The sequence below is a fragment of the Falsiroseomonas sp. RANM36 genome, from assembly GCF_056682175.1.
In genome coordinates this window covers 361,700-402,269 of record NZ_JBWXTD010000003.1, presented here as the reverse complement: position 1 = coordinate 402,269, position 40,570 = coordinate 361,700, and the positions used below count along the sequence as shown (strand labels likewise).

37 protein-coding genes are annotated in these 40,570 nt (G+C 71.8%); 23 read left to right on the top strand and 14 right to left on the bottom strand.

Features of this window, described 5'->3' with window-relative positions:
- From AC1MIR_RS06715 to AC1MIR_RS06690, 6 genes are all read left to right on the top strand, one after another.
- Window positions 1–923 (top strand): substrate-binding domain-containing protein (locus AC1MIR_RS06715; RefSeq protein ID WP_480027411.1); only part of this gene is annotated, 923 nt, incomplete at its 5' end.
- Window positions 920–2,200, top strand: coding sequence for an extracellular solute-binding protein (locus AC1MIR_RS06710; RefSeq protein ID WP_480027410.1), 1,281 nt, complete (start codon window positions 920–922; stop codon window positions 2,198–2,200). The genes AC1MIR_RS06715 and AC1MIR_RS06710, both read left to right, overlap by 4 nt.
- 41 nt (window positions 2,201–2,241) lie before the next feature.
- Window positions 2,242–3,090: a carbohydrate ABC transporter permease gene (locus AC1MIR_RS06705; protein ID WP_480027409.1), complete on the top strand. Its 849-nt coding sequence runs from the start codon at window positions 2,242–2,244 to the stop codon at window positions 3,088–3,090.
- Window positions 3,087–3,905 carry a carbohydrate ABC transporter permease gene (locus AC1MIR_RS06700; protein WP_480027408.1) on the top strand — a complete coding sequence of 273 codons (819 nt, stop codon included), beginning with the start codon at window positions 3,087–3,089 and terminating at the stop codon, window positions 3,903–3,905. Before AC1MIR_RS06705 ends, AC1MIR_RS06700 begins: the two co-directional genes overlap by 4 nt.
- 7 nt (window positions 3,906–3,912) lie before the next feature.
- Window positions 3,913–4,959: an ABC transporter ATP-binding protein gene (locus AC1MIR_RS06695; protein WP_480027407.1), complete on the top strand. Its 1,047-nt coding sequence runs from the start codon at window positions 3,913–3,915 to the stop codon at window positions 4,957–4,959.
- On the top strand, window positions 4,959–6,260 hold the full coding sequence (locus tag AC1MIR_RS06690; protein ID WP_480027406.1) for an MGH1-like glycoside hydrolase domain-containing protein: 1,302 nt from the start codon (window positions 4,959–4,961) through the stop codon (window positions 6,258–6,260). The genes AC1MIR_RS06695 and AC1MIR_RS06690 overlap by 1 nt, the downstream gene beginning before the upstream one ends.
- A 16-nt stretch (window positions 6,261–6,276) precedes the next feature.
- Here AC1MIR_RS06690 and AC1MIR_RS06685 read toward each other — a convergent pair whose 3' ends face one another.
- The 4 genes from AC1MIR_RS06685 to AC1MIR_RS06670 form a co-directional block, all read right to left on the bottom strand.
- Window positions 6,277–7,245, bottom strand: a complete 969-nt coding sequence (locus AC1MIR_RS06685; protein WP_480027405.1) for a Bug family tripartite tricarboxylate transporter substrate binding protein — start codon at window positions 7,243–7,245, stop codon at window positions 6,277–6,279.
- 34 nt (window positions 7,246–7,279) lie between these two features.
- The gene (locus tag AC1MIR_RS06680; protein WP_480027404.1) at window positions 7,280–8,257 is read right to left on the bottom strand and encodes a Bug family tripartite tricarboxylate transporter substrate binding protein; all 978 of its coding nucleotides are present in this window, start codon (window positions 8,255–8,257) and stop codon (window positions 7,280–7,282) included.
- 88 nt (window positions 8,258–8,345) lie between these two features.
- On the bottom strand, window positions 8,346–9,791 hold the full coding sequence (locus AC1MIR_RS06675) for a sulfatase family protein (RefSeq protein ID WP_480027403.1): 1,446 nt from the start codon (window positions 9,789–9,791) through the stop codon (window positions 8,346–8,348).
- Window positions 9,792–9,820: 29 nt separating this feature from the next.
- Window positions 9,821–11,368 (bottom strand): M81 family metallopeptidase, encoded by a 1,548-nt coding sequence (locus tag AC1MIR_RS06670; RefSeq protein WP_480027402.1) that lies wholly within the window; start codon window positions 11,366–11,368, stop codon window positions 9,821–9,823.
- A gap of 95 nt (window positions 11,369–11,463) precedes the next feature.
- On the opposite strand from AC1MIR_RS06670, the gene AC1MIR_RS06665 reads away from it, so the two are divergent.
- Both AC1MIR_RS06665 and AC1MIR_RS06660 read left to right on the top strand, forming a co-directional pair.
- Entirely contained in the window at window positions 11,464–13,008 is a 1,545-nt protein-coding gene (locus AC1MIR_RS06665) for an ABC transporter substrate-binding protein (protein WP_480027401.1), read from the top strand.
- Between the two features lie 140 nt (window positions 13,009–13,148).
- Window positions 13,149–15,938: a phosphoenolpyruvate carboxylase gene (locus AC1MIR_RS06660; RefSeq protein ID WP_480027400.1), complete on the top strand. Its 2,790-nt coding sequence runs from the start codon at window positions 13,149–13,151 to the stop codon at window positions 15,936–15,938.
- 21 nt (window positions 15,939–15,959) lie between these two features.
- On the opposite strand, the gene AC1MIR_RS06655 is transcribed toward AC1MIR_RS06660, so the two are convergent.
- From AC1MIR_RS06655 to AC1MIR_RS06645, 3 genes are read right to left on the bottom strand one after another with little or no spacing between them, the layout of a single operon-like run.
- Window positions 15,960–16,310, bottom strand: coding sequence for a DMT family transporter (locus AC1MIR_RS06655; RefSeq protein WP_480027399.1), 351 nt, complete (start codon window positions 16,308–16,310; stop codon window positions 15,960–15,962).
- A gap of 10 nt (window positions 16,311–16,320) precedes the next feature.
- Window positions 16,321–17,349, bottom strand: a complete 1,029-nt coding sequence (locus AC1MIR_RS06650; RefSeq protein WP_480027398.1) for a glycosyltransferase family 2 protein — start codon at window positions 17,347–17,349, stop codon at window positions 16,321–16,323.
- Window positions 17,350–17,363: 14 nt separating this feature from the next.
- Complete coding sequence (locus tag AC1MIR_RS06645; protein ID WP_480027397.1) at window positions 17,364–18,098, bottom strand: class I SAM-dependent methyltransferase; 735 nt, start codon at window positions 18,096–18,098, stop codon at window positions 17,364–17,366.
- A gap of 136 nt (window positions 18,099–18,234) precedes the next feature.
- Here AC1MIR_RS06645 and AC1MIR_RS06640 point away from each other — a divergent pair, with 136 nt between their 5' ends.
- The 5 genes from AC1MIR_RS06640 to AC1MIR_RS06620 are packed head-to-tail and all read left to right on the top strand — an operon-like array spanning window position 18,235 to window position 23,380.
- Window positions 18,235–19,830, top strand: a complete 1,596-nt coding sequence (locus tag AC1MIR_RS06640; protein ID WP_480027396.1) for a hypothetical protein — start codon at window positions 18,235–18,237, stop codon at window positions 19,828–19,830.
- Complete coding sequence (locus tag AC1MIR_RS06635) at window positions 19,830–20,663, top strand: HTD2 family dehydratase (RefSeq protein ID WP_480027395.1); 834 nt, start codon at window positions 19,830–19,832, stop codon at window positions 20,661–20,663. Before AC1MIR_RS06640 ends, AC1MIR_RS06635 begins: the two co-directional genes overlap by 1 nt.
- Window positions 20,656–21,594 (top strand): DMT family transporter, encoded by a 939-nt coding sequence (locus tag AC1MIR_RS06630; RefSeq protein ID WP_480027394.1) that lies wholly within the window; start codon window positions 20,656–20,658, stop codon window positions 21,592–21,594. The genes AC1MIR_RS06635 and AC1MIR_RS06630 overlap by 8 nt, the downstream gene beginning before the upstream one ends.
- Window positions 21,594–22,502, top strand: coding sequence for a DMT family transporter (locus AC1MIR_RS06625; protein ID WP_480027393.1), 909 nt, complete (start codon window positions 21,594–21,596; stop codon window positions 22,500–22,502). Before AC1MIR_RS06630 ends, AC1MIR_RS06625 begins: the two co-directional genes overlap by 1 nt.
- Window positions 22,499–23,380, top strand: coding sequence for an MBL fold metallo-hydrolase (locus AC1MIR_RS06620; RefSeq protein ID WP_480027392.1), 882 nt, complete (start codon window positions 22,499–22,501; stop codon window positions 23,378–23,380). Before AC1MIR_RS06625 ends, AC1MIR_RS06620 begins: the two co-directional genes overlap by 4 nt.
- 5 nt (window positions 23,381–23,385) lie before the next feature.
- Here the strand turns inward: AC1MIR_RS06620 and AC1MIR_RS06615 are convergent, their stop codons facing one another.
- Genes AC1MIR_RS06615 through AC1MIR_RS06595 form a run of 5 tightly spaced genes read right to left on the bottom strand, consistent with a single transcriptional unit; the run spans window position 23,386 to window position 28,992 of the window.
- Window positions 23,386–24,087 carry an NUDIX hydrolase gene (locus tag AC1MIR_RS06615; protein ID WP_480027391.1) on the bottom strand — a complete coding sequence of 234 codons (702 nt, stop codon included), beginning with the start codon at window positions 24,085–24,087 and terminating at the stop codon, window positions 23,386–23,388.
- Complete coding sequence (locus tag AC1MIR_RS06610; RefSeq protein WP_480027390.1) at window positions 24,080–24,889, bottom strand: nitroreductase family protein; 810 nt, start codon at window positions 24,887–24,889, stop codon at window positions 24,080–24,082. Before AC1MIR_RS06610 ends, AC1MIR_RS06615 begins: the two co-directional genes overlap by 8 nt.
- A 4-nt stretch (window positions 24,890–24,893) precedes the next feature.
- Window positions 24,894–26,933, bottom strand: coding sequence for an acetate--CoA ligase family protein (locus tag AC1MIR_RS06605; RefSeq protein WP_480027389.1), 2,040 nt, complete (start codon window positions 26,931–26,933; stop codon window positions 24,894–24,896).
- A complete protein-coding gene (locus tag AC1MIR_RS06600; protein WP_480027388.1) occupies window positions 26,930–28,081 on the bottom strand; it encodes an acyl-CoA dehydrogenase family protein in 1,152 nt (383 codons plus the stop codon). The genes AC1MIR_RS06605 and AC1MIR_RS06600 overlap by 4 nt, the downstream gene beginning before the upstream one ends.
- Entirely contained in the window at window positions 28,081–28,992 is a 912-nt protein-coding gene (locus AC1MIR_RS06595; RefSeq protein WP_480027387.1) for an SDR family NAD(P)-dependent oxidoreductase, read from the bottom strand. The genes AC1MIR_RS06600 and AC1MIR_RS06595 overlap by 1 nt, the downstream gene beginning before the upstream one ends.
- Before the next feature lie 120 nt (window positions 28,993–29,112).
- Here AC1MIR_RS06595 and AC1MIR_RS06590 point away from each other — a divergent pair, with 120 nt between their 5' ends.
- The 3 genes from AC1MIR_RS06590 to AC1MIR_RS06580 are packed head-to-tail and all read left to right on the top strand — an operon-like array spanning window position 29,113 to window position 31,611.
- The gene (locus AC1MIR_RS06590) at window positions 29,113–29,880 is read left to right on the top strand and encodes an ABC transporter ATP-binding protein (RefSeq protein ID WP_480027386.1); all 768 of its coding nucleotides are present in this window, start codon (window positions 29,113–29,115) and stop codon (window positions 29,878–29,880) included.
- Entirely contained in the window at window positions 29,870–30,634 is a 765-nt protein-coding gene (locus AC1MIR_RS06585; RefSeq protein WP_480027385.1) for an ABC transporter permease, read from the top strand. The genes AC1MIR_RS06590 and AC1MIR_RS06585 overlap by 11 nt, the downstream gene beginning before the upstream one ends.
- Before the next feature lie 20 nt (window positions 30,635–30,654).
- Window positions 30,655–31,611 carry an ABC transporter substrate-binding protein gene (locus AC1MIR_RS06580; protein WP_480027384.1) on the top strand — a complete coding sequence of 319 codons (957 nt, stop codon included), beginning with the start codon at window positions 30,655–30,657 and terminating at the stop codon, window positions 31,609–31,611.
- Between the two features lie 12 nt (window positions 31,612–31,623).
- Here AC1MIR_RS06580 and AC1MIR_RS06575 read toward each other — a convergent pair whose 3' ends face one another.
- Both AC1MIR_RS06575 and AC1MIR_RS06570 read right to left on the bottom strand, forming a co-directional pair.
- Window positions 31,624–32,373, bottom strand: a complete 750-nt coding sequence (locus AC1MIR_RS06575) for a citryl-CoA lyase (protein ID WP_480027383.1) — start codon at window positions 32,371–32,373, stop codon at window positions 31,624–31,626.
- Window positions 32,374–32,380: 7 nt separating this feature from the next.
- A complete protein-coding gene (locus AC1MIR_RS06570) occupies window positions 32,381–33,730 on the bottom strand; it encodes a phenylacetate--CoA ligase family protein (protein WP_480027382.1) in 1,350 nt (449 codons plus the stop codon).
- Between the two features lie 84 nt (window positions 33,731–33,814).
- Between AC1MIR_RS06570 and AC1MIR_RS06565 the strand changes: the two genes are divergently transcribed.
- The 7 genes from AC1MIR_RS06565 to AC1MIR_RS06535 form a co-directional block, all read left to right on the top strand.
- A complete protein-coding gene (locus AC1MIR_RS06565; RefSeq protein WP_480027381.1) occupies window positions 33,815–34,969 on the top strand; it encodes an amino acid ABC transporter ATP-binding protein in 1,155 nt (384 codons plus the stop codon).
- Window positions 34,970–34,984: 15 nt separating this feature from the next.
- Window positions 34,985–35,896, top strand: a complete 912-nt coding sequence (locus AC1MIR_RS06560; protein WP_480027380.1) for a DUF6282 family protein — start codon at window positions 34,985–34,987, stop codon at window positions 35,894–35,896.
- A 150-nt stretch (window positions 35,897–36,046) separates the two neighbouring features.
- Window positions 36,047–37,588, top strand: a complete 1,542-nt coding sequence (locus AC1MIR_RS06555; RefSeq protein ID WP_480027379.1) for a sensor histidine kinase — start codon at window positions 36,047–36,049, stop codon at window positions 37,586–37,588.
- A 12-nt stretch (window positions 37,589–37,600) separates the two neighbouring features.
- Window positions 37,601–37,990 (top strand): response regulator, encoded by a 390-nt coding sequence (locus AC1MIR_RS06550; protein WP_480027378.1) that lies wholly within the window; start codon window positions 37,601–37,603, stop codon window positions 37,988–37,990.
- 150 nt (window positions 37,991–38,140) lie between these two features.
- The gene (locus AC1MIR_RS06545) at window positions 38,141–38,881 is read left to right on the top strand and encodes an SDR family NAD(P)-dependent oxidoreductase (protein WP_480027377.1); all 741 of its coding nucleotides are present in this window, start codon (window positions 38,141–38,143) and stop codon (window positions 38,879–38,881) included.
- Between the two features lie 72 nt (window positions 38,882–38,953).
- Window positions 38,954–40,159 carry an acyl-CoA dehydrogenase family protein gene (locus AC1MIR_RS06540; protein WP_480027376.1) on the top strand — a complete coding sequence of 402 codons (1,206 nt, stop codon included), beginning with the start codon at window positions 38,954–38,956 and terminating at the stop codon, window positions 40,157–40,159.
- Window positions 40,152–40,570, top strand: a 419-nt coding sequence (locus AC1MIR_RS06535) for a phosphotransferase (RefSeq protein ID WP_480027375.1), incomplete at its 3' end; no start/stop codon positions are given. The genes AC1MIR_RS06540 and AC1MIR_RS06535, both read left to right, overlap by 8 nt.

Genomic DNA, 40,570 nt, shown 5'->3' with positions numbered 1-40,570 from the left:
CCGGCGCCCGGGCGGCCGCGGGGGGCGTCGCACCCGGGCCCTTCCGGGGGGGGGGGGGGCCCGGGGGCGGCCGCGCCGACACCGTCGCCGCCCTGATCCCCGGTGGCCCGGGCGTGGAGCTCACCGCGCTGCTGCACGCGCTCGGCGCCTGTTCCGCCACGCTGGCCGAGGGCGGGCTCGACCTGATGCTCGTGCCGGCGCGCGACGAGGCCGAGGAGCGGCGGCGCCTGGCACGCCTCGTCGCCCGGCGCGAGGCCGATGCCTTCGTCATCCTGCGCACGCGGCGCGAGGATGCGCGGGTGGACTGGCTGCTCGACCAGGGCGTGCCCTTCGTGACGCATGGGCGCACCGCCCGCGCGGCCGAGCATGCGCATATCGACGGCGACGCCTTCGCCGGCTTCCGCGACGCGCTGCGCCATCTCGCCGCGCGGGGGCATCGCCGCATCGCGCATGTCGCGGCGCCGGAGGCCTTCATGTTCGGCCATCTCCGCCGCCTCGGCGCGATGGCCGGCGCGGCGGAGGCCGGCATCGCGCTCAGCCTCGCGGAGGCCACGCCCGACGCCGCGGGGGGCCATGCCGCCGCGCGCCGCCTGCTGCAGCAGGGCCCGCCGCCCACGGCGCTGCTCTGCGCGACCGATGCCATCGCGATCGGCGCGGCGCATGCGCTGCGCGAGGCGGGGCTGCGGCCCGGGCACGACGTCGCGCTGTGGGGGCACGACAACATCACCGCCGGCACCTTCCTCGATCCGCCGCTGGCCAGCATGGAAATCGCCGATCCCGACATCGGCGCGCATCTCGCGCGGCTGCTGCTGGCCGTGCTCGGCGGCGCCGATCCGGCCACGCTCGGCACGGTCCTGCCGCTGCGCCACATCCCGCGCGCCAGCCTCGATGCCACCCTGACGACCCAGGAGGAAACACCATGAAGCGACGCAGCCTTCTCGCCGCCGGCGCCGGCCTTCTCGCCGCGCCCGGCTTCGCCCGCGCCCAGTCGGGCGATGTCGTGTTCCTGTCCACCCAGCTCCGCCCGGTGGAGGAGGCGACGCGGCTGCGCAACGCCATCCTGCGCCCCGCCCCGGTGCAGAGCACCTTCGTCACCGAGGAGCCGCAGAACCTCACGGTGCGGATGCGCGCCGAGGCGCAGGCCGGCCGCCGCACGGTCTCCCTGGTCGGCGCGCTGCACGGGGAGCTGCAGCCGCTGGCGGCCGACAGCCTCGACGCGCTGGACGATGTCGCGGCGCAGCTGGCCGATCGCGGCATCCCGCAGAACCTGCTGGCGCTCGGCAAGCTCGGCACGGAGCAGCAGCGCTATATCCCCTGGATGCAGGCCACCTACATCATGGCCGCGCATCGCCGCGCGCTGGAGTTCCTGCCGGCCGGCGCCGACATCAACGCGCTGAGCTACGACCAGCTGCGCGACTGGGCGGCCGCCATCCAGAGCCGCACCAACCAGCGCCGCCTCGGCTTCCCGGCCGGCCCGCGCGGGCTGATGGCGCGCTTCTTCCAGGGCTATCTCTACCCCTCCTACACGGGCGGCGTGGTCCGCACCTTCCGCAGCGCGGAAGCCGAGCAGGGCTGGGCGGCGCTCAAGGCGACCTGGGCGCATGTCGCGCCCGCCTCCACCACCTACAACTTCATGCAGGAGCCGCTGATGGCGGGCGAGGTGTGGATCGCCTTCGACCACGTCGCGCGGCTGATGGAGGCGCTGCGTGCCGCGCCCGGCGACTACGTGACCTTCCCCGCGCCCGCCGGCCCGATGGGCCGCGGCTACATGCCGGTGATCGCCGGCCTCGGCATCGCGCGCGGCGCGCCGAACCGCGCCGGCGCGGCGCAGCTGATCGAGTATCTGTCCCGCCCGGCGACGCAGCTGCGCCTCGCGGCCGAGACCGGCTTCTTCCCGGTGGTGCGCGCCGAGCTGCCGGCCGACCTGCCGCCGGCGGTGCGGCTTGCGGCCTCGGCGATCGGCGCGACCCAGGCGGCGCGCGACGCGAAGGTCTCGCTGCTGCCGGTCGGGCTCGGCGACAAGGGCGGCGAGTTCAACAAGGTCTACATGGACAGCTTCCAGCGCATCGTGCTGCGCAACGAGACCATCCGCACCGTGCTGGATGCCGAGGCCGCCAATCTGCGCACGGTGATGAACGCCACCGCCGCGCCCTGCTGGTCGCCCGACGCGGCCTCCGACGGCGCCTGCCCGGTGGCCTGAGAAGAGGAGACGCCCCGGCCCGCGCGGCCGGGGCATCCGCGATGGCGCCGAAGCCCTGGGTCCCCTATCTGCTGATCGCGCCGGCGGTGCTGTTCCTCGGCGCGCTCTTCCTGCTGCCGCTGGTGCAGACGCTGGTGCTCTCGCTGCAGGGCGAGGGGGGATTCTCGCTTGCGAACTACGCGCGCATGCTGGGCGACCTCAACTTCGCCGATGCGCTGCGCAACACCTTCCTGCTGACGCTTGTCGTCGTGCCGGTGCAGATCGCGCTGGCGCTGCTGATGGCGACGATGATCGCGCGCATCGGCGCGGGGCGCGACCTGGTGCTGTGGGTGTGGGTGATCCCGCTCGCGATCTCCGACCTCGCGGCGGGTCTCGCCTGGCTCGCGATCCTGCAATCCACCGGCTACCTCAACTCGGCGCTGTTCGCGCTCGGCCTGCTGGAGGGGCCGACGCCCTGGCTCACGCAGGAGACGCCGGTCGTGCTCTTCATCGGCATCGCGCTGGCGGAGATCTGGCGCGCCACGGCGATCGTGCTGGTGATCCTGGTGGCGGGGATGCAGCTGATCCCGAAGGAGTTCGGCGAGGCGGCGGAGGTGTTCGGCGCCTCCCCCTGGCAACGCTTCCGCCGCGTGACCCTGCCGCTGCTGAAACCCTCGATCCAGTCGGCGCTGATCCTGCGCACCGTGCTGGCCTTCGAGGTTTTCGCGGTGGTCTATGCGCTCGGGGGCCGCAATTTCCCCGTCCTGGTGGGCGAGGCCTATGTCTGGCAGGGCGAGAACCAGAACACCGGAGTCGCGGCGGCCTATGCGGCGCTGATCATGCTGATCTCCATGCTCGCGACCTTCGTCTATCTGCGCGTCCTGCGCACGCCGCGGGAGCAGATGGCGTGAACCCCGCGATGACGCCGGTGCGGCGGCTGCTGTTCTGGACGCTGGTCGCGGTGCTGCTGCTCTGGGTGCTGCTGCCGATCTGGCTGGTGGCGATGGGCGCCTTCGGCGGACGCGCGGCGGTGTTCCAATGGCCGAAGAGCCTGTTGCCGGCCTCGCTCTCCTTCGACCACATGGCCGCCTTCCTGGCGGTGGAGGGCGTGGCCAACGCCTTCCTCAACTCGGTGATCGCGGCCGCGGTCACTGTCCTGCTCTCCGTCGCGCTCGGTGCGCCGGCGGGCTATGCGCTGGCGCGCTACGCCTTCCGCGGCGCGGATGCCTTCAAGCTTCTCGTGCTGCTGACGCGCGCCTTCCCGCTGGCGATCCTCGCCCTGCCGCTGGCCGTCGGCTTCATCCGCATCGGCCTCTATGACAGCCCCTTCGGCGTCGCGCTGATGCACACCGTGCTGGCGCTGCCCTTCGCGGTGCTGGTGACGCAGTCGCTCTTCATGGGCATCCCGCGCGAGCTCGAGGAAGCCGCCTGGGTGTTCGGATGCTCGCCCGTGCAGGCCTTCTTCCGCGTGGTGATGCCGCTGGCGCTGCCCGGCCTCGCCGCCACGGCGATCTTCGCCTTCGTGATCTCCTGGAACGAGGTCTTCGCCGCCTCCGTGCTCACGGTGCGGGAGCGCACGCTGACCGCCTATCTGCTCGCCGTGCTGTCGGAATCGCCGCTGCACACGCGCTTCGCCGGCGGGCTGCTGCTGATCCTGCCTTCCGTGCTGTTCGTCTTCGCCGTGCGGAAATGGCTTTTCACCGTCTGGGGCATTTCGGGGAGGTGACGCGGTCATGGCCGACATCCTGATCGACCGCGTCGCCAAGAGCTTCGGCGCGGCGCGCGCGCTGGCCGAGGTGTCGCTCACCGTCGCCGATGGCGAGTTCGTGGCGCTGCTCGGCCCGTCCGGCTGCGGCAAGACGACGCTGCTGCGCATCGTCGCCGGGCTGGAGACGGCGAGCGGCGGGCGCGTGGTGATCGGCGGTCGCGACGTGGGCGCGCTGCCGCCGCGCGCGCGCGGCATCGCCATGGTGTTCCAGAACTACGCCGTCTTCCCGCACATGACCGTTGCCGACAACATCGGCTTCGGCCTGCGCATGCAGAAGCGCCCGGCCGAGGAGATCGCGCGCCAGGTCGGCCGCGCGGCGGAGATGCTGCGCATCTCCCACCTGCTGGATCGCTGGCCGGCCAGGCTCTCCGGCGGGCAGCGGCAGCGTGTGGCGGTGGCGCGGGCGCTGGCGGTGCAGCCGGCCGTGCTGCTGATGGACGAGCCGCTCTCCAACCTCGATGCGCTGCTGCGTCTCGAGATGCGCGCCGACCTGAAGGCGGTGCTGCGCGAAGCCGGCACCACCACGCTCTACGTCACCCATGACCAGACCGAGGCGATGGGCCTCGCGGACCGCATCGCCGTGATGCATGGCGGCGTGATCGAGCAGATCGGTGCGCCGGGCGCGATCTATGCGCGCCCCGCCACGCGCTTCGTCGGCGGCTTCCTCGGCAGCCCGCCGATGAATTTTCTCCGGTGCAGCGCATCGGGCGGGCGCGCCGCGATCGGCGACTTCGCGCTCGTCGCGCCGCAGGACGGCGCGGTGATGCTCGGGCTGCGCGCCGAGGATGCGGTGCCGGTCGGCGCGGCCGAGGGCATTCCCTTCGATGTGCGCGTGGTCGAGCCGATGGGCGCGCATCTTCTGCTGACCGGCGCGGTCGGCGACCAGCCGCTCCGCGCCATCGCGCCGCCGGATGCGGCGATCGCGCCGGGCGCGCGCATCGGGCTGCGCCCCGATCCGGCGCGCCTGTCCTGGTTCGATCCCGACACCGGCCGTCGCCTGGAGGCCGCCTGATGCATCCCGCCGAACTCGACGCCGCCGCGCGCGCCGTGCTCTCCGCCAATGACCGCGGCGGCTACACCGTGCCGACCGAGGGCCTCTATCCCTTCCAGTGGAACTGGGATTCCGCCTTCGTCGCGATGGGCTTCGCCACCTTCGACGCCGACCGCGCGCTGCGCGAGCTGGAGCGCCTGGTCGAGGGCCAGTGGGATGACGGGATGATCCCGCACATCGTCTTCCACGCACCGGCCGACAGCTACTTCCCGGGCCCCGAGGTCTGGGGCACGCGGCACCGCATCCCGACCTCCGGCATCTCGCAGCCGCCGGTGCTCGGCATGGCGCTGCGCTTCGTCGCGGCGCGCGCGCCCGCGGCGATGCGGCCGAGGATCGCGGCACTTGCCCATGCCGCCGCGCGCAGCCACGCCTGGTGGCGCAGCGCGCGCGATCCGGAGGGCATCGGCCTGGTCGCGGTGCTGCATCCGTGGGAGACGGGCAGCGACAATTCTCCCGCCTGGGACGCCGCGCTGGCACGCGTGCCGCAGCAGACGACGACGCCGATCCGTCGCCGCGACACCGGCCATGTGGACGCCGCGATGCGCCCGCGCGACGAGGATTATCGCCGCTACATCCATCTGGTGGACACCTATCGCGCCGCGGGATGGCAGCCGGCGGCGATGTGGCGTGCCGCGCCCTTCCGCATCGCGGAGGTGCAGGTCAGCGCCATCCTCTGCCGCGCCGCGCAGGATCTTGCTTCCGTGTTCGACGAACTCGGCGAGCCTCAGGCGGCGGCCAAGGAGCGCGGTCTCGCGGCGCATCTTGCCGCCGGGCTGGACGCCGCCTGGCGCCCCTCGCTGGCACGATTCGTCTCGCGCGACCTGGTGGCGGGCGAGGACATCGCGGCGCCGACCCAGGCGGGCTTCCTGCCGCTGCTGGCACTCGACCTCGACGCGCCGCGGCGCCAGGCGCTGCTGGCGGAGATGCGACGCTGGAGCGCCGGCTGCGTGCTGGGCCTGCCGACGACGCCGCCCGACGATCCCGCCTTCGACGCCAAGCGCTACTGGCGCGGGCCGGTCTGGGCGGTGGTCGACTGGCTGCTCGCCGAAGGCCTGCGCCGCAACGGCGAGGCGGAGGCCGCGCGCGCGCTGATCGCGCCGCTGCTCGCCGCCATCGCGCGCGCGGGCTTCGACGAGTATTTCGATCCGCTGACCGGCGAAGGGCTCGGCGGCCGCCGCTTCTCCTGGACGGCCGCGGCCTGGCTCGTGCTGTCGTGCGACGGCGGCGCGGCGGACCGGGCGGAGACGCCGGCCGCGGCCTGACGCGCGACGCGCGGCGTCACTCGATCCGCGCGCCGGAGATCCGCACCACCTCCCGCCCGCGCTCCAGGTCGCCCGGCAGGAAGTCGCGGAACTGCGCGGCATTCAGGCCGATGATCGTGGTGCCGTCGGCGGTGACGCGCTGGCGGAAGGCCGGATCGGCCAGCGCCGCCCGCGCCGCGTCGTTCAGCCGCTGCACGATCGGCTGCGGCAGGCCGGCGGGGCCGAGCAGGCCCATCCAGCTGAAATAGTCGAAGCCCGGGATCGTCTCGGACAGCGCGGGCACCTCCGGCAATTGCGGCGCGCGATCCTTCGAGGTGACGGCCAGCGCGCGCAGCTGCCCGGCGCGGATCAGCGGCAGCGCCACCTGCAATTGCGGCATGCCGAACACCACCGTGCCGCCGCGCACGGCGTTCACGATGTCGGGCGCGCCGCGGAAGGGGATGTGCTCGGCCTCCGTCCCGGTGCGCGAGAGGAACAGCGCGACGGTGAGATGCGCGGCGCTGCCGAAGCCGCCGGAGGCAAAGGGCGTCTTCGGGTCTTCCTTCAATCGGGCGATCAGCCCGGCGATGTCGCGGATCGGACTGTCGGCGCGCACGATCACCGCGTTGGACATGCCGAAGGCCAGCGTGATCGGCGTGAAGTCGCGCAGCGTGTCATAGTCCAGCCGGGCGTAGAGCGCCGGGTTCACCGCGAGCGATCCCGTCCCCCACATCAGCGTGTAGCCATCCGGCGGCGCCTGCCTGGCGACATAGGTGAAGCCGATGTTGCCCGCGGCGCCGGGCCGGTTCTCGATGACGATCGTCTGGCCGATCCCGCGCGCGACCGCCTCCGCGAGCTGCCGCGCATTGATGTCGGGCGCGCTGCCGGGGATGAAGGGCACGATCAGGCGCACCGGCCGCGCCGGCCAGCCATCCTGCGCGCCGGCGATGCGCGGTGCGGCGAGCGCGCCGAGCGCTGCGGCCAGGGTGCGACGCCCGATCTTCATCCCGTCCTCTCCTCCCGTTGCGCGGCCCGCGCGCTCAGTTCGCCGTGGCGCCGGAGCGGCGGATCACCTCCGCCCAGCGATCCACTTCGGCGCGCAGGAAGCGCCGCATGTCGTCCGGGGTGCCGCCCACCGGCCGTGCGCCGAGCTCCGCGAAGCGGGCCTGCACATCGGGCTGGCGCATGATCGCGTTCACCTCGGCGTTCAGCTTCGCGAGGATCGGCGCGGGCGTGCCGGTCGGCGCGAACATCGCGTTCCAGGCCGCGGCGGAGAAGCCCGGGAAGCCGGATTCGATCAGCGTCGGCACATCCGGCAGCACGGCCAGCCGCTCCGGCTCCGCCACCGCAAGGGCGCGCAGCTCACCGTTGCGGATCACCGGCAGCAGCGGCGGGATGCTCTCCAGCATCATCGGCACGCGGCCGGAGAGCACATCCGGCATCGCCGTCGCCTGGCCGCGATAGGGGATATGCGTCAGCGTCGCGCCGGACTCGAAGCGCAGCAATTCGGTGGCGAGATGCGGGATGGTGCCGTTGCCGCCGGTCGCGGCGTTCAGTCCCTCCGGCCGGCTGCGTGCCAGCGCGAGCAGGTCCTGCACGTTGTGCGCGGGGACGGAGGGATGCACCACCAGCACCAGCGGCGTGCGGCCGATGACCGCGATGGGCTCCAGATCCTTGAACAGGTCGTAGGGCATCGAGGGCAGCAGCGAGGGATTCGTCGCCATCGCGGCCGCGCCGAACAGCAGCGTGTAGCCGTCCGGCCGCGACTTCACGACGTATTCCGCGGCGATGTTGGTGCCGCCGCCCGGCTTGTTCTCCACGATGAACTGCTGCTCGAGCCGGTTCGACAGATGCTGCGCGATCAGCCGCGCGAGGATGTCCGTGGAGCCGCCGGCGGCGAAGGGCACGACCATGCGCACCGGCCGCGTGGGGTAGGCCTCCTGCGCGCGCAGCGCGGGCGCGAGGGGCAGCGACAGGCCAAGGATGCCGAGCGTGCGGCGCGACAGGCGTGTGCGCATCCGTCCTTCCTCCCGTTGCGGCCGGCGCTTCCGGGCCGTGCCGCGGCCAGCCTGCCTGCAGCGGCCCCCCGGCTTCAAGGCTTTCCCGCTACCGCGCCGTCGGCGGCGGCGTGTAGGCCATCCTCTCCCGCGCACGGATCGCCGCCTCTCCGCCGTACTGCGCGATCATCGCCGCCTGGTCGGCCTTGGCGCGGCGATCCGCATCGTCCAGGTCAACCAGTTCGCGCAGCCGCGCCTCCATCGTCGCGCGCACCTCCGCATGCGCGGGATCCTCCCCCAGGTCCGAAAGTTCCTCCGGGTCGTTCTCCATGTCGAAGAGCTGCGGCGGGGCGCCGATGTAGCGCACGTATTTCCAGCGCGGTGTGCGGATCATCGCCATGCCGTCGGGGCCGTAGGTGTGGAACTCCGACAGGGCCGCGCGGTCCTGCGTCGGCTTGCCCGCGAGATCGAGCAGGGAGACGCCGGGCAGTCCCATCTCCCGCACCGCGTCGTCCGCGCCCACGGCATCGAGGATCGTGGCCGAGAGGTCGCACAGCGTCACCGGTGTGCCGCAGGTGGCTTGGGGCACGTCCGGCCCCGTCATGATCATCGGGATGCCCGCGCTCTCCTCGTACATCGTCGCCTTGCCCCAGAGGCCGCGCGTGCCGAGGTTGTCGCCGTGGTCGGAGGTGTAGACCACGCGCGTGTTCTCCGAGAGGCCCGCTTCCTTCAGCGCCGCGAGGATCTTTCCCACGTTCTCGTCCATGAAGGAGACCAGGCCGAAATAGCCGGCGAGGCAGCGTTGCAGATCGTCCGGCGAGGTGAAGTGGCGATAGTGGTCGGAGCGCTTGGCGAAGGTCTGTACATAGGGGTGCCTCGGGCGTTCCTCCGCCGTCGCCAGCTTCGGCCGCGGCAATGCGCGATCGTAGTAGCGGTAGTAGTGCTCGGGCGGCGCGGTCAGCGGGAAATGCGGCGCAACCATGGAGACGAACAGCACCCACGGCTTTTCATGCGTCTGCTTTCCCTTGGTGCGCAGCCACACCTGCGCCTGTGCCGCCACCTGGCGGTCGTACAGCGTGTAGCTGCTCTCGCCAGGGCCGGCCTCCTTCAGCAGCTTGCGCGCGCCTGCCTCGCGGATGTCGTCCGGATCGCGGACCAGCATCGTCACGTCGCCGGTGCCGTTGGTGATGTGCATCGGCAGGATCGTCTCGGTGAAGCCGTCGTCGTCGCCCTCATGGCCGCGGAAATGCAGCTTGCCGATGGAGGCCACGTGATGCCCGCGCTCACGCAGCGCGTGGTGCCAGGACTTCATCTGGCCGCGATAGGCGATGGCGTTGTCCCAGCAGGCGTTGCGATGCACCGGCTGGCCCGTGGCGAAGGCCGCGCGCGCGGGCACGCAGATGGGGGAGGGGGTGTAGGCCGCGGTGAAGCGCGTGCCGGACGCGGCCATGCCGTCCAGCGCGGGCGTCGTCACCACGGGATGGCCCGCATGGCCGGCCACGTATTTGTTGTGCTCGTCGGACATGATGACGAGCATGTTCATGGGCTTCGCCATGCGCCGCGCTTCCTCCCTGCCTTGGCGTCTCAGCCGCCCCGCACCGGCACCTCGGCGGGTGTGGGCGGGGTCCATTGCATCTCCGGGTCCAGCGGGTAGATCGGCCGCGGCACCTCCCGCCAGGGCACGCGGCTCAGCACCACCGTCGTCAGCCCCGGCACGTCCACCTCGACGATGCGATCCGGTGACCAGATGTCGTCGAAGCCGGCGCGGAAATGCCCGCGCGACTTCACCACCAGGCTGCGCAGCTGGCGCAGGTCCACGCCCAGGCTCTCGATCATGCGCGGCTCCGCCAGTTGCCGACGCAGCGTGACGATGGCGACGCGCACGCCGCCGATGCGCAGCAGCGCGGTGGGGCCGAGCGAGACGCTGCGGCCGCGATAGATGCCGCGGCGGCCGACCACCTCGCCATCGGTCAGCGCCTCCACCACCGCCTCGGCCTCGAAGGGCTTCGAGAAGACATTGGTCTCGTCGCGGTTGAAGCGGGCCAGGAAGCGCGCGCCGAGGCCCAGCGCATGCGCCTCCGCCGCCAGGGTGGGATCGTTGTGGATGCCGAAGACCGCGCCCTCGACGCCCGCCTTCACGAAGCTTTCGAGGATGAAGGCCGTGTTGCCGCGTCCGCCGCCGCCCGGATTGTCCGCGACGTCCGCGAACAGCAGCGAAGGCTTCGACGCATCGCGACCGGCCTCGAGCGCCATGCGCGTGGCGTCCTCGAGGCTCGTCAGGTTCGTCACCCATGTCGCGCGGGTGGACCAGATCCAGGCGGCGATGTCGGAAGCCACCTGCTGCGCGCGCGCCGGATCGGTGCGTGTGGTGACCATCACCGAAAGCCCGTTCTTCGGCGTGTCGCCGAGCGAGAAGCCGGAGACCACCGAGACGTTCAGCACCTCATGGTCCAGGAAGCGCTGGCCATAGGCGATGGCGTCGGCGTACGGGCCGCCCGCCGTGTTCTGGCTCGTCGCCGGCGGGATGAAGGGAAGCTTCGCGAAGGCCATGCGCGGCCGCATGCCGCCGAGCATCGCGCGCATCACGCCGGCGCATTCCGCGCCGCGCTCCGCCTGGTCCACATGCGGGTTGGTGATGAAGCCGCAGAGCATGTCCGCCTGCCTCACCATCTCCCACGAGACATTGGTGTGCAGGTCGAGCGTGGCGAGCACCGGCACATCGGGCCCCACGACCTCCCGGACCATGCGCAGCAGCGTGCCGTCCGGGTCGCGGTCCACCGTCGCGGTGGCGGCGCCGTGCAACGCCAGGAACACGCCGTCCAGCGGCATCGCCGCCTTCAGCCCCGCGACCAGCCGCGCGCAGATGTCGTCGAACACCGCCTGGTCGATGGGGCCGGAAGCGCCGGCCGTCGCCGCGATGGTGAACACCGGCTCCCATGGCCGCCCCGCCTCCATCGCCCGCATGAAGCCGGACAATCCCGCCGAGGCGCGCGGCGCCGGGGTGGCAAGGTCGGCCTGCAGCGCCGCGCCCTCCAGCCAGCAGGAAGCCTCGAACTCCTCCCGCGTCGCCACGGGCGAATGGCCGTTGCTCTCGAGCATGAAGCTGCCGAGCGCGATCCTGGGTCGTGTCATCCTGGGAAGCTCCTCCGGGTCGAAGGCTGGCATGACGCCCTTGGCGCGTCCACGCGCCGCGTGCAGGATGCCCCGCAGCGGAACGGGAGGCAGGCATGCGCAGGATGATTGTCGCGGCGGCGATGATGGCGGCGAGCACGGGGCTGGCGGCGGCGCAGACGCTGACGCTCGGCACCAATCTCCAGCTCAACACGATGGACCCGCATTTCTTCAACGGCTTCCCCGCGGGCAGCGCGCATCCGCAGATCTTCGAGGGCCTGACCGAGATCAGCCCGACGCTGGAGGTGAAGCCGGCACTCGCCACCGCCTGGCGGATGATCGATCCCAACACCTGGGAGTTCGACCTGCGCGAGGGCGTGCGCTTCCACGACGGCACGCCCTTCACCGCGCGCGACATCATCGCGACCTTCGCCCGCGTGCCCAACGTGCCGAACAGCCCGGCGCTGTTCACGCCCTTCATCCGCCCGGTGAAGGAGGTGCAGGTCATCAACGACCACCGCATCCGCATCATCACGAACACGCCGACCGCGACGCTGCCCGGCGACGTGGCGCGCGTGCTGCTGCTGGCGGAGCGCGACGCGGGGCAGTCCACCAGCGACTTCAACGCCGGCCGCGTCAACGGCACCGGGCCCTATCGCTTCGCGTCCTGGACCAACATCGAAAGCCTCTCCATCACGCGCAACGACGCCTATTGGGGCGGGCGCGCGCCCTGGCAGGCGGTGACCATCCGCACCATCTCGCGCGATCCCTCCCGCGTCGCGGCGCTGCTGGCGGGCGACGTGGACGCGATCGACCAGGTGCCGCCCGCGGACAAGGCGCGGATCGAGGCCGATCCGCGCTTCCGCCTGTTCAGCGGCGAGGCCGCGGTGGTGCACTACATCGCGCTCGATTCCGCGCGTGCGGAAAGTCCCTTCGTCGCGGGCCGCGACGGCCAGCCGGTGCAGAACCCGCTGCGCGACCGGCGCGTGCGTCAGGCACTGTCCATGGCGATCGACCGCAACGCCATCACCGAGCGCCTGATGGAAGGCACGGCGACGCCGGCCAGCCAGTTCCTGCCGAGCAGCATCGACGGCACCAGCCCGAACCTGCGGCCCACGCCCTTCGACCTCGCCGGCGCCCGCGCGTTGCTGGCCGAGGCCGGCTTCCCGCAGGGCTTCCGCCTGACGCTGCACGCCACCACCGACCGCTACCCGAAGGACTCGCAGATCGCCCAGGCCGTGGCGCAGATGTGGACGCGCGCCGGCATCCAGGCGCAGGTGGCGGGCGTCGCCGGCCAGGTGTTCTTCTCCGAGGCGTCGCGCCAGCAATACTCCGCCTTCATCGCGCAATACGGCACCAACGAGGCCGGCGAGGGCCCCCGCGCGGTGGTCCATAGCTACGAAGCGGGCCGCGGCTACGGCAACGCCAACCGCGTGCGCTATTCGAACCCGCAGGTGGATGCGCTGATCCAGGCCGCGATGGCCGAGATCGAACCCGACAAGCGGCGGCAGAAGCTGCATGCGGCGATCGATGCCGCCTTCGAGGACGTGGCGCTGATCCCGGTCTTCCACCCCGCCTGGCAATTCGCCGCACGGCAGGGGTTGGTGGTCCAGTCCCGCCCGGAGCGCCGGTTCAACGCGATGATGGTGCGGCCGCAGTAGCGGGGCAGTTGTCCCGCCCGCGCCCGCGCCCCCGCACGGCGCCTGGCCGCCTGGCGGGGCGGGGGCCGGGCTAAAAGTGCTGCGCTGCCGCAATTCCATGCTGGCAAGCGGGACCTTCGCAGGTGCAGCATGGATTCGCCATGCACGACATGCCCCTCGACCCCGCCGCCGCGACCCTGGCCGAGTTGCAGGAGCGGCTGCGCGCGGCGCGGGAAGCGGCGATCTCCGACCCCTTCGGCGATCCCGTCCTGTCCATCGCGCTGGCGATCAGCCGTCGCTTCGACGATGGCCGCCTCGATCCGTCGCTGGTCGCCGCGATGGTCGCGCGCCTTGCCCGCGATGCCGCGGCCGACCGTGCGACGCGGCTTGGCGCCTATGTCGGGCTCGGCGATGCCGGGGCGGCGATGACCGCGCTGGCGGCAAGGCTGGCGCGGCCCGATCCCGAAGACAGCCCCGTGCCCTTCGCGGCCTATCGCGAGGCGGTGGAGCGACCGCGCTTCGCCGCGGTCTTCACCGCGCATCCCACCTTCTCCATGCCGCCAGGAACCGCCGCCGCCCTCGCGCGCGCGGCCTCCGGCGAGGCGCTGCCGGAAGGGCTGGCGCATCGCCCCGTGGCGCCGACGCTGGAGCAGGAATTCGCACAGGCCGCGGAGGCGATCGCGCGCGGCCGCGACGCGCTGGACGACCTGGCCGGCGCGATCCTGGTCGCCGCCAAGGGCATCTGGGGCGATCGCTGGCAGGCGCTGACGCCGCGGCCGGTGCTGCTGGCGTCCTGGGTTGGCTACGACACGGATGGCCGCACCGATATCGGCTGGTGGGACACGCTGCGCCTGCGGCTGACGATGAAGCAGCTGCAGCTTGAGCGGCTGGCCGCGCAGCTCGGCCCGCTCGGCGATTGCGCGGCGGTGTTGCGCCAGCGCGTGGAGGCGGCGCTGGAGGCGGTGGCCGCGCAGCTTGCCGCCGCGCCGCGCGCCGCCGATCCCGCGCAGGTGCAGGCCTTCGCGCGGGAACTGGTGGACCGCCGCGCGGCCGCGCTGACTGACACCGACGCGCTGGTCGAGCAGTTCGCCTCGGCGCTCGCCACCGCGCCGGACGAGCCCACGCGCATGACGCTGGCGGTGGCGCGCGCCGGCCTCGCCTCGCATGGCCTCGCGCTGGCGCACACGCATTTCCGCCTGAACGCCTCGCAGCTGCACAACGCGATGCGCCAGCGGCTCGGCCTGGCCGATGCGCCGGAGGACATGGCGCATCGCCGCGGCCTGCTGGCGCAGATGAACCAGGCGCTGGCCGAGGTCGCGGCGCAGCCGGTGGATTTCGGCGCGCTGCTGGCCGAACAGGCGAGCGCGGCGCGGCTGATGATGACGGTGGCGCAAATCGTGAAGCATGTGGACGCCAGCCAGCCCATCCGCTTCCTGATCGCGGAGACCGAGACGGGCTACACGCTGCTGGCGGCGCTGTGGCTCGCGCGCCGCTTCGGCATCGAGCGCCATGTCGAGATCTCGCCGCTGTTCGAGACGGCGGAGGCGCTGGAGCGCGGCGAGCGCGTGCTGGAGGAGGCGCTGCGCAGCCCGCAGTATCGCGACTACATCCGCCTGCACGGGCGGCTCTGCCTGCAGTTCGGCTATTCCGATTCCGGCCGCTATGTCGGGCAGCTGGCCGCGTCCTACCTGGCGGAGCGGCTGAAGCTGCGCCTGGTGGAGCAGTTGAAGCGCCACGGCCTTGCCGGCATCGAGCTGGTGCTGTTCGACACGCATGGCGAGAGCATCGGGCGTGGCGCGCATCCCGAAAGCCTCACCGACCGCTTCGCCTATCTCTCGCCGCCAGCCGCGCGGTCCGCGCTGCGCGGCGCCGGCGTGAAGCTGCGCGAGGAGACGAGCTTCCAGGGCGGCGACGGCTACCTGCTGTTCGGCACGCCAGCCCTCGCGGCGGCCAGCGTCGCGCGCATCGCCGAGCATGCCTTCGCGCGCGAGGCCGGCGATGACGACCCGATCTACGCCGAGGCTGATTTCGGCGCCGACTTCTTCGCCACGATCCGGCGCGAGGTCGCCGCGCTGGTGGAGGACCCCGGCTATGCCGCGCTGCTCGGCGCCTTCGGGCCGGGGCTGCTGGACCGCACGGGCTCACGCCCCGCCGCGCGGCAATCGGACGGGATCGGCGGGCCGGCGCGCATCAGCCATCCCTCGCAGCTGCGCGCCATTCCGAACAACGCGATCCTGCACCAGCTCGGCTGGCTGGCGAACACGCTGCACGGCCTCGGTGCGGCCGCCGCCGCCAACCCGGATGCCTTCGCCGACCTGCGCGCGAAAAGCCCGCGCTTCGCCCGCGCGCTGGCGATGGCCGCGCATGCCGCGGCGGCCAGCGACCTCGGCGTGCTGCGCGCGGCGGTGGACACGCTCGACCCCGGTCCCTGGCTCGACCGCGCCGGCGCGACATCCCGTCCCGGGCGGCGGGAGGAGCTGATGGCGGTGGCCGCGGCGCTGGAACGGCTCGATCTCTCGGCGGTGGTGCGGCGGATGCTGCGCCGGCTGCAGGCGGACCACCTGGCGCTGTGCGCCGCCTGGCCCGACCTGCCGCGCATGCCGGACCGCCTGGTGCTGCTGCATGCGCTGCGCCTCGCGCTGATCCACCGCATCTGGCTGCTGGCGGTGCGCGTGCCGGAATTCAGCCCGCGCCACGGCGCGACGCGGGAGGCGCTGCTGCGCGGCATCCTGCAACTGGACGTGGAGCGCGCGCTGGCGCTGCTGGCGGAGGTGTTCCCGGCAGCGCCGGATGCCTCGGCGGGGCTGGATTTCCGCGAGCCGGCGCCGCCGCGGGAGGGTGCGAGCTACGCGCAGGAGCATGCGGCGATCTTCGCGCCGATTGGCCGGCTGTTCGCGCTGGTGCGCGAGTGTTCCGCCGCGATCGCGCATGAGGTGGGGGCGTTCGGGTGAAGGGCGGCGGCGCCGCCGCCGTCACGCGGTCGTCGCCAGCAGTACCACGCCGCCGCAGATCAGGCCGATCGCCGCCAGCTTCTGCATGCCCAGGCTCTCGCCGAACACCGCCCAGCCGATCAGCGCGATCACCACGTAGCTCGCGGCCGTGCAGGGCAGCGCCACGCTCATCGGGATCTTGCGCAGCGCGATGATGTAGAGCAGCGCCGCGCCGCCATAGGCGCCGAGGCCGATGATCGTCTGCCAGCGGAAGAGCTGGTCGATGAAGCCCGCGGAGGCCGCGACCGAGCCGCTGGCGCCGGCCTTCAGCAGCACCTGGCCGACCAGCGATGTGGTGATCGCCGCCGCCAGGGTGAGCCAGGCTGCCGTCATGCCCATCGGCTCAGGACACCGCCCGCATGCGCGCGGGCTCGGTGGGCGTAACCGCCGGCTGCGCCTCGCCCCGGGGCGCGATCGCCTCCCGCGCCGCGGGTCCGCGCGCTTCCCGCACGATGCCCTGCGGCTTGCCGTTGGCGGAGAGGAAGGCGCGGCCGACATACTCGCCGAGCACGCCGAGGATCAGGAACTGCACGCCCGCGATCAGCAGCGTGACGGTCATCATCGAGGCCCAGCCGGAGGGCGTCTCGCCCATCAGCGCCTCGATGAACACCAGCACGGCGCCGAGCAGGCCGAAGAAGCCCATCGCCACGCCGGCCAGGATCGCCAGGCGCAGCGGCAGCACCGAGAAGTTGGTGGCGAGGTTCAGCCACAGCAGCACCAGCCGCTTCAGCGTGTAGTTGCTGCGGCCTTCGGCGCGCGGGAGGTGCTTCACCTCGATGCTGTCGAGGCGCTGCGTCACCTGCATCAGCAGCCCGTCCACATAGGGGTAGGGGCCGTGGTAGTTCGTCACTTCCCGCACCGCCAGCGCCGACATGCAGCGGAAGGAGGAGAGATAGAGCCCCTTCGGCTTGTCCAGCAGGTGGTCGGCGACCATGTTCGCGAAGCGGCTGCCGAGGTTGCGCCAGCCGTCATGCTCCTTCTTGGCGTAGCGGGTGTAGACCACGTCCCAGCCGCCCAGCCGCGCATGGTCGTAGAGCTTGACGACCTCCTCCGGCGGGTTCTGCAGGTCGTCGTCCATGGTGATCACGTAGCTGCCGCGCGCATGCCGCAGCCCGGTCATGACCGCGTTGTGCTCGCCGAAATTCCGCGCATGCTCGATGTAGGTCAGCGGCACCGTCGCGGTCTTCTGGAGCGCGCGGCAGACCTCGCCGGAATTGTCCGGGCTGCCATCGTTCACCAGGATGATCTCGAGCCCGCCGGCCGGGTGCAGTTCCGACAGGGCGGCGACCAGGGCGCCGATCGTCGTCGCGCCGCGATAGACCGGGACGACGATGGAGAGGCCCGGGGCGTTCGGGGCGGCGGTTTCGTTCACGTCATGGGCCTCCGTCACGGGCGGGTCGCCGTCATCAGCACGGAGCCGCCGGCCGGCATCGGCACGCCGCTTCCGCCGAGCCAGCGCTCCAGCTCCGACACCGCATGCAGGCTGTTGTCCAGCCAGGGCGGGAATTCCGTCACGTCGCTCGGCGCATCCGGGCGGCGTTGCAGCACCTTGCGCTGCAGGATCATCAGCGGCAGCAGAAGGCTGTTCCAGTAGCGGCCCTCGACCGCGGTGAAGCCGGCCTCCCGCAGCAGCGCCGCGGCGCCGTCGCGGGTGAAGCGGCGGGCGTTGTGGACGCGCAGGTCATGCGCGCTGCGCAGCCACTCGAAGGCCGGCAGGTTCAGCACCAGCGTGGCGCCGGGGCGCAGCACGCGGTGCAGCTCGGCCAGGGCGCGCGCCGGCTCCACGCCGGCATGGCAGATCACGTCGATGCTGACCGCGGCGCCGAAGCTCGCCTCGGGGAAGGGCAGGCGGTTGGCATCGCCGGCGGTCACGGGGCGGCCGGACTTGGCCGCGGCGCGCCCGGCGGCCTGCGGCATGTAGTCCAGCCCCACGGCGGGCAGGTCCGGACGGTCCTGGGCGAGGCGGCGCAGCAGGCCGCCCGTCCCGCAGCCGGCATCCAGCAGCGGTCCGCCGGCGCCGGGCCGCCGGCGCAGCGCATCGAGGACGTGCGCATGGGCGGCGCGGTACCACCACATGCCGTCCTCGGCGGCGTCCATCAGGTCGTATTCGGCAGGATCCACGCCCCCCTTCTGGCGTCGGGCCGGGGCGAGGGCAAGGCGGCCGCGCGGCGGCGGCGGGGCAGCCCTGCCCCGGATGCGCCGCAATACGATTGCAAGATGCGCCGCCGCGCCCAAGGATGCGCCGCCGGTCACACGCATGAGCCCCCCGCCATCCCGCCCCGCCCGCCCGGCCGAAGCCGCCGAGGCCGCCGCCCCCCCGCTGGGCCTGTCCGGGCTGCTGGCGCGCGCGCCGCGGGCGCTTGCGTTGCTCCCGGCCGCGGCCTTCCTGCTGATGGTGCTGGCGCCGCCGTTGAACCACGACGTGGCTGCCATCCTGAACTTCGCCGAGCGCTGGGTGGGCGGGGAGCGGCTCTATCGCGACCTGATCGACGTCAACCCGCCGCTGGTCTTCGTGCTCACCGCAATCCCGGCCGCCATCGCGAAATGGACCCCGCTCGACGGGGTGCAGGCGCTGCTGCTCTGCGTGCTGGCCTGCTGCCTGGCCGCCTGGCGCATGACCGCGCGGCTGCGCCGCGACCGCGCCGAGGGCGTGGTGGAGCGCGCGGTGCTGGACGCGCTGGTGCCGCTGGCGATCCTGCTGCCGGCCTATGATGTGGGGCAGCGCGAGCACCTGATGGCGCTCTTCGCCATCCCCTATGCCTTCCTGGCCGCCAGGCGGATCGAGGGGCCGCCGGTCTCGCGCCCGCTGGCCTGGACGGTGACCCTGGCAGCGGCGGTCGGCTTCGCGCTGAAGCCGCATTTCCTCGCCGTGCCACTGCTGGTGGAGGCGCTGGTGCTGCTGCGCCGCGGCCCGGCTGCCGCGCTGCGCGACCCCCTGCCCTGGGGGATGGCGGCGGTGTGGCTGCTCTATCTCGCCTCCCTGCCGCTGCTGTTCCCCGCCTATCTCGATTTCGTCGTGCCGCTGGTGATGGGCTTCTACCTGGCCAATGGCGGCATCGGGCTGTTCGACGTGCTGCTGACCGCGCCCTTCGCCCCGGCCGCGCTGCTGCTGGCCGCCCTGGCGCCCTTCGCCATGCGGCGCAGCGCCGGGGCGACGGCGCAGGCGCTGCTGGCCGTCGGCGTCGGCGGCACGCTCTCCGCCTGGGTTCAGCACAAGGGCTGGAGCTACCACATCGTGCCCATGGCGATGACGGGCGCGCTGCTGGTGGGTCTGCTCGCCGCGCGCTGGATGGATCGCGCCCTGCCGCCCGTCCGCGCCGCCGCCGCCGCGCCCGGCTTCGCGCTCGCGGTCGCCGTGGCGGTGGCCCTGCTGCATATCCGCGGCGAGAGCCCCTGGCGGCAGATCTGGTATTTCGAGCTCCGCGACGGCCAGATCGCCACGACGCTGCGCCGCGAGGTGGCCGGCGAGCGGCTGCTGGTGCTCTCGCCCGACATCTACCCGGTCTATCCGGCGCTGAACTATGCCCGCGCCCGATCCACGCTGCGCACCATGAACCTCTGGCTGCTGGTCGGCGCCTATCCGGACTGCCCCGAGGGCGCGCCGCGCTATCGCGAGACCTGGGAGATGAGCCGGCCGGAATTCCTGGTCTATCGCACCGTGGCCGAGGATTTCGCGCGCGCGCCGCCAGCCGGCGTGCTGGTGGCGAAGAATTCCGGCATCCCGCGCTGCGGCGCCGAGGATTTCGACCCCATCGCCTATTTCAGCCGGCACCCTGCCTTCGCCGAGACCTGGCGGCGCTATACCCGCGTGGTCCACATGGACACCTACCTGCTTTATCTGCGCGAGGATTGATGTCTCACGAGGACTATGTCGGCCGCAGCGAGATGCGCGAGGACCGGCTCGATGCGCGGCTGATCGAGGGCATGGCGGCGACGCTCGGCCTGCCGGTGCCGGACGTGCTGCCGCCGCTCTGGCACTGGATGCTGTTCCAGGACTGGGTCATGCCGGACCGCATCGGGCCGGACGGCCACCCGAAGCGCGGCGGCTTCCTGCCGCCGGTGCATGACCTGCCGCGGCGCATGTGGGCGGGCGGACGCCTGCTGTTCCACGACGCGCCGCTGCGCGCGGGCGATGCGGTGCGACGGACCAGCACCATCCTCTCGGTGCAGGAGAAGTCGGGCGGCTCCGGGCGCCTCGTGTTCGTCACGGTGCGCCATCGGGTGGAAGGCCCGGCGGGCCTCGCCATCGAGGAGGAGCAGGACATCGTCTATCGCGGCGCCGAGGGCGCGGCCGTGAAGGCGGCGCCGGCCGCGCCCGACTGGCCGGGCGCGGCGCGGCGCGACCTCGTGCCCGACCCGGTGATGCTGTTCCGCTACTCCGCCCTGACGGGCAACGGCCACCGCATCCACTACGACCACCCCTATGTCACGCAGGTGGAGGGCTATCCCGGCCTGGTCGTGCATGGCCCGCTGCAGGCGACGCTGATGGCGGCACTGGCGCTGGAGACGACGCCGGGCGCGAGGCTGCGCCGCTTCGCCTTCCGTGGCCGCCGCCCCTGCTTCGACGGCCGGACGCTGGCCGTGCTGGCGCGCGCCGCGGGCGGCCAGGTGGAGGTGGAGACCCGCGACGACACCGGCGCCACCTGCATGCAGGGCGAGGCCGTGCTGGACCCGGCGGGTGCCTGAGGGCCCGCAACGCGGGCTTCCCCTGACGCAGGACGCGCTGCGCGGCATCGCCACGATCTCCGCCGGCTATGCGGTGATCTCGGCCGCCGATGCGGCGGTGAAGTGGGCGCTGCCCGAAGTCGGCGTGGCGATGGCCATGATCTGGCGCGGCGTCTTCGGCATGGTGGCGATCGCGCTGCTGTCGCGCGGGCGGCGGCTGCGGCCACGGCGCGTGCCGCTGCTGGCGCTGCGCTCCACGCTGCATTGCCTGGTGACGGTGGCCTTCTACCTCGCCTGGTTCAACCACTTCCCGCTGGCCGACAGCTACGCCGTGAACGCCGCGGCGCCGCTGATCATGACGGTGCTGGCCATTCCGCTGCTGGGCGAGAGCGTGGGATGGCGGCGCTGGAGCAGCACGCTGCTTGGCTTCGCCGGCGTGCTGATCATGCTGCAGCCGGGCGGCGAGCTTTGGCGCTGGGAGACGGCGATGATCCTCGCCGGCACCTGCACGCTGGCGGTGACGCGGATCTGGACGCGGGTGCTGGCGGCGACGGACACGCCGCAGGCGATCGCCTTCTGGCTGCTGTTCGCGCATGTGCCGATGGGTCTGCTGATGCTGCCGGCCTTCCCGCCCGTCGGCGCGATCCTGCCGGCCTGGGAGGTGGCCTTCGCGCTCGGCTTCCTGGGCCTGGCGAATGGCTGCGCGCATTTCCTGTTCGCCCGCGCCTTCGCGATCGCGCCGGTCTCCGTGCTCGCGCCCTATGAATACACCACGCTGCTCTGGGGCGGGCTGCTGGGCTTCGCGATCTGGGCCGAGGTGCCCTCCTGGACGACGCTCGGCGGCGCGAGCCTGGTGATCGCCGCGGGCATGTACAACCTGCATCGGGAGCGGATCCGGCGCGCGCAGAACCGCTCCATGCTGCCGCCGCCGCAGCCGGAGCCGCGTGTCTGATGCCGCTGCGGCACGACATGCGGCGCGGCGTGCTGTTCATGCTGGCCGCCTGCGCGATCTTCACGCTGATGAGCGCGCTCATCAAGGCGCTGGGCGACCGCATCCCGGTGGCGGAGATCATGTTCTTCCGCAGCGCGCTGGCGGTGCCGGTGGTGCTGATGGTGGTGGCGCGCGCGCGGCCCGGCCGGCCGGTCTTGCAGGCCCTCAAGACCAGCCGCTTCCCCGGGCACCTGGTGCGCGCCGCCACGGGCACCGCCGCGCAGGCCTGTTCCTTCTACGCCCTGGCGCTGCTGCCGCTGGCCGAGCACACGGCCCTGACCAACACCACGCCGCTGTTCGTCACGCTGCTGTCCATCCCCTTCCTGGGCGAGAAGGTCGGCATCCATCGTGCCGGCGCGGTGCTCGCCGGCTTTCTCGGGATCGTCGTGATCGCCATGGGGCAGGGGGCCTTCGCCGGCGGGCTGGAAGGCGCGGCGCAGCTCGGCGTCGTGGTGGCGGTCGCGCAGGGCGTCTTCTCGGCCGGCACCACGCTGATGGTCCGCACCCTGTCGGGCACCGAGGCGAGCACCACGATCACGCTCTGGCAGTCGCTGCTGATGACCGCCTTCGCCGCTGTGGCCCTTCCCTTCGTCTGGGTGACGCCGAGCTGGTGGGAGCTCGGCCTGCTGATCATGGTCGGGCTGCTGGGCGGGGCGGCGCAGATCCTGATGACCGAGGCCTGGGCCAGCGCGGAGGTCTCGGCGCTCTCGCCCTACAGCTATACGGCGCTGCTCTGGGCGATCCTGTTCGGTTGGATCGCCTTCGGCGACGTGCCGGGGCTGGCGACGATCGCGGGCGCCTTGCTGATCGTGATCGCCAGCCTCTACATCCTGCACCGCGAACTGGTGCGGCGGAGACGCGGCAAATGAGTCTGTCCTTCCTGCGCGAGGATGCGCTGCCGCATGGCGCGGTCGAGGAGGTCGTGCCGGGCGTGCGGCGCATCCTGTGCGCCAATCCCGGCCCCTTCACCTTCCGCGGCACGAACACCTATGTGATCGGGCGCGGCCGTGTCGCGGTGCTGGACCCCGGCCCGGCCGACGCGGCGCATCTGGCGGCCATCCTGCGCGCGATCGAGGGCGAGCATGTGGGGCATATCCTGGTCAGCCATACCCATCGCGACCACTCGCCGGGCGTCGCTGCGCTGGCCGCCGCGACGGGCGCCAGAAGCTTCGGCTTCGGCCCGCACCTGACGCCGGCGGAGGCGGGCGGCGAGGGCGGCGACCATGCCTTCCGCCCCGATGTCGTGCTGCCCGATGGCGGCGTGGTGGAGACGGACGAGTTCCGCCTGACCGCGCTGCACACGCCCGGCCATTGCGCCAACCATCTCTGCTTCGCGCTCGAAGGTTTTGGGGACGGCGTGCTGTTCAGCGCCGACCATGTGATGAGCTGGTCCACCACGGTGGTGAGCCCGCCCGATGGCGACATGGCGGCCTACATGGCCTCGCTCGCGAAGCTCGCCACGCGCGACGACCGTCTCTACCTGCCCGGCCACGGCCCGAGGCTGCCCGAGCCCGCGCCCTTCGTCGCCGCGCTGGCGGCGCATCGGCGCGAGCGCGAGCAGAAGGTGCTGGACGCGCTGCGCGTCGCGCGGCGCGCGACCGCGGTGGAGCTGGTGCCGCCGGTCTATGGCCCGGAGCTCGATCCGCGCCTGGTGAATGGCGCCGCGCGCAGCCTGCTGGCCCACCTGATCAAGCTGGCGGCGGAAGGCCAGGCCGCGCGCGATGGGGATGCCTTCGAAGCGCGGTAGCGCCGCTACGCGTCGATCGTGCGGTTGTCCATCCCGCGGAAGCAGATCATCGGCCGCGTCGCGCGCGCATCCGGCGGCATCGCCACCCACTCGGCGAATTCCGCCAGGATCTTGTAGGTGATGGCGGCGAGCTCCGAACTCCGCGCCTTCGACAGCGGATACCACTCGAGCCTCTCGAGCTCGCCGGAGCCGCCGATCTCGCCCGCCAGCCGCTCCGCCGGCGCCAGCAGGAAGCGCGCATTGAAGCGCATCGCGCGGGAGGAGGGCGTGACCGCGCGGCAGAGATAATCGAGCGCGGAGAGGTCGGCGAGCAGGCGCGTGCCCTTCCGTTCGCCGAGGATCAGCCCCGTCTCCTCGAACAGCTCCCGCACCGCCGCGACGCCGAGCGCCCGCGCGAGGGAGGGCGGCGCGCGATGGCGCAGCATCGCCTCCGTCTCCGCCCGCAATTCGGAGGCGACCTTCACGCCATGGTCGGCGCGGTCCACGCGGCCGCCGGGAAAGACCAGCACGCTCGGCATGAATTTGTGCTTGGCGTGGCGCATGCCCATCAGGATCTCAGGCTCGCCGCCGCCCTGCCGCCACACCACCAGGCTGGCGGCATGGCGTGGCTTCACGGCGCGCGTGCCGGGCGCGCGCGCGGCGGCGCGCTTCAGGTCGCCGCCGCCGGGATTGTCGGCGCCGCCATCGGGCCGTGGTCCGTCAGCCAAGGTTGATCCCCTTCGTCGCGAGCCAGGCCCGGAAATTCGCGCGCTCCGGCACGGAAAGCTGGCGCGCCGCATTCTCGCTCCAGGCGCAGCCTTCGGGCTTCGCGCCATGCACCTCCGGGTAGCGCGGCTTGCCCGGCGGGCGCAGCGCGTCATAGGCCGGCAGCGCGGCGGCGAGGCCGCTGTCGTCGTAGCGTTCGCGATGGACCACGACGGAAGGCGGCAGGCGCGGCGAGGTGGCGTTGCGCGAAGCGGGAAAGCCGAGCGTCAGCCCGGCGACGGGAAACACGCCATCCGGCAGTCCGAACAGGTCCGCGACCAGCGGCAGGTGGTTGCGCACATAGGAGATCGGGCAGGTGCCGAGCCCTGCCGCCTCCGCGGCCATGATGCCGAAACCCATGGCCAGCGCGGCGTCCACGCTGGCATTGAGGAAGGTGTCGACGCTGTCATTCGCATGCGCGCGGCCATGCAGCGCGCAGACCTGCCGGCCGCGCCGGATGTCGCCGCAGAAGATGAGCAGGACCGGCGCGTCCTTGATCCATGGCATGCTGCCGATGGCATCCGCGATCGCCGCGATCTTCTCGGGCGTCCGCGTGACGAGGATCGAGTACTGCTGCAGGTCCGACTTCGCGGGCGCCGATTGCGCGCCGGCCAGCACCGTGTCGAGCAGCGCGTCCGGCACCGGATCGGGTTTGTAGCGTCGGGTCACGCGGCGATCGAGCAGCAGCGCGAGACCATCGGTGATCTCGGCGGGCTGGAAGGGCAGCGCGCCGTAGCGCGCGCGGATCAGGGCTTCGGCATCCATGACGTCAGGCTCGCACGATCCAGGCATCCGCGACAGTCACGCCCTGACCCTCGGCATGGACGATGAGCGGATTGATCTCCGCCTCCTTCACGGCGTCCAGCGCGGCAAGGCGGGAGACGGCGACCACCGCCTTCGCCAGCGCGTCCAGGTCGCCGCGCGGCAGGTTGCGCCAGCCGGAAAGCGGCATCAGCGCGCGCACCTCCGCGATCATCTCCCGCGCTTCGTCCTCACCCACCGGAGCCAGACGAAGAGAGATATCGCGATGCAACTCGGACAGGACGCCGCCGGCGCCGAGCAGCACCACCGCACCCGCCTCCGGGTCCCGCCGGAAGCCGAGGATCGCCTCGGCCAGCCCCTTCGCCATGGGCTGCACGAGGATGCCGCTGATGCGGGCCTCCGGCGCAGCCGCGGCGACGCGCATGCGGATGCCAGCGGCCGCGTCGCGCAGCGCCGCCTCATCCGGGATGTTCAGCACGATGCCGCCGACCTCGGTCTTGTGCGCGATGTCTGGCGACAGGATTTTTGCCGCGACCGGGTAGCGCAGCCCTTCCGGCGGCGCGTCCTGCATCACCACGGCGTCCGAGGTGAGGCCGAGCGCAGCGAAGACCGCGCGCGCATCCGTTTCGTCGGGCGCATCCGGGATCGTCACGGCAGGCGCGGCCTGCGCGGCGACATCGCGTGGCGCACGCCAGGCGCAATAGGCGGCGATGGCATCCGCCGCGCCCTCCGGCGTGCGGAAGGCGGCGATGCCGGCCTCCGCGAGCAGGCGCAGCGAGGCCTCGGCCTGCGGCGCGAGGAAGGCCGCGACGGGCTTGCCCGGCAGCCTCGCCGCCTCGACCAGGCCCGCCACGGAATCCTGCGGGCGGAACTGCGCCGAGCTGCCGATCACGGCCAGCGCAAGGTCGGTGTCCTCCGCCGCGCGCAGCCCGTCCAGCGCGGCCATCACGCGATCCGGCTTGGTGCCGGCCAGCGTCATGTCGAGCAGCCGCGCATGCGTCGGCAGCTTCGCGGCCTCAAGCTTCGCGGCCGCTGCGGCATCGGGCTTCTTCGCCTCGATCCCGCGCACGCCGAGCGCATCCACGGCCAGCGCGCCGCCGCCGCCCGTGGTGGTCATCACGCCGACGGCGCGATGCGCGCGCGCGGGCGGGCGGCGGCCCGCGACGAGCGGCGGCAGTTCCAATAGCGCTTCCAGCATCGTGACGCGCAGGATGCCATGCGCGCGGAAGAAGGCGTCGGCGGCCGCATCCGTCCCGGCCAGCGCGCCGGTGTGGCTCGCGGCCAGCTCCGCGCCGAAGGGCGAGCGGCCGAGCTTCAGCGCGACGATGGGCTTGCCGAGTGAATGCGCCTTTCGTGCCGCCTCCGCGAGCTTTTCGGGCGCCCGGATCGCTTCCATGAACAGGCACACCACGTCCACCTGCGGATCGTCGAGCAACAGAGAAGAAATCTCGCCGGTGGTGAGGTCCGCCTCGTTGCCGGTGCCGATCAGGTGCGAGAAGCCGAGGCCGCGCGCCGCGCCGCGCGACAGCAGCGCGCCCATCATCGAGCCCGATTGCGAGACCAGCGCGACGCGACCAGTGGCGATGCTCTCCGCCTCGAAGGCCGCATTCGTCGTCAGCGCGATTCTTTCGGACGTATTGATCACGCCCATGCTGTTCGGGCCGAGCAGTCGGATGCCGGCCTGCTTCGCCGTCGCGACCAAGCGCGCCTGCAAGGCCGCGCCTTCGGCGCCGGCTTCCGCGAAACCATCCGCCAGCACGCAGGCCACCGGGATGCCGCGCGCCGCGCAGGCGGCGATTTGCGCCTCCACCTGTTCCGTCCCGAGCAGGACGTACGCGAAGTCGATGTCGCCCGGGATGTCTGCCAGCGAGGCATAGCCGCGCTCGCCCAGCACTTCGGCCGCACGCGGATTGACCGGGAACAGTTCCCCGGAAAACCCGTGACGCCGCAGGTAGCGTTGCGGCCGCGCCGTCAGCCGCCCTGCATCCGCCGAGGCACCGACCAGCGCAATGCGCCGCGGCGACAGCAGCGCCTGAGCGAGGCTCACTTCGGATTGCGCTGGGGGAAAGACCGCCCGAACACGCCCTCCGCGATGCGGTTCTTCATCATCTCGAGCGAGCCGCCGGCGATCATCCAGCCGCGCGTCTTGCGCACGCAGTATTCGATCAGCAGGTCCTGGCTGTAGCCCGTGCCGCCCATCACCTGCATGGACTCGTTCGCCGCCATCCAGCCCGCCTGATTGCATGCGTACTTTGCCAGTGCGATCTCCTGCGCGTCCGGCAGCCCGTCGCCCGCGTTCACGGCCGCGCGGTAGAGCAGCAGCTGCGCGCTATCCAGCGCCACGCGCATCTCCGCGAATTTCCACTGCAGGCCCTGGAATTCCGACAGCGCCTTGCCGAACTGCTTCCGCTGCTCGGCATGCGCCTTGGCCTGCCGGAAGCAATATTCGCCGAGCGCGAGCGCGCGCGTGGTGTTGCCGCAGCGCTCCACGTTGAAGCCCGCGATCTGCTTGCGGAACCCGCCCTCGCCTAGCAGCACGTTCTCCGGCGGGATGAAGACGTTGTCGAAATACAGCGCGCACCAGGTCTCGCCATTCATGTAGCGGCTGGGCTGGCCGAGCCGAAAGCCCTCCATCCCCCGCTCGACGATCACGCTGCCGATGCCGTTCACGCCCGGCCCGAAGCGGCAATAGACCACGAAGACCCCGGCATCCTCGGTGTTCGAGGTGAACACCTTGCCGCCATTCAGGCGCCAGCCATTGCCGTCCTTCGTGCAGGTGGTCTTGAGGTCGGTCAGCGCCGAACCGGCATCCGGCTCCGTCATGCCGACCGCCGCGATGGTCTCGCCGCGCAGCAGCGGCGCGAAATACTTCTCCTTCTGTGCCGGTGTCGCGTATTCGGCGAAGGTGCGGAACGCACCGAAATTCCCGGCCTGCAGCACGTCCGCGCTGCGCGGGCAGACGTACGCAATCTGCTCCATCGCCAGCACCGCGTCGAACAGCGATCCGCCCTGGCCGCCATCCGCTTCCGGCAGCATGATGCCGAAGAGGCCGTTCTCGGCCATCAGCTTCGCCACGTCCCAGGGGAAGCGCTCGTCATGCGCGCGTTCCAGCGCGCCCTTCGCCAGGTGCGTCTCCGCGAAGCGACGGACGGAATCCTGGAAGGCGACCTGCTCTTCGGTGAGCCGAAACCGCATCAGACGGGGTCCCACGAAAAGACGTCGCCGCTGCGATCGAGCGGCAGGAAGGCGCTGCGCAGCGCGGGCATCGCCGTCTCCGCGATCGCCTCCGGCGTCCAGCCCTCGCCGCGATGCGTGCTGCGCACCGGCCGCGGCTGGCTGAACACGAAGATCTCGTTCATCCGCGCGGCGAAGATCTGCCCCGTCACGTCCTTCGCCGCGTCGGAGGCCAGATAGACCGCGAGCGGCGCGTTCTTGTCAGGCGTCATCTGCTGCAGCCGCGCGACGCGCGCCTTCTCGGCCTCCGTCTCCGCCGGGATCGAGCTCGTCATGCGGCTCCAGGCGAAGGGCGCGATGCAGTTCGACCGCACGCCGAAGCGCTGCATGTCCAGCGCGATGCTTTTCGAGAGCGCCGCGATGCCGAGCTTCGCGGCGGAGTAGTTCGCCTGGCCGAAATTCCCGATCAACCCCGAGGTCGAAGTCATGTGCACGAAGGCGCCGGAGCCCTGCTTCCGAAAATGCTCGGCGGCGGCGCGGGAGACGTAGAAGGTGCCGTTGAGGTGCACGTCGATCACCGCGCGCCAGTCCTCCACGCTCATCTTGTGGAAGATGTTGTCGCGGAGGATGCCGGCGTTGTTGACCACGATGTCGATGCGCCCGAAGGCGTCGAGTGCCGCCTGCACGATCCTCTGCGCGCTGTCCCAGGCGGCGACGCTTTCGGTGTTCAGCACCGCCTGGCCGCCGCGCTGCGCGATGATCTGCACGGTCTGCTCGCCGGGCGTCGCGCTGGTCGGGCCCTGGCCCGTCAGGCTCGCGCCGATGTCGTTCACCACCACCTTCGCCCCGGCGATCGCCATCGCGAGCGCGATCTCGCGCCCGATGCCGCCCCCCGCGCCGGTGACGACGGCCACCTTGCCCGCGAGCATCATGCAGACTGCCCCTTCCTTCAGCAGCGGCTTTCTAGTCCCCGGCCGAAGATGCGTGAAGCCGGGTTGCCCCCGCGCAACCTCGCACGTAAATGTCCGGACAAGGGCCCGGGGGAGATCGGAATGGGATTTGTCGCCCTGGAGGGCGTTGGCAAGGTGTTCCAGGGCCGCACGGGCAGCTGGGAAGCCGTGCGCGACTTCACGATCTCGCTCGACGAGGGCGAGTTCTTCTGCCTGCTCGGCACATCCGGCTGCGGCAAGACCACCGTGCTCAACATGCTCGCCGGATTCGAGGCGCCGAGCAGCGGCCGCATCCTGCTTGATGGCCGGCCGGTGACCGGCCCCGGCGCCGATCGCGGCGTGGTCTTCCAGGGCCATGACAGTCTGTACGACTGGCTCACCGCGCTCGACAACATCGGCTTCGGCCTGCGCCTGCGCGGCCTGCCGCGATCCGAACGGCGCGCGACGGCGGAGCGCTTCCTGAAGATGGTCGGGCTGACCGGCCAGGGCGCGAAGCACCCGTCGGAACTCTCCGGCGGGATGAAGCAGCGCATCCAGATCGCGCGCGCGCTCGCCAACGATCCGCGCATCCTGCTGATGGACGAGCCCTTCGGCGCGCTGGATGCGATGACGCGCGCGGTGCTGCAGGCGGAACTGTCGCGCATCTGGGCGGAGACGAAGAAGACCGTCCTGTTCATCACGCATGACATCGAGGAAGCCTGCGCGCTGGCGACGCGGATCGGCGTGATGAAGCGCGGCCCGGGCGGCACGCTGAAGGCCGTGGTGCCGGTGGACCTGCCCTTCCCGCGCGAACGCACCTCCGACGGCTTCATGCGGGTCTTCCGCGAGGTGCACGCCCTGATCCACGAGGAGATCCACGGTGGCCACTAGCCGCGCGGCGACCATCGCCGGCTATGTCGGCGGCTTCCTGCTGCTGTTCGCGATCTGGCATGTCGCGGCGGTCTATCTGGTGCGCTCCGCCCTGTTTCCGTCGCCCTGGCCGGTCTTCGAGCGTGCCTGGCTGCTGATCGAGGACGGCATCCTGCAGGACCAGATCGTCGCCTCCATGCGGCGCATCCTGCAGGGCTTCCTGATCGGCAGCGCGGTGGGCGTGCCGATCGGCCTCGCCATCGGCAGCTTCCGGCCCGTGCGGATGCTGCTGGAGCCCTGGACGGAATTCTTCCGCTTCATCCCGGCCGTCGCGATGATCACCGTCTCCGTGATCTGGTTCGGCATCGGGGAGGAGAGCAAGATCTTCCTCATCGCCTACGCCACCATCTTCGTGGTGATCATCTCCACCGCCGCCGGCGTCGGCGCGGTGGGACGGGACAAGATCCGCGCGGCGCAGTGCCTCGGCGCCTCGCGGCTGCAGATCTTCGCGCTCGTCGCGCTGCCGGCCACCGTGCCCTACATCCTGACCGGGATGCGGGTGGCGATGGCCAATGCCTTCGTGACCATCGTGGCGGCGGAACTCGTCGCCTCCAATGACGGGCTGGGCAAGATGTTGTGGGACGCCCGGCTCTTCATGCAGATCGAGGAGATCTTCGTCGCGCTGATCTCGCTCGGCCTGCTCGGCTTCCTCACCGACCGCGTCTTCCGCCTGCTGATCCGCGCCTTTGCGGGCCGCTTCAACCCGACCATGTGAGACACAGGGAGAACACAGGAATGCTTCGCCGTCATCTTCTCGCCGCCGGTGCGGCCGCCGCGCTGCCGATGCCCGCCTTCGCGCAGGGCCGGCCCATCGCCATGACCATCGCGACGGGCGTGGACCCGTCCTTCGCGCCCTACTATGTCGCCAAGCAGGGCGGCATCTTCGAGCGCAACGGCCTCGACGTCACGCTCAACACAGGCCCGTCCGGCTCCGCCATGGTCGCCTTCCTGATCGGCAACCAGATCAACTCCGCCTATGGCGCGGAGCAGGCGGGCGTCTCCGCGCATCTGGTCGATTCCAACGTCGTCGCGGTGTGCGAGGGCACGGCGCTGCTGCGCTGGATCAGCGTGCTCGGCCGCAACATCACCAGCATGGACCAGCTGAAGGGCAAGCGCGTCGGCGTCGCCCGCGGCACGGGCAGCGAGACCTTCTGGCTCTCCGTCGTCTCCAAGCTGAACCTCAACCCGGCCGACTACACCATCGTGAATGTCGAGGCGCCGGAGATGGTCGCGGCGCTGGAGCGCGGCAACATCGACGCCTTCGCGGTGTGGGAGCCCTGGCCGACGCGGGCGATGCGGGCCATCCCCAACACGCATATCCTCGTCTCGAACGAGTCCATCCAGATCGTCCGCAACTTCGTCTACATGAACAAGGGCTGGGCCGAGCAGAACGGCGAGGCGACGCAGCGCTTCATGCGCAGCCTGATCCAGGCGCAGGAGCTGTGCGCGTCCAACCCGGCCGAGGCCGCGGCGCTGGTCGCGCGCTTCCTGCGCCAGGACCGCGCCTTCGTGCAGGAGCTGATGACGAAGGTGGCCTACCAGATGAACCTGACGCCGGATTCGGTCGCCAACATCCAGCTCGCGATCGACCAGCTGCGCGGCATGAACCGCCTGTCGAAGGAGGTCACGCCGCGCGAGGTGATCTGGACCGGCCCGCTCAGCCAGGTGGCGCCGGACCGCGTGAAGATCTGAACGCCGGGCTGGTCAGGCGGGGGGATCCTCGTAGGGGATCTCCTCCTCCACCAGCTTCCAGATGTGGCGCGCGGTGGGGTTCTGCTGTTCCTCCGCGATATGCGCGGTGAGCCCCGCCGAGCGCGACACGACGGAGACGCCGCGCATGATCGCCAGCGGCATCCCGATCTCGAGCAGCAGCGCGGCGAGCGCGCCGGTGGCGTTGATGGTCAGGTGGCGGCCATGGAGCGCGTCCACCGTCCGGCCGAGCTGCTGCAGCAGGGCGATGTAGTCCCCCTTCATGCCCGCTTCCTGTGCCACGCGGAACAGCCGCGGCGGGCGCGGGTCGTCGGGCTTGTGGAAGGGGTGGCCGAAACCCGGCATCGGCTTCTTCGCCGCGCGATGCGCCTGCACGACGTCCCTGCACCACGCTTCCTTGTCGTCCTTTCCGATGCCTTCGGCGAGCAGCTTCGCGCAGCCATCCATCGTGCCGGCGAAGACATCGCCCACCGCCAGCAGCCCCGCCGCGATGCCCACCTGCACCTGGCTCGGCGCGCTGTCATAGGCGAGCCGCGCGATCATCGAGGTCGGCGTCCAGCCATGGTCCATCAGCGTCACCAGGCAGGCGTCCAGCACGCGCGTCTGGCCGGGCTCCGGCATGCGACCCACGGCCAGCAGGTAGAAGACCTCGGTGAAGCCGTGCTTCCCGATCAGCTCCTCCACCAGGTCGCGTCCCCGGAAGCGGATGGAGGTGGCGTCCGATCCGGCCAGATGTGTCTTCATGCAGGTCTCACTCCGCGTCGCTGAAATCCAAGAGCTTCGTCTTGTACTCGCTTCGCCCGAGGCTGCCATGGGGCACCAGCGTCACCCGCGCGGAGGCGACAAGCGTGGCGCGGATCGCCGCCTCGATCGCCGCGGCGAGGCCCTCGGGCGGCGGCGCGGTGCCCGGGCCGAGCTCCACCTGCACGGGCAGCGGCGGCTCCTGCCGCACGCCGCGGGCGCGCGGGCGGATCAGGATGGCGCCGCTGACCTGCGGCACGAAGCCGGCCACCACCGCGCGCAGGGCCGTGGGAAAGACGTTCACGCCCCGCACGATCACCAGGTCGTCCGTGCGGCCGATGCAGCGCACGCGCGGCGTGGTGCGGCCGCAGGCGCAGGGCGCGTTCCACCAGGCGACATGATCGCGCGAGCGGAAGCGCAGCAGCGGCACCGCTTCGCGCGTGAGCGCGGTATAGACCAGCTCCCCCGTCGCGCCGTCCGTCTTCTCCACCGGCTCGCCCGTCGCGGGATCCACCAGCTCGACATGCACATGGTCGCCGCCGGCGAAATGCATGCCCCGCTGCGCATCGCATTCGCCCCAGAGCGAGATCGAGACGTCGCCGATCCCCATCGCCTCGCACAGCCTTGCGCCGAAGGCGGCTTCCAGCCGGTCGCGGATCGCCGCCTCGCCGCCGCCCGGCTCGCCCGCGACGCAGATGCGCCGCACGCCGAGCGCGTCCGCCGCGATGCCGCGCTCCGCCAGCACTTCCGCAAGATGCACGGCGTAGGACGGCGTGCAGAGGAGCGCCTCCGGCTTCAGCAGCTGCAGCGCGCGGATCAGGCGCTGCGTGTTCCCCGTGCCGACCGGGATGTGGCAGACGCCGAGCGAGGCGATGGTGTCGAGCGCCGCGCCCGCCACGAAGGGACCCGCATTATAGGTGCTGACGGCGCGCATGCCGCGGCGCAGCCCGGTCGCGGTGTAGCTGCGCGAGGAGATCTCGATCCAGCTCGCCAGATCCTTCGCCGTGATCGGCATGTAGCAGGGATCGCCCGTGGTGCCGCTGGTCGAGTAGATGCGAACCAGGTCGTCGGGATCGGCGGCGAGGTGGCGGCCGAAGGGCGGCGCCTCCGCCTGGCTGCGGCGGATCTCGTCCTTCTCCGTGAAGGGCAGGCGCGACAGGTCCTCAAGCCCGCCGCAGGCCGTGGCGTCCGCGAAGCCGGCCGCGCGCAGCTTGTCCGCGTAGAAGGGGGAGCGGTCGAACAGGGTGCGCAACTGCCGGCGTAGCGCCGCATCGTCGCGCGCGCGCTGCGCCGCCGGATCGCGCGTCTCCACCTCGGGCTGGAAGATCATGTCGTGCCCCACGCCTGCGGTTGCCGGCATGGTCGCCGAGGCCGGGCGGATCGCGCAACCGGCCCCCCGCCATCGCCCGGCTGTCCCGGCGGGCGCCATGCGATAGACTGGGCCATGCCCTCGACGTACGAGAACCCGCGCTACCCGCCCGCGCCCACGCCGCAGGGGGCGCAGCATCGCCCGGTGGTGATCGCCGGCGCCGGGCTGGTCGGGCTCACCCTCGCCCTCGATCTCGCGCGGCACGGCGTGGCGGTCACGGTGCTGGACGAGGACGACACCGTCTCCTTCGGATCGCGCGCGATCTGCTTCGCCAAGCGCACGCTGGAGATTTTTGGGCGTCTCGGCATTGGCCACCGTTTCACGGAGAAGGGCATCACCTGGAAGACCGGCCGCGGCGTCCACCGCGCCCCCGCGGCCGGCCGGCCGATGCCGGCGATTCGCATGGACCCGCTCACGCGCCAGAGGATAGTGCGCGCAGCCGGGGCGTCCATGCTTGACCCTGCGCGGCATGGCCCGGACATTTGGCGCATGGCGTTCCTGCACATCGAGGGTCTCACCGCCAGCCATGACGGCCGCAACGACGTGCTGCGCGACGTCTCGCTGCGGGTCGAGCAGGGCGAGGTGGTCGGGCTGATCGGGCCCTCGGGCTCCGGCAAGTCCTCGCTGCTGCGCGCGCTGGTCGGGCTGCTGCGCCCGCGGGCCGGCCGCGTGACCATCGCCGGCCAGCCGGTGGACTATGGCAGCCGCGCCAGCCTGCGCGCCGCGCGCGACCGCTTCGCCATCGTCTTCCAGCAGTTCAACCTGTTCCAGAACATGACCGCGCTGCGCAACGTTGCCATCGCGCCGACCCTGGTGAAGAAGCGCCCCGCCGCGGAGGTCGAGGCCGAGGCCACTCGGTTGCTGGAGCGCGTCGGCCTGGGCGCCAAGCTCAACGCCTATCCGGACGAGCTGTCGGGCGGCCAGCAGCAGCGCGTGGCGATCGCGCGTGCCCTGGCGCTGCGCCCCGACATCCTGCTGCTGGACGAGGTGACGAGCGCGCTCGACCCCGAGCTCGTCACGGAGGTGCTGGACACCATTCGCGCGCTCCGCGACGAAGGCATGACGATGCTGGTCGTGTCGCACGAGATGGCCTTCATCCGCGAAGTGGCGAGCAGCGTGGTGTTCATGGATGCCGGCCGCGTGGTGGAGAGCGGGCCTCCCGCGAAGATCTTCGACGCCCCGGACAGCGCGCGCCTGAAGGACTTCACCGCCAAGATCCTCCGCCACTGAACAAGGACCGCGCCGATGCCCTGGACCCCGCCTGGATCGCATCTTCTGCAGGGCGCCATAGACTGTCATGTGCATTGCGCGCCGCATCTGAACGGCCGCTCCGTCAATGTGTTCGAGGCGGTGCGCCAGGCGGCCGCCGCCGGCATGCGCGGCATCGGCATCATGTGCAACTTCCAGAACACCTCGGGCTATGCCGCGCTGGCGAACCAGGAGCTCGGCCATCTCGGCTGCCACGCCTTCGGCGGCGTCATCATGCAGCCCACCGCCGGCGGCGTGACGCTGGAAGTCGCCAAGGCCGCCATCGGATACGGCTACGGCCCGGGCACCGGCGCGCGCTTCGTCAGCCTGCCCACCCACCACACCCGCTACATCGCCGAGCGCGAGGGCCGCAGCCCCGCCTTCCTGGAAACCACCTTCCAGGTGCCGCCGAACGGCCGCGTGCCCGATCCGGTGCCGGCCATCATGGAGCTCTGCGCCGAGAAGGACGTGGTCTTCGATTGCGGCCATGTCGCCGGGCATGAGGCCGTGGCGCTGGCCGAGGAGGCGCGGCGCCGCGGCGTCACCCGCCTGCGCAGCCATGGCAGCCGCTACGCGGAGGACGAGATCCGCGCCATCGTCGCGCTCGGCGGCCATGTCGAGCTGTCCTTCTTCATCCTCACCCACGCCACCCAGGTCGGCCTGACGCATGTGGACGAGGAGAAGCACCGCATTTCCGGTGGCGCAACGATCCACGATTTCGCGCCGCGCATCCGCGCCGCGGGGGAGCGCTGCATCCTTTCCTCCGATGCGGGCGTGTTCCTGCTGCCGCCGCCCGTGGAGGCGTTCCGCGAATACCTGCTGCTGGTCGAGAGCGTGGGCTTCACCGAGCCAGAGATCCGCCGCATGACGGCGACGAACCCGGCAAGGCTGTTCGGCCTCCCCGATTGACACGCGACGCGTGTGATCCTGACCGTCAGAGCGCGCAGGGCGATCAATCCGGCGTGACTCACGAACCCGTGTGCCGGAGAAAGGCGGCGCTTCCGGCGCGGCCGGCCTAGCTTGGCTCGAGTTCTTGTTGCGAGCAGGGCACACGGCTCCATGTCATCGCTTCTGGCGGCCGGCTGGCCGCCCCGTCTCGCGACGCCCGGATTCTGCGCCCTCGTGACGCCGGAACTGGCGTGGTTGCACCTGCTTTCGGACCTTGCGATCGGCATGGCCTATCTCTCGATTCCGACAGTCCTCGTCCTCGTGCTGCTGCGGCGACGCGATCTTGCCTATCCCTGGCTTGTCGGGCTGTTCGCGCTGTTCATCACGGCCTGCGGCCTGACGCATCTGGCGCATGCCTGGGCGATGTTCAGCCCGGCGCCGGTCACCGAGACGCTGCTCAAGGCGATCACCGCCGCCATCTCCATCACTGTCGCGGTGATGCTCTGGCCGGTGCTGCCCAGGCTGCTGGCGCTGCGCTCGCCCGCGGCGCTGGAGCGCGAGGTGATCGAGCGCCGCGCCGCCGAGGAACGCCTCGCGACGTTTCTGGCGAACCTCGCCGAGGCGGTCTTCGTGGTGCGGGTGCTTCCGGACGACAGGCTCGAGATCGAGACGGTGAACCCCGCCTTCGAACGCATGTTCGGCGTGCCCGCGGAAAGTCTCGCCGGCGCCGCCCCCGAGGTGCGCCTGCCGCCGCAGCTGATCGAGCATGCCCTGCCGCGCTGGCGCATGGCCGCCGCGCAGGGGCAGGCCATGGAATACGAGATCACCGCCGACCTGCCCGCGGGTCGCATGACCTGGCACACCGTCCTGGTGCCGCTGCGCGGCGCCGATGGCCGCGTCGAGCGCCTGCTGGGCTCGGCGCGCGACGTCACCGCCACGCTCCGCCTGCAGGCCGGGCTCGTGCAGAGCGCGCGGCTGGCGACGGTGGGCACGATGTGCGCCGGCCTGGCGCATGAGGCGAGCCAGCCCCTCAACACCGCGGCGCTCTGGCTGCGCCGGGCGCGGGCGACCGGCGGCGGATTGCCCGATGTCGAACGCGCCGGCTTCGCGCGCGCCATCGCCGTGGTGGAAGACCAGCTGCGCCGGGCCGGCGAGCTCGTTGCCCGCATCCGCTCCCTGGCCGGGGCGGAGGGCGAGGCGGATGCGACCTTCGACGCGGCCCAGCCGGTCGCGGCCGCCATGCGCGTTGCCGCGGCGCAGGCGGCCGCGGATGGCATCGCGCTGGAACTGCGCCCCGCCGGCACGCCGCTGCCGGTGCGCGGCAGCGCCGGGCGACTGGAGCAGGCGGTGATGAACCTTCTCGCCAATGGCCGCGACGCCATCCTGGAGCGCCGTCGCAGGCAGTCCGACGCCCCGGCCGTGCTGGAGGTGCGGCTCGCGGAGGAGGCGGGCTCGGTCGTCGTCGAGGTGCGCGACACCGGCACCGGCATCCCCGAGGCCGCGGCCGATGCGATCTTCGATCCCTTCTTCACCACCAAGGAGCCGGGGCGCGGGATCGGCCTCGGCCTGACCTTCGCCGCCAGCGCCGCGCGCGCGATGGGCGGACGCCTGGACGCATGGAACCGGGACGGCGGCGGCGCCACCTTCCGCCTCGACCTGCCGCTGGCCGAGGCGTCGGCCGACCCGGTGCCCGCGCGCCCGGTGCCCGCCTGAGGCGATCCGGCGTTGCAGGAAGCCCACGCACCGCGGCGGATCCTTGTGGCCGAGGACGAGATCCTGGCCGCGATGGCCATCGAGGACGAGCTGGTGAGCGAAGGCTACGCCGTGGAGGTCGCCGCGGACGGCATGGCGGCGCTCGAGGCGGCGCAGCGCCACATGCCGGACCTGCTGCTCACCGATCTGCGGATGCCACGCCTGGACGGCATCGGGCTGATCCGCGCGCTGCGCGGCATGGTGCCGCTGCTGCCGGTGGTGGTGATGACGGGCTATGGCCCGTCCGCCGGCGCCGCCGCGTTCCGCCAGACCGGGGAGGGGCCTGTGGCCCTGTTCCCGAAGCCGGTGGACATGGACGCGCTGCTCGCGGAGCTGCGCCGCCTGCTGCCGCTGGCCGGATAGGCGGCAGGCGCCTTGGCCTGGTCGCGCGCCGTGCCGCTAGACTGGGCTTGAAGGCGATTCGATCGTCCCGCGCGAGGAGGCATTGGCGATGATGATGCACATGCGGGCGCGCTGCCCGGTCGGCCGGCGGGCATGACGGTATTGTTCTCCTTGGCCGGCCGGGTCGCGCTGGTCACCGGCGCGTCCGGCGGCCTCGGCGGGCATTTCGCGCGCGTGCTGCATGAGGCCGGCGCCGCCGTGGCGCTGGCCGCACGGCGCGAGGAGAGCGTCGCCGAAGCAGCGGCGGCGCTCGGCGACCGGGGCATGGCCGTCGCGCTGGACGTGACCGACACAACCTCGATCGCCGCGGCGCTGGATGCGGTCGAGGCGCGCTTCGGTCCCTGCGACCTGCTGGTGAACAACGCCGGGATCGCGGTGACGAAGCCCGTCCTTCAGCAGGAGCCGGCCGACTGGGACCAGGTGATGGATGTGGATTTGCGCGGCGCCTTCGTGATGGCGCAGGCGGCGGCGCGGCGCATGGTCGCGGCCGGGAAGGGCGGCGCCATCGTCAACATCGCCTCGGTCGGCGGGATGCGCGTGATCGGCGGCGTCGCCGGCTACACCGCCGCCAAGGCCGGGCTGCTGCATCTGACGCGGCAGATGGCGGTCGAGCTCGCGCGCCACCGCATCCGCGTCAACGCGCTCGCGCCGGGCTACATCGAGACCGACATCAATCGCGCCTTCTTCGCGTCCGAGCCCGGCCAAGCGATGGTGAAGCGCATCCCGCAGCGCCGCCTCGGCACGCCGGACGACCTGACCGGCCCGCTGCTGCTGCTGGCCAGCGAAGCCGGCGCGCATATGACGGGCAGCGTCGTGACCGTGGATGGCGGGCACAGCGTCAACGCGCTGTAGCGGCCCGACCCTCCCCCAACACAGGGGGAGGGCCTACTATGCGCCGAACGCCAGCGCAGCCGGAACGCCGACATGGATTTCTCCCTCCCGCCCGAGATCGACGCCGTTCGCGCGAAGCTCCGCGCCTTCGTGGATGAGCGGCTGATCCCGCTCGAAGCCGAGCGCGCCAACTACGACGAGCACGAAAACATCCACCCGGATGTGCTGAAGCGCCTGCGCGCCGAGGCGAAGGCGGAGGGCCTCTGGGCGCTGCAGATGCCGAAGCATCGCGGTGGCGGCGGCCTGCCCGTGATCGGCATGGCCGCCTGCTACGAGGAGATGAACCGCTCGATCTTTGGCCCCGTCGTGTTCAACAGCGCGGCACCCGACGACGGCAACATGATCGTGCTGGAGAAGGTCGCGACCGAGGCGCAGAAGGCGAAGTGGCTGCAGCCCATCGTGGACGGCGCCGTGCAGTCCAGCTTCGCGATGACGGAGCCCGATGGCTGCGGCAGCGATCCCGGCCTGACCTACACGCGCGCCGAGCGCGTCGGCAACGACCGCTGGCGCATCACGGGGCGCAAGCACTACATCACCGGCGCCGGCGAGGCGCAGCACTTCCTGCTCATTGCCCGCACGAGCGATGATGAGCGCAAGGGCCTCACCTGCTTCCTGTTTCACGCCGACCAGCCGGGATGGCGCATCCTCCGCCGCATCCCGATCATGGGACCCGAGGAGCATGGCGGCCATTGCGAGCTGCGCTTCGACGGGCTGGAAGTGCCGGACGAGAACGTGCTGATGGGCGTCGGCGACGGCCTCAAGCTCACGCAGATCCGCCTCGGCACCGCGCGCCTCACCCATTGCATGCGCTGGCTCGGCATGGGGCGCCGCGCGCTGGAGATCGCGATGGAGCGCATCCGCGCGCGCGAGAGCTTCGGCATGAAGCTGATCGACCGCGAGAGCGTGCAGGGCCTGATCGGACAGGCGGCAATGGAATTGGAGATCGGGCGGCTGCTGACGATGAAGGCGGCCTGGGTGCTGGACCAGGGCGGCTTCGCGCGCAAGGAGGTCTCGATGGCGAAGATCGTCGTGGCCGATGCGCTGCACAAGTCGGTAGACACCGCGCTGCAGCTTCTGGGCGCGCGCGGCTATTCCAAGGATACGCCGATCGAATGGATGTATCGCTACGCCCGCCAGGCCCGCCTTGTGGACGGCGCGAGCGAGGTGCACCGCATGGTGCTGGCGAATTTCCTGCGTCGCGAGGGCACCGACTTCTTCCAGTGGGGCGCGCATGGATGAAGCGCGCCTGACCCGCCTGCGGGACTGGCTGGCCGCGGCTTGCGGCGACGCATCTCTCCGCATCGCGAACGTCCAAAAACTATCGGGCGGGGCGATCCAGCAGAACTGGGCGCTGGACGTCGAGACCATCGCGGGTGCGCAGCGCTGGGTGCTGCGCACCGACAGCGCCGCGGTGCTCGCCGTCAGCCTGCCGCGCGCTGCGGAATACGCGCTGCTGAAGGCGGCCTGGGATGCCGGCGTGACGGTGCCGGAGCCGCTGTTCCTCTGCGAGGATCCCGGCGTCACCGGCGCGCCCTTCTTCGTCATGCGCCGCGTCGGCGGCGCCGCCCGCGGCCCCCGCGGGGGGAAGGGTTGGTCTCGGGGCGGCGGCCGCGAGAGGCGTGCGCCGGCGCAGGGCCGCGCGCTTGCGCC

Coding starts and splice junctions, on each gene's coding strand:
- AC1MIR_RS06710 (WP_480027410.1), top strand. CDS start 920: ATGAAGCGACGCAGCCTTCTCGCCGCCGGCGCCGGCCTTCTCGCCGCG.
- AC1MIR_RS06705 (WP_480027409.1), top strand. CDS start 2,242: ATGGCGCCGAAGCCCTGGGTCCCCTATCTGCTGATCGCGCCGGCGGTG.
- AC1MIR_RS06695 (WP_480027407.1), top strand. CDS start 3,913: ATGGCCGACATCCTGATCGACCGCGTCGCCAAGAGCTTCGGCGCGGCG.
- AC1MIR_RS06690 (WP_480027406.1), top strand. CDS start 4,959: ATGCATCCCGCCGAACTCGACGCCGCCGCGCGCGCCGTGCTCTCCGCC.
- AC1MIR_RS06685 (WP_480027405.1), bottom strand. CDS start 7,245: ATGAAGATCGGGCGTCGCACCCTGGCCGCAGCGCTCGGCGCGCTCGCC.
- AC1MIR_RS06680 (WP_480027404.1), bottom strand. CDS start 8,257: ATGCGCACACGCCTGTCGCGCCGCACGCTCGGCATCCTTGGCCTGTCG.
- AC1MIR_RS06675 (WP_480027403.1), bottom strand. CDS start 9,791: ATGGCGAAGCCCATGAACATGCTCGTCATCATGTCCGACGAGCACAAC.
- AC1MIR_RS06670 (WP_480027402.1), bottom strand. CDS start 11,368: ATGACACGACCCAGGATCGCGCTCGGCAGCTTCATGCTCGAGAGCAAC.
- AC1MIR_RS06665 (WP_480027401.1), top strand. CDS start 11,464: ATGCGCAGGATGATTGTCGCGGCGGCGATGATGGCGGCGAGCACGGGG.
- AC1MIR_RS06660 (WP_480027400.1), top strand. CDS start 13,149: ATGCACGACATGCCCCTCGACCCCGCCGCCGCGACCCTGGCCGAGTTG.
- AC1MIR_RS06655 (WP_480027399.1), bottom strand. CDS start 16,310: ATGACGGCAGCCTGGCTCACCCTGGCGGCGGCGATCACCACATCGCTG.
- AC1MIR_RS06640 (WP_480027396.1), top strand. CDS start 18,235: ATGAGCCCCCCGCCATCCCGCCCCGCCCGCCCGGCCGAAGCCGCCGAG.
- AC1MIR_RS06635 (WP_480027395.1), top strand. CDS start 19,830: ATGTCTCACGAGGACTATGTCGGCCGCAGCGAGATGCGCGAGGACCGG.
- AC1MIR_RS06625 (WP_480027393.1), top strand. CDS start 21,594: ATGCCGCTGCGGCACGACATGCGGCGCGGCGTGCTGTTCATGCTGGCC.
- AC1MIR_RS06620 (WP_480027392.1), top strand. CDS start 22,499: ATGAGTCTGTCCTTCCTGCGCGAGGATGCGCTGCCGCATGGCGCGGTC.
- AC1MIR_RS06610 (WP_480027390.1), bottom strand. CDS start 24,889: ATGGATGCCGAAGCCCTGATCCGCGCGCGCTACGGCGCGCTGCCCTTC.
- AC1MIR_RS06600 (WP_480027388.1), bottom strand. CDS start 28,081: ATGCGGTTTCGGCTCACCGAAGAGCAGGTCGCCTTCCAGGATTCCGTC.
- AC1MIR_RS06595 (WP_480027387.1), bottom strand. CDS start 28,992: ATGATGCTCGCGGGCAAGGTGGCCGTCGTCACCGGCGCGGGGGGCGGC.
- AC1MIR_RS06590 (WP_480027386.1), top strand. CDS start 29,113: ATGGGATTTGTCGCCCTGGAGGGCGTTGGCAAGGTGTTCCAGGGCCGC.
- AC1MIR_RS06580 (WP_480027384.1), top strand. CDS start 30,655: ATGCTTCGCCGTCATCTTCTCGCCGCCGGTGCGGCCGCCGCGCTGCCG.
- AC1MIR_RS06575 (WP_480027383.1), bottom strand. CDS start 32,373: ATGAAGACACATCTGGCCGGATCGGACGCCACCTCCATCCGCTTCCGG.
- AC1MIR_RS06570 (WP_480027382.1), bottom strand. CDS start 33,730: ATGCCGGCAACCGCAGGCGTGGGGCACGACATGATCTTCCAGCCCGAG.
- AC1MIR_RS06565 (WP_480027381.1), top strand. CDS start 33,815: ATGCCCTCGACGTACGAGAACCCGCGCTACCCGCCCGCGCCCACGCCG.
- AC1MIR_RS06560 (WP_480027380.1), top strand. CDS start 34,985: ATGCCCTGGACCCCGCCTGGATCGCATCTTCTGCAGGGCGCCATAGAC.
- AC1MIR_RS06555 (WP_480027379.1), top strand. CDS start 36,047: ATGTCATCGCTTCTGGCGGCCGGCTGGCCGCCCCGTCTCGCGACGCCC.
- AC1MIR_RS06540 (WP_480027376.1), top strand. CDS start 38,954: ATGGATTTCTCCCTCCCGCCCGAGATCGACGCCGTTCGCGCGAAGCTC.